We start from the raw sequence: 55,240 nt of genomic DNA, 5'->3' as shown, positions 1-55,240 counted from the left end.
CTATTACGGCCGCGATCCGGTCAGCCGGCCAAACGAGGAGCCAAGCGCCGGCATCGATTCCTCCTACAATGGCTTCATGGCGACGACGGTGCGCGGCGCCGAGGCGCCGGAATGGCTCGGCGGCTGGTGCAGTCATGAGTCGGAGGACGGCAAGACCGGCCCGATCCGTTGCGGCATGGACTGCGATCGCACCATGGCTTCGCTGAAGGTCGACGACAAAGGCCGGCTGATCGTCTCGGACGTGCAGCCCGACCTCTATCTCGATGCCGGATCGGAAGACGAGCTCGGCAAGGCGGAGTACGAAAGGCAGGCGCTGGGCAAGGACGACAACGGCTTCAGGCTCGACCCGATGCCGGCCGCGACCTGCAAGGCCGAGTTCGCGCGCATCGACCCGATCGACCCGGCGCTCGGCCCGCCATTGCGCGAGCGGCTGAAGCAGGATCAGGCCTTCTGCTACGGACGCGACTACGACGCCGCGCATCTCGGCTCGCATCCCGATCAGCTGACCCAGTCGATCAGGGTTTTCCGAGGACCGGTCGAGCTGGCGTCTTTCGCCAAGGAGGGCGATCCGGCCAAATGGCCAAGCGGCGCCGATATCGCCGTTTCGGTTACCACGCGGCAGAAATCGGCCAAGGTCACGCAGCTCTACAACTGTCAGGGCGAGGGCGACCAATGGCGCTGCGCGGCGAGCGCCGAGACGGGTGCTGCTCCTTCGTGCGATATCGCGCAAAAGGAGGTCTTCCTTCGCCGCGGCGCCAACGGCACGATGATGCTGGCCAACCCGAACAGCGGCCTGTCGATCGTCGATCTGTGCTCGAAAGCGGCGGAAGGCGACACAATGTCCGACGACAAGGTCTACCGGCTGGAGCCGATGCCGCAGGGGGCGTGTTCGCCATAACCATCGCTTCGTCATCCTATGGCGGAGCAAGGAGCGAAGCGACGCAGCGCAGACCGTAGGATCCATGCCGTGACTTGGGGCGCCGCCACGGTGCGGGATTCTGCTCCGCTGCGCGCCTTGGCGAAGGTAACGGCATGGATCCTAGGGGCTCCGCGACGGAGCTTCGCTCCTGCTCCGCCCTAGGATGACCAAGGAGGGAGGCTCCAGCCAATCTCGAACGTCTGCGGTGCTAACCGCCTCACGCAAACGGCACGGCGGTCGTGCCCTTGGGCAGTTTCGCTTCGTCGTCGGGCTCGACGTGGATGATGACTCGAACCGAAGGGATCTCTGCCTGCAGTGCGTCCTCGATGCGGTCGCAGATGACGTGGCTGGCGCCGACCGACATGTCGGCGTCGACGACCAGATGGAACTCGATGAAGGTGGCGCGGCCTGCAATGCGCGTCTTCAGGTCGTGGACCTCGAGCGCGCCTTTGCAATTGGCCGAGATGATGTCGCGGATTCGGATATGTTCCTGGGTGTCGACGGCGCGGTCCATCAGCCCGTTCATCGACGAGCCGATGACGTGCCAGCCCTGCCACAGAATGTTCAGCGCCACGATCACTGCAAGAGCCGGATCGAGAACCTGCCAGCCGGTCAGCACGGCGCCGACCAGACCGATGAATACACCGACCGAGGTCGCCACATCGGTCATGATGTGCCTGCCGTCGGCCACGAGAGCCGGCGATTTTTCGCTTCGGCCGGTGCGGATCAGCGTCAAGGCCCAGACAGCGTTGATGACCGTTGCGACGCCATTGACGGCAAGGCCGGTCCATGGCTGTTCCAGTGGAGCGGGATGCTGCCAGGACCACCACACCTCGTTGAGGATCAACAAAGCGGCAAGCACGATCAGCACGCCTTCAAGGACGGCCGAGAAATACTCAGCCTTGTGGTGGCCGAACGGATGGTCCTGGTCGGCCGGCTTGTAGCTGACCCGGATTGCCCAATAGGCGGCCGCCGAGGCAATGACGTTGACGATCGATTCCAGCGCGTCCGAATAAAGCGCAACCGAACCGGTGACGTACCAGGCCACCAGCTTCAGGCCGAGCACGACGCAGGCGACAACGATCGACCAGAAGGCGAGGCTGGCGACCTTCTGCCTGGCGGCGGCCTTGATTTCGGCGGTGGTCATTGAGGAGGCCGCGTTCCTTCGCGCCCCCCTCTGTCCTGCCGGACATCTCCCCCACGAGGGGGGAGATCGGCCATCATGGACGACGTCGCTGGATCTACAATGTTTGAGATTGGCGAAAGCCGAAATGAGAGACAATCTCCCCCCAAGTGGGGGAGATGTCCGGCAGGACAGAGGGGGGCGACGTAGAGCGCAAACCTCAACACGAAAACTCCTGGCCTTAAGCGGCCTTTTCCTTGGCTTTGCGCGGCAGGTGCGCGACAATGTTCTCGATGATGCGCATGCCGGCATTGTGGCCGAGCGTCATGATCGATTCCGGGTGGAACTGCACCGCAGCGATCGGCTCCTTGCGGTGCTCGAAGGCCATGATGATGCCGTCTTCGGTCTCGGCGGTGACGACAAAACCATCGGGCAGCCGCACCGGATCGGCGAAGATCGAATGGTAGCGGCCGACCGTCACCTCCTTGGGCAAGCCGGAGAAGATGATGCCCGGCTTCGACACGCGGATGCGCGACGGCTTGCCATGCATCGGGATGTGCAATTGCCGCAATTCGCCGCCATAAGCCTCGGCCAACGCCTGCAGCCCGAGGCAGACGCCGAAGATGGGCAGGTCGCGCGCACGGGCCCGCTTGATGGTAGCGGCGCAGTCGAAGTCCTTCGGCGTACCGGGGCCGGGCGACAGCACGACCAGGTTTGGCTTCAGCCGGTCGAAGATCTCGTCCGGTACCGGTGTGCGCACCGTCGAGACATTGGCGCCGGTCTGGCGGAAATAGTTGGCGAGCGTATGGACGAAACTGTCCTCGTGGTCGACCAGGAGGATGTTGACGCCGTCGCCGACACGCGCCGTGCTGCGTTCGGTGCTGGCGGCATTACCCAATTTGGCGTCGCGGATGGCGGAGAGCATGGCGGATGCCTTCAGTTCGGTTTCGGCTTCTTCTTCCTCGGGAATGCTGTCGAAGAGGAGCGTGGCGCCGGCGCGCACCTCGGCAATACCGTCCTTGATGCGAATGGTGCGAAGCGTCAGGCCGGTGTTCATGTCACCGTTGAAATTGACCATGCCGATCGCCCCGCCATACCAGGCGCGCGGGCTCTTCTCGTTCTGCTCGATGAAGCGCATGGCCCATAATTTCGGCGCGCCGGTGACGGTGACCGCCCATGCATGCGACAGAAAAGCGTCGAAAGCGTCCATGCCTTCGCGCAGCCGTCCCTCAATGTGGTCGACGGTGTGGATCAGGCGCGAATACATCTCGATCTGGCGGCGACCGATGACGCGCACCGAGCCCGGCTCGCAGACCCTCGACTTGTCGTTGCGGTCGACGTCCGAGCACATGGTGAGTTCGGATTCGTCCTTCTTGGAATTGAGCAGCTTCAGGATCTGCTCGCTGTCGGAAATGGCGTCGTCGCCCCGCTTGATGGTGCCGGAGATCGGGCAGGTCTCGACGCGCCGGCCGTTGACGCGCACGAACATTTCCGGCGAGGCGCCGATCAGATATTCGCCCTCGCCGAGATTGATGAAGAAGGAATAGGGCGAGGGATTGATGCTCTTCAGCTTGCGGGAAATCTCGGAGGGCTGGGTTTCGCAGCGTTCGTAGAACATCTGCCCCGGCACCACTTCGAACAGGTCGCCGCGCTCGAAGCTCTTCATGGCCTTGCGCACCAGCTTGGCATATTCGCCGGGCTCGTGGTCGCCGCGCGGCGGGATGCGGTCGGCGGTCCTGAACGGCTCGACGATTTCGTCGCGCGGCAGGCCTTCGGTCGAAAAGCCGACGCCGGAATAGTCGTAGCGGTCGGTCCAGGCCTTGGTCGAATAATGGTCGACGACGAGGATCTCGTCGGGCAGGAACAGCACGAGGTCGCGCTGGCTCTGCTTGCGCTCGAGCTTGTAGTCGACCGGATCGAACTGGAAGGCGAGGTCGTAGCCGAAGGCGCCATAGAGGCCGAGATTGGCGTCCTCCTCGGTCTTGAACAAGGCGGTGATGGCGCGCAGCACGGTGAAGACGGAGGGAACGCGGCTGCGTTCCTCCTCGGTAAAGACACGGCCGGGCTTGGCGACCTCGAGGCGGATGAGTTTGTTCGACGTCTCGGCGATCGTTACATCGTCAAGGCCGGCAAGCACCGTGCCGATCACCGGCAAAAGCACCTCGCCGCGGCGGTTCAGCGCCTCGATGCGGATAGTGCGGCCGCGGGCCGAGATCACCAGCGGCGGATCAATGATGGCGGTGTCCCAGCGCGTATAGCGGCCGGGATATTCGTAATTCGAGGAAAACACGGCGCCGCGGCGCGAATTCAGGCCATCGACATAGCCGTCGATCGCCCCTTCATATGGCCGGTCATGGCGCTGACGGGTAATCGCCACGCCACCCGCGGTGACGAAGCGCTCGGCGCCATTCTCCAGAATTTTCGTCGTCATTGCCGTCTCCATCAGCGTCTTTGGGGCAACGGACCCGGGAATGGCTTGAAAAAACAAATGGCCGCCCGGACATTCCGCTGCGGCCACCCTCTATTGTCACGCGAATGCGTTCGAACAGGCCGCTGTCAGCGAGCCCACCACCAAATGGTCTTGATCGAACGCATATTCATGGCGATTCCCATAGCGGCGATTGAACGGCCGCGCAACTGGATTCAAAGGAAGGCCCTCAGTCCTCCAGCGTCCCCGACCTTGCATCGGCGCTCTTCCTGTCGCCGACCAGCTTCAAGAGGTCTTCGCCGGCGCGGATGATGCGGCGGGAACGCCGTGTCAGGATGAGGCCGGCCTGGGGCGCCAACACTTCCGTGCGGCCGCCGGGCTCACCCGGCGCGTGGACGATAGTGGCAAGGCGCGCACCCCTGGCTACCCGGTCGCCCGGCTTAACGTCGTAGAGGATCGCGCCCGAGCGGGGCGCCGGCATCATCTCGATGTTTTCGAGCGACGCGACGAGCCCTACGAAGCTGCCAGGCGCGGGCAGCGCCTGATCCCGGATGACGCCGCGCGCCACCAGCAGCCGGTAGAGCCCTTCAGCGTCGACGCTGGCGAGAGCGCCGTCGACATCGAGTATGCCGCGATATTCGACCGTGGTGGCGACGCGCCGGTCCAGGCGCGCCACCTCGGCTGGGACGTTCTGATACGGCATGATCGAGGCGCCTTCGAAGGTGCCGTCGGGATCTTCGTCCCACAGCATCACCGCATCGACGCCCAGGGCCGCCGCACAGTCCGCCATGGCCGGCCACAGGCTGGTGTGGACGTAGAGATAGGCGAGGCCTTCATCGTCGCAATGCAGGTCGAGCACGATGTCGTGGCCGATCGAGAGCTGCAGCAGCCGCGTCTTCAGCCGCTGGTCGACCGTGCCGTGCGCCGGCAGGAGCGTGAGGTCGGGCGCGGCGAGCTGCGGAAAGCCGCGATTGAAATTGGTTCGCGTGCCCAGATGGAAGCGGCCCTGATGGTCGCCGTAGAGATATTGCGCGCGGCCGATCGGATTGGCCCAGGGCACGATGATTATGTTGCCGCTGATGCGGCCTTCGGCTTCCGCCCTGCTGAGCATCGGCATCAGCGCATCGATGGCGACGACGCCCGGCAATTCGCCGGCATGAAGTGCCGCCTGCAGATAGGCGGAAGGCGCCGTCTTGTCCGTTCCGGCGAAGCGGAAGACGGGGAATTCGTAGAAAACGCCTTCGCTGTCGCCGGCGATGTGTTCGATGGATTTCTGCATGGCACGCCTCCGGGAGAAGAGGCGGAACACATGCCCTTTTGCCCCTGGGCTGTCGATTGGTCCAGCCGCTGCCGCTATGGGCGCACCATTCTACCCGGCCGTCACACCAGTGGCTTAAGTTCCTGGGCGATGGTCGGCAGAAGCTCCGAGACGTTCGGGTGGATGTGCACGGCGCGCGCCAGCGTGCTGACCGGCGCCTTGGCATACATCAGATCGAGCACACAGTGCACCGCTTCGTCGCCGCCCGGGCCGAGCACCGAACAGCCGAGGATCTCCCTGGTATCGGCATCGACCAGGATCTTCATGAAACCTTGCGTCTCACCTTTTTCGACGGCACGGCTGACACGGGTCATCGGCCGCTGGCCGACCAAGGCGCGACGGCCGGATTTCCTGACCGCGGCTTCGGTCATGCCGCAGCGGCCGAGTGGTGGGTCGATATAGAGCGCATAGGCCTCGATGCGGTCGCTGACCTTGCGCGGATCGTTGTCGAGCAGGTTGGCGGCGACGATCTCGTAGTCGTTGTAGGAAGTGTGGGTGAAGGCGCCCTTGCCGTTGCAGTCGCCCATCGCCCAGATGCCGGGCACGCTGGTGCGCAGCTGGTCGTCGACGACGATGAAGCCCCGTTTGTCGACCTCGACGCCGGCTTTGTCGAGGCCGAGATCGTCGGTGTTTGGCGTGCGGCCGAGCGCCAGCAGCACATGCGAGCCGACCGCAGCCGCCTTGCCTGGCGAGAAGGTCACGGCGATTTCGTAGCCTCGCCTGGCGAAGCGGATATCGTCGGCGCCGAGATGGACGGCAATGGCTTCGTTTTCGAGGATCGACAAAATGGCGTCCGAGACGTCATCGTCCTCGCGGCCGATCAGACGCGGGCTCTTTTCGATGACCGTGACTTCGGAACCGAAGCGACGGAACATCTGCGCGAATTCGAGCGAGACATAGCTGCCGCCGACAACGATGAGATGGCGCGGCAGCACGTCGAGATCCATCATCGACGAATTGGTGAGGTAGGATACGTCGTTGACGCCGGGCAGGTCGGGCACCGAGGCGCGGCCGCCGGTGTTGAGGAATATCCTTTCGGCGCTTAGCAGATCGTCGCCGACGCGCACCGTATGGGCGGTCACAAAGCGCGCATGGCCGCGATAGAGCGTGCATTTGTCCATGCCGGCAATCCAGTCTTCGAGATTGCCGCGGGCGTCGTTCGAGACCTTGTCCTTGCGCGCCTTGATCGCCTTGTAGTTGACACCGACGGGACCGGAGAGCGTCACGCCGTAATCCGCGGCGGAGCGGGCGAGATGCGCGGCATAGGCGCTTGCCACCATCGTTTTGGTCGGCGTGCAGCCGGTGTTGACGCAAGTGCCGCCAACCAGCTTTCGCTCGATCAGCGCCACGCTCATGCCGGCCGCATTCAGCCGGCCGGCGAGCGGTGGGCCGGCCTGGCCGGCACCGACGATGATGGCGTCGAATGTCTTTGCCGTCATGCTACCGCCGCCACGATCAGAAGACCGCCGACGATCGCCACCGCGTCCTCGATGAAGGCGGCGGGCGGGTCCTTGCCGAAGGCGGCGGCCAGGCGCTTGCGCGCCTCGGCGCCGCCCAGCGTGCCGATCACCGCGCCAACTGCGCCGGCCATCAGGCCGCCGATGGTGGCGCCGCCGGTCGCGCCGATCACCGCGCCGGTGAAAGCGCCCAGGACGATGCGCGTGCCGAATTGCTGCGGCACCTTGCGGCTCGGCGCCGATGGCAGCTGGTCGGTCACCAATTCGGCGATGGCCAGGATGGTGAAGATGCTGACGGCAATCCAGTGGCCCATGAAGCTCGCCCAGGTGCCGGCGACCGGCAACCAGCCAAGCCAGGCGCCCCAAGCGACGGCGGCGGGCGCGGTCATGGCGCGAAGCCCGGCAACGATGCCAATCAGGAGTGCAAGAATGTACAGCATGATTGATCCCCTCGATGGCCGGCTTGGGACTTATCCGAGAAGGCAGGCTACCATAGGTCGGGTATTTGACCAGAGGTGGTGTCGCCGCCGGCGCTTCCGTATTTCACCGAAACTGGAGTTGCGGCCAATGACGGGGAGCGAACGGACGAAAATGGTGGCGGGCGAGTGGTATTGCTGCCTCGATCCGGAACTGGAGGCGCTGCGCATCACGTCGCGCGACGCGGTGTTCGAACACAACGGCCTGCCCCGGCAACGCGGCGATATCGGGCCTGGGTTGCGGGCGCTGCTCGGCGCTGCGGGCGAGGGCGCCCGGATCGAAGCGCCGTTCCACTGTGCCTATGGCTTCAACATCTTTCTCGGCGACCGCGTCTTCCTCAATGCCGGCTGCACCATTCTCGATATGGCGCCAGTGCGCATCGGCACGGGAACGCTGCTCGGCCCCAATGGAAAGATCTATTGCGTCTATTGCGCCGAGCACCACAAGGAGGCTGCGGGACGACAGGCCGGGCTGGAGATCGCCAGGCCGGTCGCCATCGGCGACAATGCCTGGATCGGCTGCAGTGCCATCATCCTCGGCGGGGTCAGGATCGGCGACGGCGCCATCGTCGGCGCCGGTGCCGTGGTGACGCGCGACGTAGCGGCGAACACCACGGTTGTCGACAACCCGGCGCGGCCGCTCAAGCAGGGTTGACGCTTATACGGGCGCGAACTGGACCATTGCTTCGAAGCCGTCCGGGCGGCCGGATGCCGGCGAGTTCAGGACCAGCGTCGCACCCGTGTGCTGCAGGATCCGGGTGACGATCGCCAGCCCGAGGCCCGATCCATCGGCGCGTGTCGCGCCGCGCTCGAAGCGCTTGACCAGGCCGGCCGGGGCCGGGACCACCGGGCCTTCGTTGATGACGCTGAGCCTTGCGTCGCCGCCGATACGTACGACCACCTGTCCGCCCTCGGCGCCATGCCGTAATGCGTTTTCGATGAGGTTGCGCAGGACGATCGCCAGCGCATCCGCATCGATCGCGGTATGCGCCGTGCCTTGCGCCGGCGCTTCGAGGCGAAGACGGCCGTGGCTTTCGCCATGCTGTTCGAAGTCCGCGACCACCAGTGCCGCGACCTCGGCCAGATCTGCCGACTTGCCGGCAGCGGCCATGCCGGCATCGGCGCGCGCCAGTTGCATCAGCTTTTCGGACAGGCTGGCGAGATCGGACAGGGCTGCCTTGATTTGACGGGGACGTTTCTTTCCGGCTTCATCCGCTGCCTCGGCGATCATGCGCTCCGTCTGTGCCAGCGCGCCCGCGATCGGTGTGCGCAACTCGTGCGCAGCGTTGGCGGTGAATTCCTTCTCGGCTTCGAGCGCCATGTGCAGGCGACGCATCAAGCTGTTGACCGACTTGGCAATGGCAGCGAGTTCGGTGGGGAGTTCCTCGGTGCGGATGGGAGCGAGGTTGTCGCCATGGCGGGCGCTGATCTCGCTGCGCAGCATTGCAATCGGCCTCAGCGAACGCGCCAGGATCAACCAGGCGATAATCGCGCTCAACGGCATGAGGATGACCATCGGCACCAGGAATCCGATTGCGGCTTCGAATGTTTCCTCGTTGCGCCGTGCGTCGAGCTCGGCAACCTGGACGAAAACCGAACCGCTGACGGCCGATTCGGTGTAAATGCGCCATCCGGCCCTCTCGGTGAACCCTTGCACCAGTTCAGCCGTGAGCGGCTCGGCGGGAGCATTGTACGAATGCATGAGCACGCGCCCGTCGCCGCCGCGTACCTGGAAGATCAATCGCCCGCCGTCATCCTCCGAAACGGCCTCCGATAGCCGGCGCGGAGACGGCGATGCTTCGCGTTCGAAGAGGTCATCGATGACGAGCGGCAGCAGCCGGCGCGCCGCTTCCTGCATCGAGCTGTCCATGGCTTCGTTGATTTCGCGATGCAAGGTGAAGCTTCCGCTGGCCGCGGCAATCAGACCGAAGGCAACCGTGACCAGGATCAGTGAGGCGATGAGCCGGCCGACGATGCTGTCGAACAATTTCATCCCGCCGCCAGGCGGTAGCCCAGCCCTCTCACGGTCGTGATCGCCTTGCGCCCGATCTTCCGGCGCAGGCGGCTCACATAGACTTCGACGGTATTGCTTTCGACCTCGGCGCCGAAGGCATAGAGCGCATCCTCGATCTGGCCCTTGCCGACCGTGATGCCGGGCCGGCGCAGGAACTGCTCAAGCACCGCCCATTCACGTGACGTCAGCATGGCTTCGGCGCCGTCCACGACAACACGGCGGCTGGCCTGGTCGATTTCGATCGGCCCGAGACGGATCATCAGATTTGGGTTGCCAGAGGAGCGGCGTGCGACCGCGGCGAGACGGGCGGACAGTTCGCCAAGATCGAACGGCTTGACCAGATAATCGTCGGCGCCCGAATTCAGCCCCTCAATACGGTCTGAGAGCTGGTCGCGCGCCGTCAGGATGATGACCGGCGTGGCGTTGCCTTCACGGCGGAACAGCTTCAGGAATTCGAGGCCCTTGCCGTCGGGCAAGTGCAGATCGAGCAGGACGAGTTCATAGGATACGACGGCAAGGTGATCGCGGGCCTCGCCAAGCGTCGTGCTCCAGTCAACGGCATGGCCGTCGGCGGCGACGTGATCGCGTACCGCCTCGCCCAATAAATGATCGTCTTCAATCAACAGAACCCGCACGATCGTCTCCGTTAAACCGTGCCGCTCCATGCGGCACAAGTCTGACAACAGCCTGAATGGAGGCCAACTGCGGCATTTGGGCGACGAACCCAACGTTCAGGCTGCTGTCAGCATTTGTGGTCAGGTTTCGCGGCATCGGAATCAGCCGATGGAGAAATCAACATGAAGACTTTGATCTTGGCCGCGCTGGCCCTGGCTGTGGCCGGCCCAGCCTTCGCCGCCGACAGATGCGATGTGCCGACCGACCAGTGGCAGCCGCGCGAGGCATTGCAAAAAAAGCTTGAGGGGGAGGGCTGGAACGTCCGCAGCATCAAGACGGAAGATGGCTGCTATGAAGCCAAGGCACTCGACGCCAACGGCAAGAAGCTGGAAGCCGTCTTCAACCCTAAGACGCTCGAGTCGGTCGGCGCCGATTCTGACGACGGCTGATCATCATGAACGCCACCGTTTCGACAAGGACAGCCTCGGTCCAGGTCTGGAGCCGCTACATCCGCCTCTTCCACTGGTCGCTGGTCCTGTGCGTGGCGGTGGCGTGGCTTTCCTCCGGGGAAATCATGAAGCTGCATAAACTGGCCGGCTATTGCGCGGCGGTGTTGATCGCCTCGCGGCTGATCGCCGGGCTGGCAGGATCGAGATATGCCCGCTTCCGCCAATTCGTGCGCGGGCCGCGAGCGGTGAGCGGATATCTCGCCGACGTGGTGCATGGCCGTGAGAAGCGTTATCTCGGCCACAACCCTGCCGGCGGCGCCATGGTGGTGGCGTTGTTGGCCTGCGTGGCGGGAATTGCGCTCACCGGCTGGATGCAGACCACCGACGCCTGGTGGGGCGTGGCGTGGGTCGAAGACGTGCACGAGATACTGGGCAACGGTATCTTGGCGCTCGTCGGGCTTCATGTCGGCGGCGTGCTGCTGGCGAGCCTGCGCCATCACGAGAACCTGGTTCGCGCGATGGTTATGGGCCGCAAGCGTGCGCCTTCGCCGGAAGACGTCGCCTGATCGACCGCAACTGAAATACAAGGGACGCCGCAGTGTCGCGGCGCCCTTTGCCGTTTTGCCTGGGTGCAGTGAGCATTGTCTGCTTTTCCAGATCAGGGCGAAACGGCGTGCGTCACGCGCTCCTCCTGAGCACTCTTCGAGAATTCGCGCCGGTACTGCGCCGGCGAGGTCCTGAGCCGCGCCGCGAAATGCTGACGCAGCGAGGTGGCGCTGCCAAAGCCGGCCTCGAAGGCAACCGTGTCCATCGATTTTTCCGTTGCTTCCAGCAGCCGCTGTGCCAGCTGGACGCGCTGGTCGGTCAGCCAGTCGCCGAAACTGCTGCCGATCGTCTTCTGGAAACGGCGCGTGAACGTCCGGCGGGTGAGGCCGGCGAGACCGGCAACGCTGTCCAGGCCGTGCGGCTCACCCAGGGTCTTGCGCACCGTTTCGAGAGCTTGGGTGAAGCGGTCAGCATTGCCGGTCCTGGCGATGGGGCGTTCGATGAATTGCGCCTGCCCGCCCTGCCTGTGCGGAGAAAGCACGATCTGCCGGGCAAGCCGAAGTGCCGCCTCCGCGCCGTAACGAGCCCGTACGACGTGCAGGCAGCAGTCGAGCCCTGCGGCGACGCCGGCGGATGTCACGACATCGCCATTGTCGATGTAGAGCACTTCCGGTTCGACGAGAATGTCGGGATAGAGTTCCTGCAGCTGATCCGCGTAGGCCCAGTGTGTCGCCGCTCGTCGCCCTGAAAGCAGTCCGGTCGCCGCGACAGCGAACGTTCCCAAGCACAGCCCGACGATCAGCGCGCCGCGCCGGTGCGCGCCAAGCAACGCGTCGATCAATGCCGCTGGAGGTGAGCTCCCGAGATCTTTCCAACTTGGCACGATGACGATGTCAGCGTCATCGAGCGCGGAAAGCCCGTGCGGGACGCTGATGGTCAGCCCGGCATCCGTGCGGATCGGCCCGTTCTCAATGGCGCAGACCCGGAAGTCGAAGCGCGGCAGGCCGAGTGCCGTGCGATCGGCGCCGAACACGAGACACGGCACGGAGAGATGAAACGGGCTGATGCCATCGAAGGCGATGGCGGCAACGGCAGGATTGGTCATGGGAGCTCCAGCAAAGGATGAGGCCGATTGTCCCAATTCTTTCGAATAATGTCAATCGGGACACTTTTTGCAATCCGATGCCGCGCTTATCGTCCACCCATCATGTCCAACGGGAAAGGAAACCTCATGTCGCAACCAGCCAAAGGCAAAGCTCCACGCCGCGCCCTCATCGTCATCGACGTTCAGAACGACTATGACGGCGGCAACCTCGCCATCCAGCATCCGCCCTTCCGCGAGAGTGTCGTCAATGTAGCGCGAGCGATGGACGCGGCCACCGAGGCAGGCGTCAAGGTGGTGGTCATCAAGCAGTTGGCACCGGAAACCTCACCGGTCTTCGCCAAGGGCAGCCATGGCGCCGAGTTGCACCCGGAAATCGCCAGGCGAACCCGCGACCACTACATCGAAAAACACTTGCCCAGCGCCTTCACCGGCACAGACCTCGAGGAGTGGCTGCGCGCCAACTCTATCAATACGATCACGGTCATCGGCTACATGACGCACAATTGCGATCTGTCGACGGTCATCCACGCCGTGCATATGGGTTTTGAGGTCGAGTTCCTGTCGGACGCAACCGGGTCGTTGCCCTATGCCAACAGCGCCGGCTACGCCTCGGGCGAGGAAATCCATCGCGTCGTGACGATCGTCCTGCAGTCGCGCTTCGCGGCCGTTCTCAAAACCGCCGAGTGGATCGATTGCCTGAAGACCGGCGTGGTACCCCAGCACGATACACCTTATGCCTCCAACCAACGCGCGCTGGCGCGAAGCGCGGCGTAGGGACGAGATCGTCGCGAAGACCCCAAAAGGGCGCCGCAGCGTCGCGGCGCCCTTGCCGTTCGAGCGTTGATTATCCCTAGAACAGGCCTTCGATCTGGCCCATTTCGTTCAGGAAAATCTTTTCCGAGGATGGCGCTTTGGGCAGGCCGGGCATGGTCATCACCTCGCCGCAGATGATGACGACGAAGCCGGCGCCGGCAGACAGCCTGACCTCGCGCACCGGCACGGTGTGGCCGGTCGGCGCGCCGCGCAGATTCGGATCGGTGGAGAAGGAATATTGCGTCTTGGCCATGCAGACCGGCAAATGACCGTAGCCGGCGTGCTCCCAGGCGTGGAGTTGGTCGCGCACCGACTTGTCGGCGATCGCTTCGGAACCGCGATAGATGCGCTGGACGATGGTGTTGATCTTCTCGAACAGCGGCATGGCGTCGGGATAGAGCGGGGCGAATTGCGACGCGCCGGATTCGGCCAATGCCACGACTCTTTTGGCCAGTTCCTCGATGCCGGCCGATCCGTGGGCCCAGTGCTTGCACAGGATCGCCTCTTCGCCCATCGAGGCGACGTAGTCCTTCATCGCCTGGATCTCGGCCTCGGTGTCGGAGTAAAAATGGTTGATGGCGACCACTGCCGGCACACCGAACTGGCGGATGTTCTCGATATGGCGGCCGAGATTGGCGCAGCCCTTCTTGACCGCCTCGACGTTCTCCTTGCCGAGGTCTTCCTTCTTGACGCCGCCATTCATCTTCATAGCGCGAACCGTGGCGACGATGACCGCCGCGGCAGGCCTCAGGCCGGCCTTGCGGCATTTGATGTCGAAGAACTTTTCGGCACCGAGGTCGGCGCCGAAACCGGCTTCGGTGACGACGTAGTCGGCAAGCTTCAGCGCCGTTGTCGTCGCAACGACTGAGTTGCAGCCGTGCGCGATGTTGGCGAAGGGGCCGCCATGGACGAAAGCAGGGTTGTTCTCCAGCGTCTGCACGAGATTGGGCTGCATGGCATCCTTCAAGAGCACGGCCATGGCGCCGTCGGCCTTGAGGTCGCGGGCATAGACGGCCGATTTGTCGCGGCGATAGGCGACGATAATGTCGCCGAGGCGCTTTTCCAGGTCCTTGAGATCGGTGGCGAGGCACAGGATGGCCATGACTTCCGAGGCGACTGTGATGTCGAAACCGGCCTCGCGCGGGAAACCGTTGGCGACGCCGCCGAGCGAACAGATGATCTCGCGCAGCGCCCGGTCGTTCATGTCCATGACGCGGCGCCAGACGACGCGGCGGGTATCGATGCCGAGCTCGTTGCCCCAGTAGATGTGATTGTCGATCAGCGCCGACAGCAGATTATGGGCGGTAGTGATGGCGTGGAAATCGCCGGTGAAGTGGAGGTTCATGTCCTCCATCGGCACGACCTGCGCGTAGCCGCCGCCGGCGGCACCGCCCTTGACGCCGAAATTCGGTCCGAGCGAAGCCTCGCGGATGCAGACGATGGCCTTCTTGCCGATGCGGTTGAGGCCATCGCCCAAGCCCACCGTCGTCGTCGTCTTGCCTTCGCCGGCCGGTGTCGGGTTGATGGCGGTGACGAGGATCAGCTTGCCGTCCTTGTTGCCCTTCACCGACTTGATGAACTCGGCCGAGATCTTTGCCTTGTCGTGGCCGTAGGGCAGAAGATGTTCGCTCGGAATGCCGATCTTCTGGCCGATCTCCTGGATCTGCTTCTTCCTGGCGCCGCGCGCGATCTCGATGTCGGACTTCACTTCGGCCATGACGGCTTCCCTCTGGATTGGACGGATTTGACTAGTGTGGTCGCAAGAACAGCCCGGCATTGCAGGCGCAGGCATGTTCTACCCCTGTCGCTGCCGCGGCGTCAACTTTCATGCAACTATGTTTCCTGCGAAGAAAATGCCTCTGCGGCCGGCTGCCCTGCTACAGGTTCTTTTCGCGCCGGTTGCCGCGCCGTATAGAAGCCAGAGCAGGCGCGGTTCCGCCGTCTCAAAACAGCCGCGTAATACGCGAAAAGCGACAGAAGCAACGGCGCAAATTCACCAGCGCCGGCTGTGCGGCACGATCCGCTATTGCGTCAGCACGTTGCTGATCTCGACCATGTTCGAGCGCACCCTGAGTATATAAAACCCCATCGTCGTCAGATGTGTCGGCAACAGCCAGCCGTCCTCGCGGCCATTGGCGATGATGAAGGGCTGGATGCGCAGCGCCGAGACGAATTGCGCGTCCATCGTATCCCACAGGTTCTGCAGGTGCTTTTCCTTGATGACGTCGTCGAAGTCGGCCTGCGCGCCTTTCATCAGCCCGTAATAGGCATAAAGCTGGCCATAGGCGAACCAGAAGCGGTCGTCGGCGCGGGTGTCGAACCAGCCATTATTGTGGTTTTCGGCACGCTCCTTGAGGATCGCCGAGGTCGAACCGATATCGGACGAGATGCGGTCGATATACTGCTTGAGATTGTCGGCGCGGGCATCGAACGTCGCCTGGCAGGCTGCGAGGCGGGCGTTGAAGGAACGCAGCTTGCGGACCGCGTCGCGATAGTAGCTCGGCGTGGGCGTCTTGGGGCCGAACGGGTTCAAGCCGAAGTACCAGGTTTCCTCATCGAACTGCAGATTGCCGCGGGCGTCCTGCAGGTCGGCGTCGATCTGCGAGGTGGTGCGCACGCGGCCGAGATTGTCGGCAAGCTCCGTCGCCGTGCGCCGCACCGCCTGGTTGATGCCGCGCTGGAACGAAGCCTTGTTGTCCATGAACGGCGTGTGGTCCCAGTCGATGCCGAACAGGCCGAGCTTGTAGAGGATCATCGACGACACCCAGGCATTCTGGTTGACGTTGAAGTCGGTCAGGTCGGCCGCCACCTGGGCAATGGCCGAATTTCCGCAGGTCTTGGCCGTGTCGGTGCCGGCGCCGGCGGAAACCTGTTCACCGGCGGAGCTGTTGCGTTTTTCGAACGTGTATTTGTCGACGTAATTCGGGTCGAAATTGTTCCACCACTGGGTGGCGTAGAAGAAATTGATATAGAGGCCGATCAGCACGAGTACAGCCAGGCCGACCACCGCCTTGAGAATCCAGCCGCGCCGCGTGTACCAGCGCCCCGCCCATAGGAACGGCCACAGGATCGCACCGATGAGCAGGCCGATGCCGCGGCCAATCCACTGGAAAATCCGGGTGAAGAAACTCACGATCGGATCAAGCATGGCGATGTCACCCCCTCAGTCAGTCAAGCCGTAGAGGCGTGTGCGAAACGCCACCTTGTCCTTCAGATATGTGGTTTTCAGAACGTCCACAACATGCGATCGCCAAGCGTCACTGAAGCCGTCATAGTCCCTGTAGAAGCCCGGCTTGTTGAAGACGTAACGCGAAACGAAATCCTGCGGCACGAAGTCCGAGATCAGCTGGTTGCTCAGCCAGGCGTCGGGATGGTCCGGCTTGGCGCGGATGACCAGGAAGCGCTGCTGCGGGAACACGTCCTCGATCTTGAGATGGCCGAGCTGGGCGATCTCACGCTTGGCGGCGTTGAGGAAGGGAAAATTGCCGGCCCTGGTTATCAGATCGGTATGGCCGTGGATCCAGGTCTGCAGCCAGATCTTGTCGACATCGGTCAGATTGCGGTCGGGCTCGGCCTCGCGGATCAGCGCGCGCACCACCATTTCGGCGCGATGCTCGAGATAGCCGGAGGTTTCGATCCATGAGGCGCGCGGCAGTTCGATGCGGCCGGTAGAAGCGAGGAACTTGAAGACCTTGTCGGCGTCGTGGATCGAGAGATAGCTCACCTGCCATGGCCGCGAGCGGCGGAAGCCCGGTGCTGCCGGGTCGCTGATCACCGTCGTCACGTCCGGATCGACGAACACATAGAGCCCGCCGAAATGACTGGTCCAATAGGCGTTGTGGCGGAAGATCACCTGGTCCGGCACCAGCGCATTCTCGCGGATGTCGCCGCAGATCTTCGCCAGCTCGACCATGTGGGCCAGCATGGCGTTGTCGCGCCAGGCATCCGGCTCCTGCTTCAGTCGGTCGACCAGCTTGCCGAGTTCGGCGGCCTTGCCGAGCACGTCCTCGGCCGACAGCACCTTGAACTCGACCTGGTTGATCGACAGCAGGTCCTCGATGTCGTCGACCTTGGGGACTGAATCCTCGATCTCGCCGTAGATGACGTCCTTGATCGTCAGCGCATCGATGGCGCGCTGGTTCTTCGACATGAATTCATACATCAGCAGCGAGGTGTTGGAGAAAGCCGTGTGCACCACCGGCAGGTCGATCTGCGAGGGCGTCAGGATGATGAAGCGGCGGTTGACCTCGTTCGGATCGAGGTAGCTGTAGTCGCCGCATTCCTCGGCGACCTGCGGCGAGAAGCCGGTGCGGTCGATCTCGAAGCTTTTCAATTTGGTCGGCTTCAAGCCGAACGCGACCATCGCCTTGTTGTAGCGCTGGATGAGATGCGGCTCGTCGACCGTCAGCAGCCGACCATAGATCAGCTCGTTGTCGCGCAGCAGATCGGGTTTCTTGGCGGGGTTCATGCTTCCTTCTCCCCGTTCACGGGGAGAAGGTGCCCGAAGGGCGGATGAGGGGTGCGAGCGCCCCTTCTCCCCTTGTGGGAGAAGGTGGATTGGCGCGCAGCGCGAAGACGGTTGATGGGTGTTGGAAGGATCGCCGTCGGTGCCAAGCTGGAGCACCCCTCATCCGTCGCCTTCGGCGACACCTTCTCCCACAAGGGGAGAAGGGGGCGTCGGCGCATCTCACGCATTCCACAGCCCTTTCTTCTTCAACTCCTCGATCTCGCGGACGGCACGCTCCCGCAGGCGGGTGTCGCGGATCATCTTGGTCACCGCCGCATCGTCGGACTTGTCGGAGTAGCGGAATTCGGAATCCGCGTAGCGGTTGATCTCCTGCATGACCATGGCAAGCGAGAACGGCCCGCGCAGTTCCTCGATCATCGCTTTCTTGTCGTCGTAACCCTTGTGCATGAAGGCTTCCGGCTTTTCGAACCACTCGTCCGGCAATTCGATGTCCATGGCGCGCATCTTGATGGCGTCGGTGACGTTCTTGATTGCGCGGCCGGTAAAGCGCGGCTCGGCATCCTTGATCATGTGCAGATAGGTGCCGATGTCGGCCATCGTCTTCGGCGCGCCGTTCTCCTTCATGTAGCGCTCATAGACCTTCATCAACCCGTCTTCGCGCGGCTTCTCATGCTCCTCGTAAGCTTCCATCACCGCGCGCTGGATTTCCTGGGCGGCATAGAGCTTGTGGTCGCCGAGCGGGATCTTGTGGTTCTTGCCGGCGAGCAGGACGAAAATGTCGATGTAGTCGTCGCGGCTCTGCGGGCCGTCGACCAGCCAGCGGGCACCGGCGCGCTGGCGCAACGCGTCGTCGACGTTTTCGGGATAGTTGGAGAACATGCCGAAGGAACAGTTGCCGCGCACCACGGTCGCCGCACCTCCAAAGGCGTCCATCAGGACGCCGGTGATTTCCTGTTGGCCAGCCGAGGCGCGATCGTCTGAGCGGCGTGCCGCCACCTGGTCGATATCGTCGATGGTGCCGAAGCCGATGACGCGCGGGTTCAGCACATTGTTGATGAACTGGCGACAGTTCTGACCGGACTTGCCCTGGTAGGAGGAAATCTGGTCGACGCCGAAATTTTCGTAGGCGAAGGGATAGCCGGCGACCTGGCAGTAGCCGTTGAGAAGGCCTGCGATCATCTGGATCAGCGTCGTCTTGCCGGTGCCGGGCGCGCCGTCGCCGATAAAAGTGAACAGGAAGCCGCCAAGCTCGACGAACGGGTTCAGCTCGCGCTCGAAGTCGTAGGCCATCAGCATCTTGGCGAGCTTGACCGACTGGTATTTGGCGATGTGGTTGCCGACGACCTCTTCCGGTTTCTTGAAGGTCATCACCAGCGGTTTTGCCCGCTTGCCAGGGGCGACGTCGAAACCATCGAGGGTAAAATCGTCGACGTCGATGCGGACATGGGCGTTCTCGAACGGGCCGATGCCGTCGAAGCGGCCCTTTCGCGCCAACAACCCATCGATGGCGACACGCGCAAAGGCGCGGCCGCGGGTCATCAGGTCGGCGTCGTCCTTCGAACCTGCTATCGCCCTGTCGAGCCCGGCCACGATCGACTTCACAGCATCCTGCGGCGTGTCGAACAGAAAGTCCGGCTCGGGCATGTCGTTCGGCGCCTCGCCGTCGCTGTCGATCAGCTGGAACAAATAGGAGGCGAGGCTGAAGGCGGAGATGTAGGCAGATGCCGACAGCAGCTTCTTGAAGGTGGCAGCTTCGTCGCCTTCGAGCGGCGCGCGGGCGTTTTTCGCCTGCAGAGTTTCGAGGTCCGAGCCCTCGGCGAAGACGTCCGATATGGCCAGCGCAATGGCCAGCCCACGCCGGGCGCGAAACAACAGCGTGTGCTGCGGTATGGTCAGCAATTGGTCGTCGGGATGGACGGCGGCGACGGTTTTGGCGAGTTCGACCTCGCGCGTGCGGCGCACCGAGCCGACCGAGACGGTCGAAACGAAGCGGCGGTTGGTGCCGGCAAGCGCGGTGCCGGACTCGCGCGATGGGTCTTCCAGAACGACGATGCGGGTGATGAAACTTTGCGCAGTGGCGCGGTGCTTTTCAATTGCCGCTTCCGGGATGGTGGTCAGGCCGGTGTCCATGGAGGATGCTCCGCGATTTGACGGTCAGACGTCGCTGATGACCTGCCCTTTGGACAGGATGTGGACCTTGTAGCCCGAAAAGATCTTCTGTGCCTCGCCGGCGGCATAGAGCGCCTGATAGGCCTCGTGCGGGATCAGCGCATGGTTCTCATAGCTCGACACGCCCTGGCGAGCGGCCTCGAGATCGTCGGTATTGATGAAGAATTCCTGCGTCGTCTTTTCGCTCGAGAACAGTCCCTTGCGGCCTGGCTTCTCGGCCTTGGAAAAGACCTCCTGGATAGTCCAGGTCAGCAGCCAGGCGTTTTCCGGCTTACGGACCTTGGCCAGCACTTCGCTCACCGTCGAATTGTTGTCGGTAATCCCTGCAGAATAGAACGGGCCGAGCACGACACGACGCAGCTGCTTGGGATGCAGCGGTTCGAAATCCTTGTCGAGGTTGACCGCGATGGTCGCCGGCGACAGCGCGTAGGCGGAATTCTTCTCGGTGAAATCGTCGAAACGGTGGGCGAGTTCGGGATTGAGCAGGCCGTCGACCGGCAGCGGAATGTCGACTCTCTCATTGAGCTTGCCGCTGGAGTCGACCAGTTGCCGGATCATGTCGTCGGAGGAATCCTCGACCGTCACCATGTAGACCAGCGGCAGGTTGGCGCTGCCGTCGAAACAGGCCCAATGGACCAGATAATAGGGCCGCAACGTCTTCGGATTGACCGAAACCTTGGCCGTCTGGGCCAGCGTGAACGGGCCAAAGGTGGTCTCGCTCTTGACGTCTTCGAGATAAAGCCGCTCGGCCATCGATTTCTGCAGCGCTTCGGGGAATTCCTTGTGGCGCAGGATGAAGTCCGCCATTTCCTCGCGCAGCTCGTCGGCTACCGGGAGGTTGGCGAGGCGCGCGTCGGCCTGGAGGCGGTCGTTTTCCAGCTCGAGCAGGTTCTGGAAGACCGGAAAACCGCTTTCGGCGCGCGAGATGCGGAACGTCTCGGTGAAGCCCAGCCGGTTGCGCCAGCATGAGAACGACTTGTCGAGCCGCGCAATATATTCGGCGACGATCTTGGCGACGATGCCATGCCGGTAGAGCGGCGAGCGATCGTCGCGCATGAACACTTCGAGGCCGCCAAGTGCCGCCGCGATCGCCGAGAAATAGCGAGCCGCCGCTTCGTTTTCGGGGGTCATGCTGCCAGCCCTTGGGAGCAGTGCACGTGCAGCAATTACGACTGCACGTAATTTGCCGAATTGTGCTTCTTCATCACATCGTCGAAACGGCGGGCGAAGGCACCGTCGGCGAGCTTCTTGCGGCGCTGGATGTCGGCGGTGGCGACCATGTTCTTCTCATGCATTTCAAGCAGATCGCCAATGTGCTTCTGCGAGGCGGCACCAATACCGGCCATGGTCTCTTCGGCGGTGTTGTCGACCTGGCTGCCAAGCGTGTTGATCTTGTGGGCGACATCCTGCTGGGCGGCGGTCTTCAGCGAATCTTCCAGCGCCTTATACAGAACGATGCGCTGCTCGGTATCGATGGTCAGCTTGTTGATCAGCGTCGATTGCGCCGCGATCTGGTTGTTGAGCGAATCGACGAAGGTCTGGAACATCGAGGTGTAGCGCTCCAGCGTCTGGCTTTCGGCCAGCAATTCCTGCTCCTTGGCCTGCTTCTCGTTGTATTCCGTAGCCAGTTTCGAACGCTCGCCTTCAAGCTGCGTGCGCTCCTTCTGGCTGGTCGAGGCGGCGATCTTGTTTTCGATGTCGAGCAGCATCGGGTTGAGTTCTTCGATGCGCTTCTGCACGGTTTCGAGATTGGACATGGTGGTCTTGCGACGCTCGATCACCTGCGACAGGCTTGCTTCGGAGGTTTTGTAGCGCGTGTCGAGAACCTGCTTCTGCGCCTTGAGGATGCCGACGATGGTGTCGGACTTCGCCAGCAGCTCCTGCAAATTGCCGGCCAGCGACATGTTGCGGACGCGGTCGGTGCGCATGCGCTGCTTGCGCTGGCTGGAGAAGACGCCGACGAAACTTTCCCAGCCGGTGTAGTTCTTCATGCTCTCGAATTCAGCGCCGAAGACGTTGGTGGCGTCCTCGAGGCCGATGATCAGGTCGGCGATGTTGCCTTCCATCACCTTCTGCTGCTTCAGCACGTCCTCGATGCGGGCATTCTCGATGTCGAAATTGGCGTCGCCGATCTTCTTGTCGGCGGTGGCGAGCGTGTCGAGCACGGTTCCGGACTGCTCGATCTTGGTGCGCATGTCCTGCACGACCTGCTTGGTCTTGGCAATCTCGGCATCGAAATTCTGCAATGTCGCCATTGGGGCCTCCCGCTTCGGCATCGGTTTCGTTTCGCAAACCGCCGCGAATATATGTGCCGGGTTTGGCGAATGAAAGACGGAAGACATGGGATTACAGGAAAACAAAGAATTTCAGGAGGTGACTTCAGGATAATCAAGTCATGATTACGCTGTAATCGCCGGCCAGCCAGGCACCGCTTCGACCTCGGCTGGACTTTTGCTCGGGAGCGACGCTCAGGGCTTGGGATCGGCTTTGAGGTAGGCGATGACGTTGGCGATGTCATCGTCGCTGGTCAGGCCGGGGAAGGCCATTTTGTTGCCGGGGACCTTCTGCCCGGGCGCGCGCAGGTATTCGGCAAGATTTGCTTCGTCCCAGACCACGCCGGCGGCGCCCGCGTCCTTCATCGCCTGCGAGTAACGGCTGAGGTAACTGTCCGCGGTGCCGGCGGTGCGGCCGACGACACCAAGCAGATGCGGGCCGACCTTGTCGCGGTCGCTCGTTGCCTCGTGACAGGCCATGCATCTGTTGAAGACCTTCTTGCCGAGAGCGGCATCGCCGTCGGCATGCGCGGCAAGAGCGCCGGCGATGAGGAAAGCAGCAGTAGAAGAAATGGCTCGAAGCATGGGAACTCCCGACGGCTCTGGCCGCGGATCAAAATAGGCGGCACGCTTAACAAACGCCGCATGATGGCGGAAACGATTGCTGTTTCAAGCTGTTCGGCGTGCGCCAAGTCAAGGCCGGATGAAACAAATAGCGCTGGTCAGGCTTTGGTGAAGCCGATGAAATCGTCGGGCGCGGCGCGGCCCATTTCTTCTTCCCAATGGCGGCGGCAGAGCGAGACATAGACATCCTTGCCGATCGCCACCTGTTCGCCCTGTTTCGCAACCTTGCCGTCGGCGCCGAGGCGCACCACCATCGTCGCCTTGCGGCCGCAACGGCAGATGGTGCGCACCTCGCGCAGGTCGTCGGCGATCGCCAGCAGGGCGCGCGAGCCGGAAAACAGCTTGCCTTGGAAATCAGTGCGCAGGCCGTAGCACATGACCGGGATGTTCAGCCGGTCGGCGATGCGGGCGAGTTGCCAGACCTGCTCCTCTTCGAGGAATTGCGCCTCGTCGACGAAGACGCAATGCACCGTGGCGTGGTCATGATGCTCGGCGACCCGGGCAAACAGATCGTCGCCGTCCCGGAACATCTCGGCTTCCGTCTCCAGGCCGATGCGCGACGAGATCAGCCCGGTATCGCCCTTGCGGTAGTGGCCGGCGATGAACAGCATCGTCGTCATGCCGCGCTCGCGGTAATTGTACGAGGCCTGCAACAGCATCGTCGTCTTGCCGGCATTCATCGTCGCATAGTGGAAGTACAGCTTGGCCATGCCGTCCTTTTAAGCCGAGTTACAACAAGGCGGGGAGGGGGAGCGCCTACATTCCACCGGGAAAAGGCGACTTCCATCGGGAAAGCGTCGGGAGTGTCGCTGATCGGCCAGCCTGCGCCGTTGTTCGTGATTGCCTTAGTGCTTGAAACCGCAGCAGAATGATGTTTGGCTGACGGAACAAGGCGGAGATAAAACCGCCGCTTCGCTTCACCGAGAACTGAAATGGGAGAATTTTCATGTCGCGTATGAGTTCATTCGTCGCCGGCCTCGGCCTGGCGGCTTTTCTATCCACGACTGGGGCCTTTGCCGGCGATCCGGAAAGCTGCAAGACGGTGCGGCTGTCCGATGTCGGCTGGACCGACATCCAGGCGACGACCGGCATAGCCTCGGTTCTGCTCACCGCACTCGGTTACGAGCCGCAGGTCATCCAGCTGTCGGTGCCGGTGACCTATGCGTCGCTGAAGAACAAGGACCTCGATGTGTTCCTTGGAAACTGGATGCCGTCGATGACCAACGACATCAAGGACTATGCCGCCGAAGGCTCGGTCGAGACCGTCAGCGAAAATCTCAGCGGCGCCGGCTACGGCATTGTCGTCCCGACCTATGTCGCCGATGCCGGTGTCAAGACGCTGACGGATCTCGGCAAGTTCAAGGACAAGTTCGACGGCAAGATCTACGGTATCGAGGCCGGCAATGACGGCAACCGCATCATCCTCGACATGATCAAGGATCCGAAGACCAATCTCGAAGGCTTCGAACTTGTCGAATCTTCCGAGGCCGGCATGCTCACCCAGGCCGAGCAGTCGATGAAGAACAATGAATGGATTGCCTTCCTCGGCTGGACGCCGCATCCGGTGATGGGCGCCATGAAGATCACCTATCTCGAGGGGATGGGCGACAGCGGCTTTGGCGCCGCCACCGTGCATACCAATGTGCGCAAGGGCTACATGAGCGAATGCCCGAATGCCGGCAAGTTCATCGCCAATCTGAAGTTCAACCTGGACATGGAAGGCGAGATGATGGACGCGATCCTGAAAGGCGGCGACGCCAATACGGTCGCGACCGACTGGCTGAAGAAGCACCCGGACGCAGTCGCTCCCTGGATCGCTGGCGTCACCACCTTCGACGGCGGCGATGCGGCGGCTGCGGTGAAAACGGCGCTCGGAAGCTGACCCGACCATCTGGCATGACGAGACAAGGGGCAGCCACGGTAGAAATGGCTGCCTTTTTCATATCCTGTGACAAGATGACCGTCCGGCAAGGACCGCGCCGGCAGAAGAAGGGCTAGATGGATCCGATCTCCAAATTCCTGGTCAGTTACAAGATTCCCATTGGGGCATGGGGGAAGGCGTTTTTCGGCTTTCTCACCGAAAATTTCGACACCGTCTTCAGGGCTTTTTCCAACAGCCTCAACTTCCTGCTCGACGGCATCGTCGACGGGCTGCTGTTGCTGCCGCCGGTTCTGCTGATCGCCCTGATCGCCCTGCTTGCCTATTTCCTGCAGCGCTCGAAAGGCCTGGCTTTGGCGGTGTTCATCGGATTGCTGTTTATCCTCAACCAAAACCTGTGGAAACAGACTGTAGAGACGCTGGTGCTGGTGGTTGCCGCCGCCGCCGTCTCGATGGCCATCGGCGTTCCGCTCGGCATCTGGGCCGCGCACAAGCCGAAGGTGTATCGGGTCATGCTGCCGGTGCTCGACCTGATGCAGACGCTGCCGACCTTCGTCTACCTGATCCCGGTGCTGACCCTGTTCGGCCTCGGCAACGCGCCCGGCCTGATCGTCACCATCATCTTCGTCATCCCGACCTCGGTCCGGCTCACCCATCTTGGTGTCACCTCGGTGCCGAAATCGATTGTCGAGGCGGGCGAAGCTTTCGGCGCCACCAAGCGCCAGCTGCTGTGGAAGGTCGAGCTGCCTTCGGCACTGCCGACCATCATGGCCGGGCTGACGCAATCGATCATGCTGTCGCTGTCGATGGTGGTGTTCGCCGCCCTGATCGGCGCCGGCGGGCTCGGTACAGAAATCAACCGGGCGCTCGGTTCGCGCAGGATCGATCTCGGGCTTGAGGCCGGCCTCGCAATCGTCGTCCTCGCCATCGTGCTCGACCGGATGACGCGCATTGGCGTTGGAGGCAAGAAATGACCGTCGCCGTCGATTTCAGGAATGTCGACATCGTCTTCGGCGCCGACCAGGCCGGTTCGCTGGCGCTGATCGACAGCGGCGCCACCCGCGCCGAGATCCTCGAAAAGACCGGCAACGTGCTGGGCTGCGCCGGCGCCAGCCTCACCGTGAACGAGGGCGAGATCTCGGTGCTGATGGGGCTTTCCGGCTCCGGCAAGTCGACGCTGCTCAGAGCCGTCAACCGACTGAACGTCGTCTCGCGCGGCCAGGTGCTGGTCAAGGACGGCGACGGCACCGTCGACGTCGTCACCTGTGACGAGGCGACGCTTCGGCGGCTGCGGCAGAAGCAGGTGGCGATGGTGTTCCAGCAGTTCGGCTTGCTGCCGTGGCGCACGGTCGAGGAGAATGTCGGCCTCGGCCTCGAGCTCGCCGGGGTACCCGAAGCCGAGCGCAAGGAGCGGGTGAGCAAACAGCTGAAGCTGGTTCATCTCGACCAGTGGTCGAAGAAATACGCGCATGAGCTTTCCGGCGGCATGCAGCAGCGCGTCGGCCTGGCGCGCGCCTTTGCCACCGAGGCGCCGATCCTGTTGATGGACGAGCCGTTCTCGGCGCTCGATCCGCTGATCCGGACCAAGCTGCAGGACGAGTTGCTGCAGCTCCAGGCCGAGCTGAAGAAGACCATCATCTTCGTCAGCCACGACCTCGAGGAGGCGCTGAAGATCGGCACCCATATCACCATCATGGAAGGTGGGCGCATCGTGCAGACCGGTGCGCCGGAAGACATCGTGCTGCGGCCCGCCAACGACTATGTCCGCGACTTCATCGCCAATGTGAACCCGCTCTCGGTGCTGACCGCCTGGAACGTCATGCGCGACCGCCGCGACCTCGAGCACGGCGAGGATGGCTGGGTGTGGCTCGACCGGCGCAAGACGACGCGCTTCAAGATCGACGAGCATGGGCTGGTGGCGGCGGCCGAGCGCGACGGCAAGCCGGCGGTATGGGTGTCCTGCGCCGATGTCGAAGCGCAGCCGGAAGAGACGGCGCAGGTGTTCTGGGCCAATCCCGGCACCTCACTGAAGACCGTAATGCTGGCCATGCATCGCTCGCAGACCGCACCGGTGGCGCTGTTCGACGACCAATCGCGCTTCGTCGGCGCCATCGGCGTCAGGGATGTGCTGAGCGCGGTGCTGCGGCGGTAGAAGATTGGCATGTCCGCCACCATAACCATCAACTGTGAGGACGCTACCGGGCCGCTGAGGCAGCTCTACGATTGCATCAAGATTGTCGCCGCCGGCGCGGCGTCAGGCAAGGCGCCTTGAAGCGGATTTACGATCGGTTGTCCACGCCGCGAGCCGCGCAAGCTGCGCTCGGCCTGGTGATCGTGATTGCGATCCGGTCGATCCTAGAGTTTTTCAGAATCGGCGGCGCGATCGGTGCGCCGCTAAGCATGGAGCAAGTTTTCTACGTTGAAGGGGCGCTCGCAGCGTCGACTGCCGCGCTCATCGTGCTTGTCTTGCATGCGTTCGGGCGTCATGGTTGGGCAACACTCCTCACCGCCGCAGCCATCGTTGCGCTGCTGGCATGGAAGATCGTTGTCATCCACTGAAGATGGACGGTACGGAGCAAATCGCGTGCATCGCGAGGGCTTTCACGGGTGCGATTCGCGGCTACCGCGAGGCATCGAGTCGCGGCGCTGTCCCTCTCGTCGGACGAAGGCGGGGGTAGGCCGTATTCTCGCTTGGCTGGAAGGCAGCCAAGCCTTACATTCGGATCGTATCGCGGCCGCGTGGTTAGGCGCGTGCCGATGGGGAGTTCAAACGGGGTACGTGGCAGAAATGATCTTCCGTCAGCTCTTCGATTCCGTTTCAGGCACCTACTCCTATCTGCTCGCCAGCCGCCCGGGCGGGGAAGCCCTGATCATCGACCCGGTGCTGGAGAAGGTCGATCGCTATCTTCAGCTTGTGCAGGAACTCGACCTCAAGCTGGTCAAGGCGGTGGACACGCATCTGCACGCCGATCACATCACCGGCCTCGGGGCGCTGCGCGACAAGACCCATTGCGTCACCGTGATGGGCGAGCAGACCAAGGCCGACGTCGTCTCGATGCGGCTTTCCGACGGCGACAAGCTCACGATCGAGGGGTTGGCGCTCGATGTCATCTACACACCCGGCCACACCGACGATTCCTACAGTTTCATTTTGCCCGACCGGGTGTTCACCGGCGATACGCTGTTGATCCGCGGCACCGGCCGCACCGATTTTCAAAACGGCGATCCGCGCCAGCAATACGAGTCGATTTTCGGTCGCCTGCTCAAGCTTCCCGACGAAACGCTGATCTATCCCGCGCATGACTACAAAGGCGAGACCGTCTCGACGATCGGCGAGGAAAAAGCCTTCAATCCGCGCCTGCAAGTGAAGTCGATGGAAGACTACGTCGAGATCATGAACAACTTGAAGCTTGCGAACCCGAAGATGATGGACGTCGCCGTGCCGGCCAACATGAGGATAGGGCTTCACCAGGAAGAGATCGCGCGGCGCGGCTGGGCAGTGACGGCCGAGCAGGCGCTCGCGCTGGTGGGACAGCCCGATGTCGCGCTGATCGATCTACGCGAACGCTCGGAGCGGGAACGGCACGGCATCATTCCGGGGGCGCTGCATGTGCCTTACACGACGCTGCAGGAGAACATTGCCGCGGGCGGAATGCTGCATGAGCTCGCCAGGTCGACTAGCAAGCGGCTGCTGTTTTACTGCGCCTTCGGCGAGCGCTCCGCAATGGCGGTGCAGGCGGCACAGGATGCTGGAGTTGCCGGCGCCTGCCATATCCACGGCGGCATCGACGCCTGGCGAAAGGCGAGTGGCCCGCTCACGCGTTAGCCGGATCGGGCTTACGCCGCCAGCGGCAATTTCAGCTCCGTCAGCAGGCCGCCGTCGGGGTGATTGGACAGGCTGACTTCGCCGCCGGCGCTGCGGGCGATGTTGCGGGCAATGGTCAGACCGAGGCCGAGGCCGCCGGTCTGGCGGTTGCGCGACTGCTCCAGGCGCACGAACGAGCCGAACACGGCGTCGAGCTCGGCCTGCGGAATGCCCGGCCCCTCGTCGCGGATCGCCAGCGTGATGGTCCTGTCCGATTTGCGCAGGCTGAGATGCGCTTTCTTGCCGTAGGTGACGGCATTCTGGACGAGATTGGTGACGCAACGCCGCAGCGCGACCGGCTGCGCCATGCAGATCAGGCCGCGCGAGCGCGCATCGTCATTGTCGAACGAGACCTCCTCGTAGCCGTCGGCGACCGATTCGACGAGCGACCAGAAATCGATCCTTTCGCTCTTTTCCTCCGTCACTTCGAAAGTGGCGAAGTCGATGACCGAGCTGGCAATGCCTTCGATATCGGCGAGGTCGTGCGCCAATGCGGCGCGCACGGTCGAATTCCTCAGCAGTTCGAGGCGCAGCCGCATCCTGGTCAGCGGCGTACGCAGGTCGTGTGCGAGCGCGGCAGCGAGATGCTCGCGGTCCTCGACATAGGCCCGCAGTCTCGCCTGCATGGCATTGACCGCCTTTGCCGCGGTGCGCACCTCACGGCTGCCGCTCTCGGCGATCGGCGAGCTCTTCAGATCCTCGCCGATCCGCTTCACCGCGGTCTCCATCGTCCGGTAGGGCGCCGTCAGCCGACGCAGCGACCAGATCGAGGAAGCCACCACCAGCCCGGCGATAAAGGCATAGAGCGGCAAGCTATCGAAGCTCAGTACCGGTCCGGCCGGTGTGTTCGGCTCGGTGAAGTTCAGCCATTGGCCGTCGGCGAAGCGGAGCGAGGCCGTGAGCTTGTCGCTCTGGGCGAAATCGGCCGCCAGCACCAGCAGGTCGCGCTCGACCTGACCGATATCGGGACCCGCGACAACCCCATGGGGGACGTCGGCTTCGTGCGTCGCCGGATCGCGGCGGACCCGCGCGTCGGTGACGCCGAACTTCGATAGCCGGCCGACCAATATGTCCTCCAATTCGGCCAGCTCGTCGTCGCCGGCTATCGAGGAAGTAACAGCGGGCGTGTTGGAAACGGTGAGCGCGTAAGTGGCGTTGAACAGGCCGGAGGCCGTCGCCTTGCGCTGGTCCGGCGTGGCATCATGCATCAGCTGCACCAGGGAGAAGGCGCGGTCGTTCAGCCGGTAGAGATCGACGACGTCATTGGCGGCGGCACGGTCGCGCGAAACGATGTAAAGGGTCGCGATCTGGCTGATCAGCAGGCCGGCGATGACGATGAGCAGCACCCAGACCGGCAGCGTTTGCGGCAGGATGCGTCTCATTCGGAGGTCGTCTCGGGCAGAAACTGATAACCGCCGCTGCGCACGGTCAGGATCAGCTTCGGCGTTTTCGGGTCGTCCTCCATCTTGCGCCGCAGCCGGCTGACCAGAATGTCGACGCTGCGGTCGAAACTGTAGCCGCTGTCGCCGCCGGAAAGCTCGATGAGCTGCTCGCGGCTCAGTACGCGTTGCGCGCTCTTGACGAAGGTCTGCAGGAGATTGAATTCGGCCATCGTCAGCTCGATCCTGACGTCGCCGGGCGCCATCAGCCGGCGGCGCGAACAGTCCATCGTCCAGCCGGCGAAATGGTAGATCTGCCGCGAGGCGGCACGTCGTGGTTCGGTGGCGCCATTGCGCCTCAAGACGGCACGGATGCGTGCAAGCAGCTCGCGCGGATCGAAGGGTTTCGGCACGTAGTCGTCGGCGCCCATCTCCAGGCCAACCACGCGGTCGGTAGTTTCGGTAACCGCCGTCAGCATGATGATCGGTGTCGAATAATTGGCGCGCAACTCGCGGCAGAGCTCCAGCCCGCTCTTGCCGGGCAGCATGACGTCCAGGACGATCAGGTCGACGTGGGCGCGCCGCAGGACGGTCTCCATCTCGGTGCCGTCGGCTGCGACCGATGTATGCAGCCCTCGCTTCTGGAAGAATTCCTGAAGCAGGTCGCGAATGCCCTTGTCGTCGTCGACGATCAGTATGTGGGGGTCGGATTTCACAGGAAACCTGTCATTTGTGGGTCGCCCAAGCGGTGCTTGGCCGTCAGCCAGACGATAGAATTCAGGCCACAAGTTGGCTAGTGGAGATCGGCGGCCCGATCCGGGCTACCCAGAAACAATCCAGAAACAAAATTCTACAATTCGGAAAAACTGCCGAAAAAAATCAAGGGCATAAGTGGTGCCGTGGCGGTCAGGTCATCGGCTGCGACACGCGTTACGGGATTACGGACAGACTAATGCAAAGGTTCTCGATCAGTCTGATGGGTGCGTTGCTTTCCATTTCGCTCGTCACGACCGCGGTCGAACAAGCCGATGCAAAGCTGGCCGATGCAAAGCTGGCCGATGCGAAGGTGGCAAATGCAAAGGCGGTCGACGCAAAGGTGGCGACCACCCGCAGCGAGCGTTGCATTGATCTGAACCGCCAGTTTGACGAAGCCCTCGAAACCCATGCCGCGGCAACGCAGGTCACCGCGGCAAAGGCACTTCAAAGAAAGGGAAACCGGTTCTGCGCCAACAAGAAACAGGCACAGGGAATCCGGATGCTCGCGAACGCTTTGAAGCTGCTTGGAGTGACACCGATCGATCCCGTTCAGTGACACTCAACCCGATCTGCACAAAAAGGAAGTGAAGCCATGAAAAAGTCCCTCCTCTCCGCCCTCGGTCTCGCCATCGCGCTGGCCGTCTCAATGCCGGTTCTCGGCGCCAGCAGCGCCAATGCCGCGACCACCACCCCGGCTGCGACGACGGCAACGACGACCGCTGCGCCGGCCAAGGCCGTGAAGAAGGTCGCTGCCAAGAAGACCGTCAAGAAGCACAAGAAGCACGCGGTGAAGGCAGCTCCGAAGGCCTGATCAAGCGACATCTTTCTACCTATGAGAGGACCGCTCCAGTTGCGATTTGCCTGGAGCGGTCGTCTTTTTTGTTGGGTGCAGACAATAGGGCCAGTCCCGGCGCACACCGCTAGTTGAACGCCAGCCGGCAGTTGCAACATAGGCACGGACTTTTGAACTGCGCCCGCCGGGAAGCCGCTCGCGCGCGGTTGAATGGACGACCGCTTTTGCTCATGTCAAAATGACCGCAAAGCTGTCGTACGCAATTGCCGGTCCAATGCCTGAAATCACGACAAGACCCCGTACCAGCACGAAGCCGAAGGTCGAACGGCCGAAGCTCTACAAGGTCATCCTGGTCAATGACGATTTCACGCCGCGCGAGTTCGTCGTGACGGTGCTGAAGGCCGAGTTCAAGCTCAGCGAAGACCAGGCGCACAGGATAATGATTACTGCGCACCGGCGCGGCGTCTGCGTTGTCGCCGTCTTCACCAGGGACGTCGCCGAGACCAAGGCGGCGCGGGCAACCGATGCCGGCAAGGCCAAGGGCTACCCGCTGATGTTCACGACGGAGCCGGAGGAGTAGGGCAGCCTTACCTTCTCCCACAAGACAAGGGGAGAAGGGAGAAAGCAAACCGCTACCGCCCTTCGCGGTACCACATCGAGCCCATCGCCAGAAGCAGCAGGCCGAGGCCGAGGAAGCCGCCGAACAGCGGCACGCGCGAGACCGCCTTGAGCACGCTATCGTCGGTGGTGCGCAGGCCGATCCAGTCGTTGCCGGAGGTAGCGCCCGAGGAACGGACCGGAACGATCGAGGGCAGCGTGACCGTGCTGGTGAGATTGCCAATGGCCGAGGCCGGCGCTAGCCGGCGAACGCTACCGCCGGTGGCCTCAGCCGGTGGTTTCAGCCGGTTCTCGGTGGAGACGACGTCGGTGAATTCCGGCGCGTTGACCGGTCCGACATGGGCCAATGCCGTCAGGTCGCCGTTGCCGACCTGATAGAGACCGATTTCGCTGGTCTCGACGCTGCCGAGGAAGACACCTGGCTCGGATTTCTCGAGCCTGACGATCAGTGCCTTGCCGGATGGTGTGATGACTTGCGCCGGGCCGGGGTCGTCGCTCATCGTCTGGCGGCGGATTTCAAGCACCATGCCGCGGCCGTCGGCGGTCAGCCGCTCTTCCTCGAGTTCGGGCTCCTTCATCAGCCAGTGGGCGATGCGCCGGTAGAGCTGGACGTGCGGGCCGCCGCCCTCGAAGCCGCGCGCCCACAGCCAGCCCTGGTCGGACAAAAGCATGCCGACGCGGCCTTCGCCCTTGCGGTCGAGCAGCAGCAGCGGCCGGTTGTCCGCGCCCTTCATCACCACCTCGCCCTCGGGGTTCTCAACGCCGATGGTGCGGAACCAGCGGCTCCAGTGCGGCGGCTCGGTCGCGGAGCCGTCGAGCCCGCGCGTTACCGGATGACGCTGGCCGGTATCGGTAAGACGCGGATAGAAGGCCTTGTCGATGACCTCGCCGGTCGGCATTGCGGGCAGCGCCGACATCAGCGGCGTGCGGGCGATCGAGCTTTCGCCGGCATATTCGGGGCCCGCCGCGATCAGCAGCGCGCCGCCCTTTTCGACATATTCGGAGATGTAGTCGTAATAGAGGATCGGCAGCACGTCGCGGTGCTGATAACGATCGAAGATAATCAGGTCGAAATCCTTGATCTTCTCGACGAACAGCTCGCGCGTTGGGAAGGCGATCAGCGACAATTCGTTGATCGGCGTGCCGTCCTGCTTTTCCGGCGGGCGAAGGATGGTGAAGTGCACGAGGTCGACCGAAGCGTCGGATTTCAGCAAATTGCGCCAGGTGCGCTCGCCGGCATGCGGTTCGCCGGAAACAAGCAGCACGCGCAGATTTTCGCGAATGCCGTCGATCAGGGCGATGGCGCGGTTGTTGGTGTCGGTGAGTTCGCCCGGGTCGTGGTTGATGGCGAGTTCGACGATGTTGCGCCCGGCGCTGGGAATGGTCACTTGCAGCGGCATCGCCTGGCCGATGTTGGCGTGCTCGACCGATACCTGCTCGCCGTTGACCGATACGCGAACATCGACCGGGCCGGTTTCGTTGTTGGTGGCGATGACGCGATAGGTCATGTCGAGCGGCTTGCCCACGAGGCCGAAGCGCGGCGCATTCTCGAAGCGGATGCGGCGGTCCTTTTCGTGGTCGTTGCCGGTAATCAGCGCGTGCAGCGGGGCATTGAAGTCGGGTGCTCCGGGCGGCGCGTCATGCACCTCGCCATCGGTGATCATGATGGCGCCGCCGATGCGCGACGGCGGCACGTCGCGGAAAGCATTTTCGAGCGAGGAAAACAACCGCGTCTCGGTGCGCTCGTCGGCGGCTTCGGACTTGCCGGCTTCGATGACACGGACGTCGAACTGCTTGAAGCGGCCGAGACGCTGCTGAAGCCCGGCCAACGCCGCGTCGGTCTGCTTGGTGCGGTCGCCGATATCCTGGCTCTGGCTGCGGTCGACGACGACGGCGACGATGCTTTTCAGCGGCTCGCGTTCTTCGTCGAGGAACACCGGATTGAGCAGCGCCGCGGCCAGGGCAATCAGGGCTGCCAGGCGGAAGACCGCGCCGCGCTGGCGAAACCAAAGGCCGACCAGCGCCAGCAGCAGCAGCGGTACCAGAACCACCGCGAGCAGCGGCCAGGTGATGAGCGGTTCGAAGGCGAGCGACCAGTTCATGGTCTACTGCCCCAGCCGTTCGAGCAGCACCGGGACGTGCACCTGGTCGGATTTGTAGTTGCCGGTCAGCATGTACATCATGATGTTGACGCCGGCACGCAGCGCATAGATGCGCTGCATCGGATCCGACGGCACGGTCGGCAATAGCGGGTCGCCATTCTCGTCGACGGCCCAGGCGCCAGCGAAATCATTGGCGGTGATCATGATCGGCGAAACGCCGTCGCCGGTGCGCACCGGGCGATTCTCGGTGTTGCTGGCTTCGAGCGATGCCTCGACCCAAAGCGGGCTGCCGGCAAAACGGCCGGGAAACTCCGGAAGGATGTAGAAGGATTTGGTCAGCACGTGGTCCGACGGCACCGGCTCCAGCGGTGGCACGTTGAGGTTGCCGAGGATGTCGCGCAGCCGCTCCGTCGCCGGGCTGGTCGAATCCGCACCAATGCCATTGGCGAATTGGTCGCGGGTGTCGAACAAGACCGTTCCGCCCTGCTGCATGTAGGCGTCGATGCGAGCGATAGCGGCCTCGCTGGGCATCGGGGCGGAGGGGTCGATCGGCCAGTAGATCAGCGGATAGAAGGACAGTTCGTCCTTCGAGATGTCGACGCCGGCCGGTGCTCCGGGTTCGAGCGCGGTTTTTTCGATGAGGAAGCGGGTCAGGCCTTCGAGCCCGGCGCGGCTGATCGAATCGACACCCGGCTCGCCGGTCAGCACGTAGGCGATGCGGGTCTTTGAAATGTCCCCGATCGCCTCCGTATCTCCCGGTTTGGCGTCGTCAGCACGCGCGACGTCCGCGTGGCCAATCATCAAGGCGCCGAGCGCAATCAGCAGGACGGCTGCCGTCGCCGCAGCGCCGGCACGGCGCGGCCGGCGCGACAACAGGCCGCCCATCCAGAATACGGCAAGCGTATCGAGCACCATCAGCACCAGGGCGGCCGTGACCATCGGACCTTTGAGGTTGCGCTGCTCGTCGAAGGCATACTGGATGGTGGTGACCGGCACGGTGATCTCAGGCCGGGCCAGCGGCGTGAATGCGCTGTCGCCACCGAGCAGATTGTGAGCGAACACTCCCGTCTCGGAGCCATAGAGGCCAGGCGGGTTTTCCAGCGTCACCGGCAGCGGGCCGGCGCCGGGCACCAGCGGCCGCGCATCCGGCGTCGGCGGTACCAGCGTGCCGTCGGCGGCGATCATGCGATAGGGTGCCAGCGAAGTGGCGGCGGCCTCGGCATTGGCGACCGCCGCGCCCTGGTTGCGCGATAATTGCACGATGCGCCGCAGCATCTCGACGAAGCTGCCGGAGATTGGCAGGTTGGACCATGTCGCCTCGGGGGTGACGTGGAACAGCACGAGCGTACCCTTGTCCTTCTTCATCCCGGTCACCAGCGGCGTACCGTCGGCAAGCGTCGCCCAGGTGCGCTCGACCATGTCGGGCGTCGGTTCGGCTAGCACCTGCCTGGTGACGGTGACTTCCGTGGGCGGCGCGAGGTCGGCGAAGGGGCCGGTTTTCGGGAATTCCGTGACCGGCTGCGGCGCCGTCCATGACAGCGCGCCGCCAAGCGAGCGCTCGCCGGTGCGCAGCCGGACCGGCAGCAGATCGTCGTCATTGCCGGCAGCGGCCAGCCGCGAACCGGCAAAACGCACCAGCGTGCCGCCCTTGTCGACCCAGTCGACCAGCCTTTGCCGCGCCTGTTCCGGAATGGTGCCGACATCGGCCATGACGATCATCGCCGGCTTCTGATCGAGCAGTTGCGGGATGGCATCGGCGAGATCGACGCTGGACGGCTCGACCAGATCGGCGAACGGCTGAAGGGCGCGGCGGATGTAGTAGAGCGGCGACAGCAGCGGTTGCGCCTGATCGGCCTCGGACTGCGAAAGCAGCCCGACGCGGCGACGTTTTGAGCTCTCATCGAGCACGCGGACGGCACCGGCCTGGCGCTCGCCATCGAGCGCGATGTAGGCGAAGTCGTTACGCAGTTCGAACGGCACCGCTATCTTGCCGGTGGCGGCGGTTCCGCCCGGGGCAAAGGTCACCGTCGCGTCGGCGATGCGGCGGCCCTTGTCGTCGAAGGCGCCGGCCGTCACCTGTGCGGGTGCCGGATCGCCCGGTGCGCGGATCGCGGTTAGGGCGAAGCCGTCAACCTGGTTGTCGGCGCCGGTCAGGCCGGTCAGCGACAGCCGGTCGGAGACGGCCCAGACGACACGTGCCGCGTTCTTCGACAACAACGTGTTGAACGCGGCTTCGTCGCCTTGCGCCGCCAGGCCATCGGCGAGCACCGCGACGCTGGCGCCAGGCAGCGACTCCAAGGCTGAAGCGACGCGGGCGTAGACGGCGGGGCGGTCGGTCGGGATCGGCCGCGGCTTTGCCGCACGCAGCCGGTCGAGCGCGGCAGCGGCATCGAAGGGACCGATCTCGGCATTCGGCTTCTCGGCGGTGAAAGCGATGAGCACCGGCACGCCGTTCGAATTGGCATCGGCGATCAGCCGCTCGGCGGTGGCGACGCGCTTGCCCCATTCGGCAGCACTTGCCCAGTCGTTGTCGATCACCAGCGCCAGGGCAGCGCCCTCGGCCGGCAGCTTTTCGCGCGGGTTGAAGACGGGCTCGGCAAGTGCTGCCACGATAAGCGCGGCCATCAGCAGCCTGAGCAGCGTCAGCCACCAAGGGCTCTGCTGCGGCGTTTCTTCGCGCCTCAGCACGCGGGCGAGAATCCTGAGCGGCGGAAACACCTCGGTTTGCGGCCTGGGCGGCGTCAGCCGCAGAAGCCACCAGATCACCGGCAGCGCCAGCAGGCCCCACAGCACCATCGGCGCCCCGAAGGAGAGCGGCAGCCAACTCATGCGCGGGCCCTCCCGGCAAAGCTGCCCTCAGCGGTCATCGCCATGTGGATGCGCACCAGCGCCTCGGAGGCAAGGCGGTCGGTATGATTGACGGTAAAGCTCCAGCCAAGCCGTTTGCACCAGGCGGCCAGTTCCTGGCGGCGGGCGGCATAAAGCAGGCGGTATTCCTCGCCCAGCATTTCGGCGCGGCCGGCGGTCAGCTTGTCGCCGGTCTCAGGATCGGTGAATTCGGTGCGCCCGGCATAGGGGAAGCTTCCCTCGGCCGGATCGGCGACCTCGATCAGATGCGCGCGCACGCCGTGGCGGGCGAGCACGTCCAGCCAGGCTATGGTGTCCTCGACCGGGTCGAGGAAATCGCTGACGAGGACGATATCGCAGAACCGGCGAATGCCGGACAGGTCGGGCTTTGCCGGCAGGTCGGCTGCGTGCATCAGTTGCGCCGCGATGCGCTCGGCGCCATTGCGGGCGGTGAACGGGTCAGTCAGGCCCGGCCAGGCAATGCGCTCGCCGCTGCGCGACAAAAGCTCGGCCATGGCCAGCGTCAGCACCAGGGCGCGCGATTCCTTGGAAACGCTGGCTCCGGTCGATTTGTAGAGCATGGAAGGCGAGGGATCGGCCCACAGCCACACCGTATGGGCGGCCTCCCACTCGCGGTCGCGGACATAGGTGTGGTCGTCGCGGGCGGAACGGCGCCAGTCAATGCGCGAGGAATCGCCTTCGACATAGGGCCGGAACTGCCAGAAATTCTCGCCGATGCCGCGCTTGCGGCGGCCATGCCAGCCGGCAATCACCGTGTTGACGATGCGGCGCGCCTCGACCAACAGGTCCGGCACCAACGAAGCCCGCAACCGGCCTCTGGCGAGCGCATCGCGCGTCGCTGCCGGTTCCTGCGCTTCACCGATGCGCGCCATCAAATCCCTTTCGCGAGCTTCGCCACGACGTCGCGTACCGTGGTGCCCTCGGCGCGGGCGGCGAAGGTCAGCGCCATGCGGTGCTGCAGCACCGGCTCGGCCAGCGCGCGGACGTCGTCGACCGACGGCGCCAGCCGGCCGTCATAGAGGGCGCGGGCGCGGGCGCACAGCGTCAGCGCCTGACTGGCGCGCGGGCCTGGGCCCCAGGCGACGTGCTTGTCGGTATCGGCGTTGCCCTGGCCGGGACGCGCCGAACGCACCAGCTTGAGGATCGCCTCGACGACGCTTTCAGGCACCGGCATGCGGCGGATGAGCGTCTGGATATCCTTCAGCCGCGCCGGCTGCAGCACGTTTTCGGCCTTGGCATCCTCGATACCTGTGGTTTCCAACAGGATGCGGCGCTCCGCCTCGATCTCGGGGTAGAGGATATCGACCTGCATCAGGAAGCGGTCGAGCTGCGCCTCCGGCAGCGGATAGGTGCCTTCCTGCTCCAGCGGGTTCTGCGTCGCCAGAACGTGGAACGGTGACGGCAAGTCATGGCGCACGCCGGCAATGGTGACGTGGTATTCCTGCATCGACTGCAGCAGCGCCGACTGGGTACGCGGCGAAGCGCGGTTGATCTCGTCGGCCATCAGCAGTTGCGCGAAGATCGGCCCGGAAATGAAGCGGAACGAACGCTTGCCGAATTCATCCTGCTCCATCACCTCTGAGCCGAGAATGTCCGATGGCATCAGGTCGGGCGTGAACTGGATGCGGCGCGAATCGAGGCCGAGCACGATGCCCAACGTTTCGACCAGCTTGGTCTTGGCGAGGCCGGGCACGCCGACCAGCAGTGCATGGCCGCCGGCCAGCAATGCGACGAGCGTGCGCTCGACGACGCTTTCCTGGCCGAAAATGACCCGGCCGACGCCGTCGCGGACCCTCGAAATGTCGGCCAACGCCTTCTCGGCCTGTGCCACCATGTCTTTTTCGCTGATCGGGCTTTCCTTGATCATAACGCTCATGCAGCATCGATCCTTCTGGTTGGAAATACCGCTTGGCACCTTGGGTGCCGCAGAATGCCGCGATTCGGCCTCGCATGGCGCCTGCAATGAACTTAAATCACAGACTTAGGCTGACAAGCGGAACAACAGTGACTATTTCGTGACCATGACGGACGCCGCCGACCATCGTGAAGAGAGCCTGACGGCCGCGACCGAGGCTCGCGGGCTGGAAGCGCTGGTCTCGCGCGCGACGCGCGCCGGCAAGGGGCCGGCGCCGGTGGAACGCTGGAATCCGGCGTTTTGCGGCGATCTCGACATGGAAATCAAGCAGGACGGCACCTGGTTCTATCTGGGAACGCCGATCGGCCGGTTGCCGCTGGTGCAGCTTTTTTCCTCGGTGCTGCGCAAGGATGAGGACGGCAGGACATACCTGGTGACGCCCGTGGAAAAGGTCGGCATCCGCGTAGCCGATGCGCCCTTCATTGCCGTCGAGATGGACGTGTCGGGCGCCGGCGACGGACAAATCATCACCTTTCGCACCAATGTCGGCGACGTGGTCGAGGCTGGGGCGGGGCACCCGCTGCGCTTCGTCGATGAGGACGGGACAGGTGGTCTGAAGCCTTATGTGCTGGTGCGCGGGCGGCTGGAGGCGCTGGTGGCACGGCCGGTGATGTACGAGCTGGTCGAGCACGGCGAAGAGATCGACATCGGCGGCAAGACGATGTTTGCCGTCCGTTCCAAAGGCGAGGTCTATCCAATCATGCCGGCTGAGAAACTGAACGGCTGAGCGCATGATGGACCGCCTATGATGGATCAGGTGACGCCGTTGCCATTTTCCGCTGCCGAGTTTCGCCAGCGCGTCGCGGCGCAGCCGCTGGCATATGCCGGCGACGATTTTGGCGACCACCGCTTCAATCCGGGCCACCCCAGGCTGAAGCTGGCCAAGGCGCTGCGCGATGCAGCCGTTCTGATCCCAGTGGTCGATCATGGCCATGAAGCCACGGTCCTTTTGACCAGGCGGGCGGAAAGGCTGCGCAACCATTCCGGGCAGGTGGCTTTCCCCGGCGGAACCATCGATCCCACCGACGCGAGCCCGGAAGCGGCGGCGTTGCGCGAGACATTCGAGGAGATCGGTCTCGATAGGGATTACATCGAGATCATCGGCCGTCTGCCGGACTACGTTTCCGGCAGCGGCTATCGCATCGCCCCGGTGCTCGGGATTGTGCGGCCCGGTTTCAGCCTGACGCTGAATTCGGACGAAGTCGATGCCGTCTTCGAGGTGCCGCTGGGCTTTCTGATGGACCCCGCAAACCACACCAGAGACAGCCGCATGTGGAACGACCTCGAATGGTTCTTTTACGAGATGCCCTATGGCGGCCAGCGCATCTGGGGCGTCACTGCGGGCATCATCCGAACGCTTTATGAAGGGCTCTATTCGTGAGCGATCCAGTGTCGATCGCGGGCAAGGCCGGCTGGCTCGGCGAAAGCCACCTGCAGCGCCTGCTCGCTGCGCTCACCGACGGCGGCGAGGAGGCGCGTGTCGCCGGCGGTGCGGTGCGCAACGCGCTCATCGGCCAGCCGGTCGCCGACATCGACATCGCCACCACCACGGTGCCCGAGGAAACCATCCGGCGCGCCGAGGCGGCGGGCTTCAAGACGGTGCCGACCGGCATCGAGCATGGCACCGTCACCGCGGTCGCCCACGGCAAGGCCTATGAAATTACCACGCTGCGTGCCGACATCGAAACCGACGGCCGGCGCGCGAAAGTGTCGTTCGGCCGTGACTGGAAAGCCGACGCCGCGCGACGCGATTTCACCATCAACGCACTCTATGCCGAAGCCGATGGAACGGTCGTCGATCTGGTCGGCGGTATCGCCGATATCGAAGCGCGGCGGCTGCGCTTCATCGGCGATCCGGAAGCGCGCATCCGCGAGGATTATCTGCGCATCCTGCGTTTCTTCCGCTTCTTCGCCTGGTATGGCGACGGCAGACCGGATGCCGAAGGGTTGAAGGCTTGCGCCCGGCTGAAGCAGGGGCTCGAGCAACTCTCGGTCGAGCGCGTCTGGTGGGAATTGAAGAAATTGCTGTCGGCGCCAGATCCGTCGCGGGCGCTGCTGTGGATGCGCCAGGCCGGCGTTCTGACCAGCGTTCTGCCGGAAAGCGAGAAATGGGGCATCGATGCGATCCATGGGCTGATCAAGACCGAGAAGGACCTGGCCTGGGCGCCGGACCCGCTGCTCAGGCTGGAAGCCATCGTGCCGCCGGATGCCGCGCGCATGAAAACGCTTGGTGAGAGATTGAGGCTTTCCGTGAGCGAGGCAAGCCGCCTGCGGCATTGGGCGATCACGGCTGCCGTCGATCCAAAAACGACCGAAGGAGAGTTGGCGAAAAGGCTTTATTTTGGCGACCGCCAAGGCTTTGTCGATCGGTTGCGACTGTTGCTCGCTTCCGCTCGAGCCCGCGCGGTCGAAGACAATGACGCACTGCTCGAAGCCGGCGGCTTCTCGCGCCTGCTTGCCTTCGCCGCAAAATGGCAAAACCCTGTCTTTCCGCTCAAGGGCGCCGATCTGACGACACTTGGCGCGTCACCGGGGCCGAAGCTTGGCGCAACGTTGAAGAATCTCGAAAAGGAATGGGTCGAGTCCGGTTTTGCGCTTGATCGCGGCGCGCTGCTCAAGCGCGCCGCAGAAGCACTCGAATCCTAACCGTCACGCTGCGTCGCGGACCTTTTCGATGCGCGAGCGGATCGCCTCGATCATCGTCTCGCGGATCACCGTCTCGCCATGCGTCTCGCGCAGATGCTCGACGGCACGGCGCATGACCTCCGCCTCCTCCTCGGCGCGTGTGTGCCACTCGCAGCCGGGTACGAGCGACCCGCAATGGAATTCCTTCATCGGCTTCTCCTCATCTCCTCCTTGGAACGCCGCGCAGCGCACTGACACGGAAGCTCCAGACCTTTTATCTTGCGCAGCATCCGGAAACCGCGTTCGGTATCCGGTTACACGCTGGCCAGGTCAGCATAACACGATCGAACGGTTTTGGTTGCCTTAGAGCGCCGAGCGTCCAGGCCGACACGCGGCCGGGTTGCAAAAAGGCGGAGCATCGCTGCTCCGCCCTCTTACGCTACCCGGACGCAAGACCTCGTCTTGCTCCAGCGGGCAGGCATCACTTCACGATCTTGACTGCCTCGGCAATTTTTTCCTTGCCGCTCATATCCCACGTGACGCGGACCTTTTCGCCGACCTTCAGGCCAGGATCCTTGAAGGTCTGGGGCAACGTAAAGGTGGCTCCGGTGTCCAGAACCAGGCTCATCGCCGTTCCATCAAAGCTTTTGATTGTGCCGGTCGTGTGCTTGACCGCGGCGAATGCGGCAGTACCGGAGGCGAGAACGGCAGCGGCGGCCGCGGTCATAATAAGCTTGCGCATGGCATGCTCTCCTGGAAAATGGGGGCACCCGCTTGGGAAAGGTGCCCCATTCAATCATGGGCCGTCCGGTCACGTCGGGTCGCGGCTCTCGGGAGTAAAGAACCGCCGGCGTTTCCCGGCCCGCCGCGACAAATAGCTCAATCTTTTCAATAGTGTATTAGACGAAAAAGATATTTTCTGGCGCACCTTGCGTCACATTTGCCGTCAAATTCCGGGGATTTGGACCCGATTGCGGCTCACATCATGCTCACCGAGATTTTACGGCCATTTGACCTCTGGCGGCAGGCTGGACAGGATCGAGGCGACATTGCCGCCGGTCTTCAGCCCGAAGATGGTGCCGCGATCGTGAAGCAAGTTGAATTCGGCATAGCGGCCGCGGCGGATGAGCTGCTCGTCACGGTCGCCATCGGTCCAGTTGTCATTGAAGTTGGCGCGCACCAGATGCCCGTAGACGACGAGAAAGGATCGGCCGACGTCCTGGACGAAGTTGAAATCGGCGTCCCAGCCGCCTTTGTCCTCGCCCGAATGCAGCCAGTCGAAGAAGATACCGCCGGTGCCGCGCGGCTCGTCGCGGTGCGGCAGATAGAAGTACTCGTCGCACCAGGCTTTGAATTTCGCGTAATCGGCCACGCCAGCGTTCTTCTCGCAGGCAAATTGCATTGCTCTATGGAAGGCGAGCGTGTCGGGGTCCTCCTGGCTGCGGCGGCGGTCGAGCACCGGTGTCAGGTCGGCGCCGCCGCCGAACCACTGGCGCGAGGTGACGACCATGCGCGTGTTCATATGCACGGCCGGCACGTTGGGGTTCCACGGATGGGCGATCAGCGAAATGCCGCTCGCCCAGAAGGACGGGTCCTCTTCGGCGCCCGGCATCTGCTTCCTGAATTCGGGCGAGAACTCGCCATAAACGGTCGAGGTGTGGACGCCAACCTTCTCGAAGACGCGGCCATGCATCATCGACATGATACCGCCGCCGCCCTTGCCGGCATCGCGTTGCCACGGCGTTTTTTCGAAGCGACCGGGCGACCAACTGGCCTGCGGCCCCTGCAGATCCTGCTCGATCTGCTCGAAGCTGGCGCAGATGCGCTCGCGCAACGTCTCGAACCACAGCCGTGCCTTCGTCTTCTTCTGTTCGATGTCGGCTGGCAGCCCCGCCGGTATCTCGGGTCGTTGCAAATCCTGCCTCCGGTTGCGGGCGCACCCGACAAATGACTCGTCTTTTGACTCGTCTTTTCCTGGCGCGATCCCTAATCTCTTGGGTGCAAGGGTCAAGTGTGAATGGAGTTCTTTCGTGCGCACCCCAGCAAGACCGCCGCTGGATGGCCTAAAGAAGAGGCTCGATCGTTCGCGCGACGAGAACGCGCGCATGCCGCGCGACGGATTTCTGCGCGAGACCTTCGTGCTGCCGCGCTCCGACGCTCGTCTCAAGGCGAAGGAATGGTTCGAGCGCTTTCCCAAGCAGGCCTATTGGACCGAGATCGAGAGCTGGTTCGAGCGGCCGGGCGACGTCATCGAATTCACAATCAGGCGGCTGCCGGCGGCGGATTAACGCTCGATCAGCAAGCGTCTCGCTCCCGGCCCCCGGGTGCTCAGCCTGTCGTTCTTATTCCGCAGCGGACATTTGTCGATCGACATGCAGCCGCAGCCGATGCAGTCGGTCAGCCCGTCGCGCAGCTTCTTGAGCTGACTAATCTTCTGGTCGAGCTCGTCGCGCCAAGTCGTCGACAGAAGGTTCCAATCCTCGCGCGTCGGCGTCCGGCCTTCGGGCAATGATCGAAGGGCTGTGCCGATCTCGGCCAGCGAAATGCCGACCTCCTGCGCTACCTTGATGATCGCCACCCGCCGCAGCACGTCGCGGCCGTAACGCCGCTGGTTGCCCGATGTGCGGTGGCTGCGGATCAGCCCGCGCGCTTCGTAGAAATGCAGCGCCGACACCGCGACGCCGCTGCGCATCGCCACCTGGCCGACTGTCAATTCCGTTGCCGCAGCCATCTCCCATTTTGCGCTTGACCTAAAGTTAAGTTGAGCTTGTAGCGAAGAAGCCTCGAAGATGCAAACGGCAGGAGAAGGCGATGTGCGTCTGGATGAGAATGACTGGAGAGGACGCGGTTTTGCGCGAGGACGACGCCGCGTCTGCTGGTCGTTTATCGGAGCTGCCGGATCGCCTCACCGGCCACCATCGCAACGGACAGCGCGACGTTGATGCTGCGCGCGGTGCCCTGCATCGGGATGGTCAGGCGCGCATCCGCCGCTTCGTGGACGGCATCCGGCACGCCTGCGGATTCGCGGCCGAACAGGAGAATGTCATCCGTGGCGAAGACGAAATCCGTGTAGGAGACAGCGGCTTTGGTCGACAGCAGCACCAGCCGCCGCTTACCAAGTTTGCGCCAGTCCTCGAAGGCGTGCCAGTCGACATGCCGGGTCAGCGCAGCCATTTCGAGGTAGTCCATTCCGGCCCGTTTCAGCGTCCGGTCACTGAGCGGGAAGCCCGCCGGTTCGACGATGTCGACGCCGAGACCGAGGCAAGCAGCGAAGCGCAGGATTGTCCCGGTGTTGCCGGCTATGTCAGGCTGGTAGAGCGCGATGCGGAGACGGTCGTTCATTTCCGAGCCCTTCTAATAAGTGGCAGATCAGCCACAGAGCTCTCGCCGTTTTGGAAATTCCTGGACTGGCGGGTGGTCATTTTCTGCGAAGTCGGTTATACGGCCAGCATTGTCAACCCGAACCAATGGAGGGGTAATTCATGATGGCCATGCACATCCACCACCCCTCTCGTGGGCTTACCAGCCCGACGGCGGTTTCGGTACGACGATTCTCCTGACCTTCTAGACTTCAATCGCACCGATTCCCGCCGAAACCTTTTCCGGCCTTTGAAGGAATCCTGCGATGTTTTTCAAGCTGCGGAAGGGGCTGAACGCCCCGCCTGAACACACTTCGACCGATGCCACCTTCGCCGCGCCGCGCGTGGCCGCGGCCTGGGTTGGTTCACCCTTCTACCTGCATCTTCAACTGGAGGACGGACCGATGTTCGATCCCTGTAGAATACCCGGCTCAAGAAGCCTGCACGAGCGCAAGACTGCGACCTGGGCGCTTTTGATCGGCGAGACCTATTCGTCGGCGGTTCACGCCGAGACCCGCCTGCGTCCGCATCGCGGCATGCTGCCGGACGTCGATTTCTCGCGCGCCGTTCCGGACTATAGCCGGCCGTCGCTGGTGCGCCGGATCATCAGACTAATCCGGCCTGGTGCAAAAACCGGCGCGAAAATCCGGATCGTCAAAACGTCGTCAGCATCGTCAAACGAGACTGTCGGCGAAAGGCCCGCGACAACCTATATAGCGCGAAGCAGGACCGGCGAGGCGGACGATTCCGTATCGCCGGTCCCTGACGCCATGCGGTCTGGGCACCTCGTCCGTTCCCGTGCCGCGTGAGCGGAACCAATCTTGTGAGCATCACTATGTTTAGCTGGTTTGAAAAAAGGCTCGATCCGTTTCCGCCTGCGGAACCGGTCGAGCCGCCGAGGACATTGATCGCCTTCTGCGTGCATTATACGCGCGGCGCCTGGCCCTACATCGCTCTCGATGCGGTACTGGTGACGGCCATCGCCCTTGCCGAGGTGTGGATGTTCGGCTTCATGGGCCGGATCGTCGACTGGCTGTCTGCGCAGAACCGCGAGACTTTCCTGCAGACGGAGGGCTGGAGGCTCGCCGGCATGGCTTTCGTCGTGGTGTTCGCGCTGCCGGCGACGGTCTGGTTCCATTCGCTGCTCAACCAGCAGACGCTTATGGGCAATTATCCGATGCGCATCCGCTGGCAGGTGCATCGCTACCTGCTCAAGCAGTCGATGAGCTTCTACCAGGACGAATTCGCCGGGCGCATTGCGACCAAGCTGATGCAGACCGCGCTGGCGGTGCGCGAATGCGTCATCAAGCTCATCGATGTGCTCAACTATATCGTCGTCTATTTTCTCGGCATGCTGTTCATTGTCGGCTCGGCAGACTGGCGGCTGGCTGCGCCGCTTGCCGTCTGGCTTGCCGGATATGTCCTGCTGTTGCGCTATTTCATCCCGCGGCTGGGCAAGGTCGGCGAGGAGCAGGCCAATGCGCGCTCGACCATGACCGGCCGCGTCGTCGACAGCTACTCCAACATCCAGACGGTCAAGCTGTTTTCGCATGCACGGCGCGAAGCGTCCTTCGCCAAGGACGGTATGGCCGGCTTTCTGGATACGGTCTACCGGTCGATGCGGCTGGTGACACAGCTCTACGGCCTGCTCTACATCCTGAATTCGCTGCTGTTGTTTTCGGTCACCGCAATCTCGCTATGGCTGTGGCTCGGCCAAGCCGTGACGATCGGTGCCGTCGCCCTGGTCATCGGCCTCGTGCTGCGGCTCTGGGGTATGTCGCAATGGATCATGTGGGAGATGTCCACGCTGTTCGAGAATATCGGCACGGTGCAGGACGGCATCAGCTCGATCTCGCTGCCGCGACTCGTCGAAGACCGGCCCGGCGCCAAGGATATTGCCGTGACCAAGGGCGAGATCCGTTTTGAGGACATCCGCTTCCACTACGGGAAGCAAAAGGGCGTGATCGAAAGCCTGTCGCTGACGGTGAAGCCGGGTGAGAAGGTCGGCATCGTCGGGCGTTCGGGTGCCGGCAAGTCGACGCTGGTCAACCTTGTGTTGCGCTTCTACGACCTGGAAAGCGGCAAGGTCCTGATCGACGGCCAGGACATCGCGGCGGTCAGGCAGGACTCGCTGCGCGCCCAGATCGGCATGGTCACTCAGGACACCTCGCTGCTGCATCGCTCGGTACGCGAGAATATCCTCTATGGCCGGCCGGACGCCAGTGACGAGATGCTGATCGAGGCGGCACGGCGCGCCGAGGCGCTGGATTTCATTGCCGGATTGTCGGATTCCACCGGCCGCAAGGGTTTCGACGCGCATGTCGGCGATCGCGGCGTCAAATTGTCCGGCGGCCAGCGGCAACGCATCGCCATTGCCCGCGTCATGCTGAAGGACGCGCCGATCCTCATTCTCGACGAGGCGACGTCCGCCCTCGATTCCGAGGCCGAGGCGGCCATCCAGGAAAACCTCTACAAGCTCATGCAAGGCAAGACCGTCATCGCCATTGCCCACCGGCTGTCGACGATTGCCGCCATGGACCGGCTCGTCGTTATGGACAAGGGCCGCGTCATCGAGGAGGGTTCGCATGAGGAACTCGTTGCCCAAGGCGGGCTGTACGCCCAGCTCTGGCAGCGCCAGTCGGGCGGTTTCCTGCTTGACGACGGCCCCTCTGTCAACGATGCAGCCGCCAACGATGCACTCGCCAAGGGTGAAGCCGCCGAATGATGACTGCCATCTACCGCTGGTTCGAGAACTGGGTTTATCCGTTCCGGGAGCCCGCGGACCTTCGGCCACCTGCCAGCGTCAGGGGTTTCCTCTGGCATTATGTCGGGCAGGCGAAGATCGCCTTTTTCGCCATGCTGGTGATCGGCGGCATCGCGCCGCTGGTCGAAGCCGGATTGTTCTATTTCGTCGGGCGGCTGGTCGACATCCTCGACCAGCTTCCCGCCGAACGCAGCTGGCACGCTCTGTGGACTGCCGCCGGCCCCGAACTTGTCTTCATGATTGCGGTGGTGCTGGTCATCCGCACCATCGTCGTCGGCCTCTCGGCACTGGTCGACGAGCAGACGATCACGCCGGGTTTCTATAATCTGGTGCGCTGGCAGGCGCACCGCCATGTCTCGCGTCAATCCTACGCCTTCTTCCAGAACGACTTTGCCGGACGTATCGCGACCAAGGTCTGGCAGGCGGGGCAGGCGACCGGCGATCTGATGGAAAGCTTCATCGAGGTCGTCTGGTTCATGGTCGTCTATACGGCGACGACGCTGGCGCTGGTCGCCGGGCTCGATCTCCGGCTGGCGGTCCTGGTGGTGATCTGGATTACCGCTTTCGGCCTGCTGGCCAGGCGCTACGTGCCGGCGATCCGCAAGCATGCCGAAGCCACCGCCGAAGCCGGCTCGATGATCACCGGCCGCATCGTCGATTCCTATTCGAACGTGCAGACGCTGAAACTGTTCTCGGCCGATGGCGACGACCGCTACATCAGGAACGGCTTCGACATCTATCTCGACGCGCTGCGCCCGTTCACCCGCCGGCTGACCGGCGTGCGCATGGCGCTGACGATGCTGTCGGGGATCATGATCACGGCGATCGGCTGCTTTGCCGTTTATCTCTGGGTCGAGGGCGCGATCACGGTCGGCGCCGTGGCCTTCACGCTTTCATTGGTGTTGCGGCTGAACATGCTGCTCGGCCGGCTGATGATGCAGCTCAACGGCATCTTGCGGAATCTCGGCGTGCTGGAAAACTCCAAGGCGCTGATCTCGCAGCCGCTCGGCCTGACCGATGCGCCGGACGCGAAAGAGCTTGTCGTCGGCGGCGGCCGCATCGAGCTCAGCAATGTCGAGTTCCACTACGGCAAGGGGTCCGGCGTGCTCAACGGCGTCGACCTCGTCGTGCGGCCAGGTGAAAAGGTCGGTCTGGTCGGCCCGTCCGGTGCCGGCAAGACGACCTTGGTCAATCTGATCCTGCGCCTCTACGACCTCGAGAGCGGCAAGATCACCATTGACGGGCAGGACATCTCCAGGGTCACGCAGAATTCGCTGCGCGCTAACATCGGCGTTGTCAGCCAGGATACGGCACTTTTCCACCGCTCGCTGCGCGACAACATCAAACTCGGCAGGCCGGCAGCTACCGACGCCGAGGTGGTCGCGGCAGCGGAGAAGGCCGAGGCGCACGAGTTCATCCTCGGTCTGCGCGACAATCGCGATCGCATCGGTTACGAGGCCTATGTCGGCGAGCGCGGCGTCAGGCTGTCGGGTGGTCAGCGCCAGCGCGTGGCTATCGCCCGCGTCTTCCTCAAAGACGCACCGATCCTGGTGCTCGATGAGGCGACCTCGGCGCTCGATTCCGACGTCGAGGCGGCGATCCAGGAGAATCTGGCGAGGCTGATGGAAGGCAAGACGGTCATCGCCATCGCGCATCGGCTGTCGACCATTGCGGCACTCGACCGGCTGGTGGTGCTCGACGAGGGCCGCATCGTCGAGCAAGGCACCCATGACGAGCTGGTTGCGCTCGACGGGCTCTACGCCAGGCTGTGGAAACGGCAGTCCGGCGGCTTCCTGTTCAACGAGGAGAGCGCACTGGCCGAGACCCGGCTGGCGGAGTAGTTTCTAAAAACCGGAGTAGACCATGGCGGTGAGAATGCCATCGAATTTCGGACGGTCCGGCGCGCAGGAGAGCGCGTTGGACCTGCTTGGCCATGAAATCCTCGGCGAGAAAGCGGCCGCGCTCGGCCGCGCCGGCCGGCGCGTCGAGGAAACACTGACGAAGCTGCGCGAGAATGGCAACGGCGTCGACCGTGCCCAGCTGCTCAGGGACGCAGCCGAAGCGGTGCACGGCTATTTCATCCAGCGCGAACTCTGCGGCCTGCGCAAGCACGACGCGGTGATCCGGGAATACAACATTCCCAAGGCCGTGCTAGCCAGGCTCGGCGCCAGCGCATGATCCGAACCGGAATCGGTTTGGGAGGCATTATTCCAGCCACTCGGTGATGAAGCTGCCGTTCTCGTGTATGTCGGTGGTTTCCAGCGGGCCTGGCCCGAGATTGGTGAATTTGTGCGGCGTGTTCGGCGGTACGATCAGGATCTGGCCGGCTGTGACCTCGATCTGCCGGGCGCCGAGGGTGAACAGACCGGTCCCGGTCCGGATGATAAAAATCTCGCAATAGGGATGGCTGTGCAGCCTGGGGCCGCCGCCGATTTCGGGCAGGTAGTTGAAGATCAGGCAGCTGTTCGAGCCGTAAGCTCCGCCTTGCAGCTCGCCCTGCCAGTGGCCGGGCAAGCGGTCGGGCGCGTCGGCCCATTTGTCGCGGTCTATGACATGCGCCATAGGCCGAGGATAAACCGGGCCAGCGCCAGCTGTCGAGGCGAACGCAGCCATTTGGTTTTGCTGCTGTTTTCCAATCGTTCCGCCGTGCGAATTACGTCCCCGCGACAATCTGCCCTTGTGCCTTCACCCGTCTGGACAAAAACAGGCTTCACGCATAAACCCAAGTCCCAAATGCCGGAGGAATTCGCTAGCCTGTTCGCCATGCGCTGTCGGGCCGGCGCGATTGAGCGGGGAACAAGGCTCGGCCGCCGGCACGGAAGAGGCGAAAGGATCAGGCACCCGTGAGCGCAACCGACACCCAGGATCCCAACCGTCGTGATTTTCTCTACGTCGCCACCGGCATGGCCGCGGTGGTCGGCGCCGGCGCCGTTGCCTGGCCATTCATCGACCAGATGCGCCCGGATGCCTCGACACTCGCGCTTGCCTCGGTCGAGGTCGACGTTTCCTCGCTGACGCCGGGAATGTCGCTTGTCGTGAAGTGGCGCGGCAAGCCGGTGGTCGTGCGCAACCGCACCGAGAAAGAGATGAAGGACGCCGAGGCGGTCAATCTCGCCGAGCTCAAGGATCCAATCGCCCGCAATGCCAATTTGCCGGCCGACGCGCCCGCAACCGATGCCAACCGAACCACGCCGGGCAAGGAAGCCTGGATGGTGATGGTCCAGGTCTGCACCCATCTCGGCTGCATCCCGCTCGGTCAGGAAGGCGATTTCGGCGGCTGGTTCTGTCCGTGCCACGGTTCCGTTTACGACACCGCCGGCCGCATCCGGAAGGGGCCGGCGCCGGAGAACATGGCCGTGCCGGTGTTCCAGTTCATTTCCGACACCAAGATCCGCATCGGCTGAGGCAGGGGATATTTCCATGAGCGAGGGACACTCGACCTATACGCCCAAGACCGGCATCGGACGCTGGTTCGATTCGCGCATGCCGCTGCCGCGGCTGGTCTATGACAGCTTCATCGCCTATCCGGTGCCGCGTAACCTGAACTATGCCTGGACCTTCGGCGGCATCCTGTCGCTTATGCTGGCGGCGCAGATCCTGACCGGTACCGTGCTGGCGATGCATTACGCAGCCGACAGCACTCTCGCCTTCGATTCGGTCGAGAAGATCATGCGCGACGTGAATTCGGGCTGGCTGCTGCGCTACATGCATTCGAACGGCGCGTCATTCTTCTTCATCGCCGTCTACATCCATATTTTCCGTGGACTCTACTACGGCTCCTACAAGGCGCCGCGCGAGCTGCTGTGGATCCTCGGCTGCATCATCTACCTGCTGATGATGGCGACCGGGTTCATGGGCTACGTGCTGCCCTGGGGACAGATGTCGTTCTGGGGCGCTACCGTCATCACCGGCTTCTTCACCGCCATACCGCTGGTTGGCGACTGGATCCAGCAGCTTCTCCTCGGCGGCTTCGCCGTCGACAATCCGACGCTGAACCGCTTCTTTGCTCTGCATTACCTGTTGCCGTTCATGATTGCCGGCGTCGTCGTACTGCACATTTGGGCACTTCACGTCGTCGGCCAGAACAATCCGACCGGCATCGAGGTCAAATCGAAGACCGACACGCTCGCCTTCACGCCTTACGCGACCATCAAGGACGGGTTCGGCATGATCGTGTTCCTGTTCGTCTTCGCCTATTTCGTGTTCTACCTTCCGAACTATCTCGGCCATCCGGACAATTACACCGTGGCCAACCCGCTGAAGACGCCAGCCCACATCGTCCCGGAATGGTACTTCCTGCCGTTCTACGCGATCCTGCGCGCCATCACCTTCAATATCGGGCCGATCAACTCCAAACTTGGCGGCGTGCTCTGCCTTTTCGGCGCGATCGTCATGCTGTTCCTGGTGCCGTGGCTCGACACCTCAAAGGTGCGCTCAGCGGTCTACCGGCCCTGGTACAAGCTGTTCTTCTGGCTGTTCGTGGCCGACTCCATCCTGCTCGGCTGGCTGGGCTCGCAGCCCGCCGAGGGCAGCTATGTGTTCATGGCGCAGATGGCGACGCTGTTCTACTTCGCCTTCTTCCTGGTAGCGCTGCCGGTGCTTGGGCTGATCGAAAAGCCGCGGCGGCTGCCGAATTCGATCACCGAGGCGGTGCTCGAAAAGAAGGGCGGCGGTGGACATCCTGCCGGCGCCACGGCCGCGCCCGAAACCAAGGGCTGAGCATGATTGCGAAAAGTGGAAACCGGTACTCGGACAAGATCATGCTCGAGACGGTGACAGCGCGTCAGAGAATCTCAAGGGGATTTGGCATGAAGAAGATTCTCACCTCGCTGGCGCTGCTTGGCCTTGTGGCCGCGGGCATTGGGGTCGCGGGCACTGGAGCCAACGCACAGGAAGAGGCGCACAACGAGGCGGCGCCGACGCATTTCCCGATACACGAACCGAACGAAATGGACTGGAGCTTCGCCGGGCCGTTCGGCACGTACGACAAGGCCCAGCTGCAGCGCGGGCTGAAGGTCTACAAGGAAGTCTGTTCGGCCTGCCATTCGATGAATCTGGTGGCGTTCCGTACGCTGGAAGGCCTTGGCTATTCGGATGCGCAGATCAAGACGCTGGCGGCCGAATATACGATCCATGACGGCCCGAACGATGCCGGCGACATGTTCGACCGTCCCGGCAAGCCGTCCGACCATTTCCCGGCGCCATTCCCCAATGTCGAAGCGGCAGCGGCGGCAAATGGCGGCGCAGCGCCGCCCGACATGTCATTGTTGGCCAAGGCGCGCGGCGTCGAGCGCGGCTTCCCGCGTTTCGTGTTCGACATCTTTACGCAATATGCCCAGGGCGGCCCCGACTACATCCACTCGCTGCTGACCGGCTACGACCAACAGCCGCCGGCGGGCATGGTCATACCGGAAGGCACGAACTACAATCCGTACTTCCTGTCCGGCGTGTCGCTGAAGATGCCGAAGCCGCTCTCCGACGGCCAGGTTACCTATGATGACGGCGCGCCGCAGACGGTCGACCAATATTCTCGCGACGTGTCGGCCTTTCTGATGTGGGCGGCCGAACCGCACCTCGAGGACCGCAAGAAGACCGGTTTTCGCGTATTGGTCTTCCTGCTGCTGTTCGGCGCACTGGTCTACCTGACCAAGCGCAAGGTGTGGGCCGACGTGGCGCACTGAGCCCTGCGATGTACGAGAATGCGAGGGCGTCGAAAGGCGCCCTTTTCATTGCAGGCATGTCGATTCATCGCAGCCGTCGCTGAGCAAGGCCCTTGCCGGACAATTTTCCGTCAAGCGTCACATGGCGGTAGCCGGACTTAGCGGCACCGGGTTACGATTGGCCAATTCCTGTCACGTCTTCAGCCGAATCTGAATGACCCGGAGAGCCGCTTGATGAAATCCTCGCTCGAAGAGACGCTGCTTGCCGCGATCCGCACCATTCCGGATTATCCCAAGCCGGGTATCCTGTTTCGCGACATCACCACGCTGCTCGGCAATGCGCGGGCCTTTCGCCGCGCCATCGACGAACTGGTGCATCCCTATGCCGGCCTGAAGATCGACAAGATCGCCGGCATCGAGGCGCGCGGCTTCATCCTCGGCGGCGCCATCGCCCACCAGCTCTCGGCCGGCTTCGTGCCGATCCGCAAGAAGGGCAAGCTGCCCTACGAGACGGTGCGCGTCGCCTACAGCCTGGAATACGGGCTGGACGAGATGGAGATGCACAAGGACGGTGTTTCTCCAGGCGAGAAGGTAATCCTGGTCGACGATCTGATCGCCACAGGCGGCACGGCCGAGGCGGCGGTCAAGCTATTGCGGCAGATCGGCGCCGACATCGGCGCCGCCTGCTTCGTCATCGACCTGCCGGACCTTGGCGGCCGCGAGAAGTTAGAGGCGCTCGGCGTACCGGTGAGGACGCTGATCGGGTTTGAGGGGCATTGAGAAACGTGCCTTTTCTTCCGAGAGAAGGAACAAGTCACTCCACCTTCACCAGCACGGCACTTTCGAATTCGATGACCTTGTCGCCGGTCGAATCGAACGCCTCTGAGCGGAGCGTCAGCAGCCGCCAGCCCGGTCGCGAGGCAATGGGGCGATGGGCCAGCGCGGTGCGGGTGAAAGTCACAGTTTCCCCGGCATAGACAGGTTTGGGCCATTTGAGGTTCTTGAAGCCGGGCGAGGGACCGAATTCCGGCACCGGCCCAGGGCCGGGCCAGCGGGCGACCTCTGCCTCCATGCCAGCCTCGAGGTTCAATTTCATCCAGGTGGCGGCGGTGTGCCAGCCCGAGGCGCAGAGACCGCCGAATATGCTGTTCCTGGCCGCCTCTTCGTCGACATGGAATATCTGCGGGTCGTATTTGCGGGCGAACGCCTTGATCGCCTCCGGCTCGAATCGATGCGAACCAAGCGTGACGGTGAGGCCGATGCAGAAGAATTCGTCGAGGCTCACGCACTGGCCTCGCGGGTGAGGAACATGACGGTGTTTTCGAGCTCGAAAACACCTTCGCCGCGCTGGTTGGATAATTCGCTGCGCATGGTCACCAGGCCAAGCTGGGGCTTCGATCTGGACAGCCGCTTGGCAAGGACGGTGGTGCTGCCGCTCAACAGGTCGCCGGCCAGGACCGGCCGTTTCCATTTGACCTGGTCGACGCCCGGCGCGCCCTGGGAGGTCGAATCGAGCAGGAAGGCGTCGCACAGCATGCGCATGAACATGGCGCAGGTGTGCCAGCCCGAGGCCGCCAGACCGCCGAGGATGCTGGCCTTGCCCGCGGCCTCGTCGAGATGCATCGGCTGAGCGTCGAACTCGCCGGCGAATTCTATGATTTCGGCGGCGCTTACCAGCTTGGTGCCGAGGTTGAGCGAAGCGCCCTCGACAAAATCCTCATAAGCCCAGGTCTTTGCGGTCATGGTCTGGAAATCCTGTTCAGGATTGTACGATCGCTACGGGTCGGGTCCCGGATGCAGGCAAGGTGGCGTTTGGTCAAGCAATTTCTACTGCGCCAGCCTGCTGCGCCCAAGCCGCAG

Annotated in this window: 55 protein-coding genes (1 of these 55 only partly in view); 25 read left to right on the top strand and 30 right to left on the bottom strand. The window is 63.3% G+C overall.

The genetic code is table 11. From position 1 onward, the window contains the following. On the top strand, positions 1-898 hold the 3' portion of the coding sequence (locus AC0L2P_RS01555) for a hypothetical protein (protein WP_473499493.1). It extends 206 nt beyond the left edge of the window; 898 of the gene's 1,104 nt are visible here — the last part of the coding sequence; its start codon lies off the left edge, out of view; the stop codon is at positions 896-898. 238 nt (positions 899-1,136) lie between these two features. Here AC0L2P_RS01555 and AC0L2P_RS01550 read toward each other — a convergent pair whose 3' ends face one another. The 5 genes from AC0L2P_RS01550 to AC0L2P_RS01530 form a co-directional block, all read right to left on the bottom strand. Next, complete coding sequence (locus AC0L2P_RS01550; protein WP_473499492.1) at positions 1,137-2,066, bottom strand: cation diffusion facilitator family transporter; 930 nt, start codon at positions 2,064-2,066, stop codon at positions 1,137-1,139. Between the two features lie 217 nt (positions 2,067-2,283). Then, on the bottom strand, positions 2,284-4,473 hold the full coding sequence (locus tag AC0L2P_RS01545; RefSeq protein WP_473499491.1) for an anthranilate synthase: 2,190 nt from the start codon (positions 4,471-4,473) through the stop codon (positions 2,284-2,286). Positions 4,474-4,699: 226 nt separating this feature from the next. Continuing rightward, positions 4,700-5,749 (bottom strand): M14 family metallopeptidase, encoded by a 1,050-nt coding sequence (locus AC0L2P_RS01540; RefSeq protein WP_473499490.1) that lies wholly within the window; start codon positions 5,747-5,749, stop codon positions 4,700-4,702. A gap of 101 nt (positions 5,750-5,850) precedes the next feature. Then, on the bottom strand, positions 5,851-7,227 hold the full coding sequence (locus AC0L2P_RS01535; RefSeq protein WP_473499489.1) for an FAD-containing oxidoreductase: 1,377 nt from the start codon (positions 7,225-7,227) through the stop codon (positions 5,851-5,853). Beyond that, positions 7,224-7,685, bottom strand: coding sequence for a DUF4126 domain-containing protein (locus tag AC0L2P_RS01530; protein WP_473499488.1), 462 nt, complete (start codon positions 7,683-7,685; stop codon positions 7,224-7,226). The genes AC0L2P_RS01535 and AC0L2P_RS01530 overlap by 4 nt, the downstream gene beginning before the upstream one ends. Positions 7,686-7,812: 127 nt before the next feature. Between AC0L2P_RS01530 and AC0L2P_RS01525 the strand changes: the two genes are divergently transcribed. After that, positions 7,813-8,376 (top strand): sugar O-acetyltransferase, encoded by a 564-nt coding sequence (locus tag AC0L2P_RS01525; protein ID WP_473499487.1) that lies wholly within the window; start codon positions 7,813-7,815, stop codon positions 8,374-8,376. A 3-nt stretch (positions 8,377-8,379) separates the two neighbouring features. Here AC0L2P_RS01525 and AC0L2P_RS01520 read toward each other — a convergent pair whose 3' ends face one another. Then, complete coding sequence (locus AC0L2P_RS01520; protein WP_473499486.1) at positions 8,380-9,714, bottom strand: ATP-binding protein; 1,335 nt, start codon at positions 9,712-9,714, stop codon at positions 8,380-8,382. Further along, positions 9,711-10,370 carry a response regulator gene (locus AC0L2P_RS01515; protein WP_473499485.1) on the bottom strand — a complete coding sequence of 220 codons (660 nt, stop codon included), beginning with the start codon at positions 10,368-10,370 and terminating at the stop codon, positions 9,711-9,713. Before AC0L2P_RS01515 ends, AC0L2P_RS01520 begins: the two co-directional genes overlap by 4 nt. A gap of 162 nt (positions 10,371-10,532) precedes the next feature. Here AC0L2P_RS01515 and AC0L2P_RS01510 point away from each other — a divergent pair, with 162 nt between their 5' ends. Both AC0L2P_RS01510 and AC0L2P_RS01505 read left to right on the top strand, forming a co-directional pair. Beyond that, entirely contained in the window at positions 10,533-10,799 is a 267-nt protein-coding gene (locus AC0L2P_RS01510) for a PepSY domain-containing protein (RefSeq protein ID WP_473499484.1), read from the top strand. Positions 10,800-10,804: 5 nt separating this feature from the next. Beyond that, positions 10,805-11,365, top strand: a complete 561-nt coding sequence (locus tag AC0L2P_RS01505; protein WP_473499483.1) for a cytochrome b/b6 domain-containing protein — start codon at positions 10,805-10,807, stop codon at positions 11,363-11,365. Between the two features lie 92 nt (positions 11,366-11,457). Here AC0L2P_RS01505 and AC0L2P_RS01500 read toward each other — a convergent pair whose 3' ends face one another. After that, on the bottom strand, positions 11,458-12,450 hold the full coding sequence (locus AC0L2P_RS01500) for a helix-turn-helix domain-containing protein (RefSeq protein WP_473499481.1): 993 nt from the start codon (positions 12,448-12,450) through the stop codon (positions 11,458-11,460). Between the two features lie 126 nt (positions 12,451-12,576). Between AC0L2P_RS01500 and AC0L2P_RS01495 the strand changes: the two genes are divergently transcribed. After that, complete coding sequence (locus AC0L2P_RS01495) at positions 12,577-13,224, top strand: cysteine hydrolase family protein (protein ID WP_473499479.1); 648 nt, start codon at positions 12,577-12,579, stop codon at positions 13,222-13,224. Positions 13,225-13,300: 76 nt separating this feature from the next. Here AC0L2P_RS01495 and AC0L2P_RS01490 read toward each other — a convergent pair whose 3' ends face one another. The 8 genes from AC0L2P_RS01490 to AC0L2P_RS01455 all read right to left on the bottom strand — a co-directional run bounded on the left by AC0L2P_RS01490 (position 13,301) and on the right by AC0L2P_RS01455 (position 23,507). Further along, entirely contained in the window at positions 13,301-14,980 is a 1,680-nt protein-coding gene (locus tag AC0L2P_RS01490; protein WP_473499477.1) for a formate--tetrahydrofolate ligase, read from the bottom strand. A gap of 306 nt (positions 14,981-15,286) precedes the next feature. Beyond that, positions 15,287-16,411, bottom strand: a complete 1,125-nt coding sequence (locus tag AC0L2P_RS01485; protein WP_473499475.1) for a DUF2333 family protein — start codon at positions 16,409-16,411, stop codon at positions 15,287-15,289. 15 nt (positions 16,412-16,426) lie between these two features. Continuing rightward, complete coding sequence (locus AC0L2P_RS01480; RefSeq protein WP_473499473.1) at positions 16,427-17,731, bottom strand: DUF6638 family protein; 1,305 nt, start codon at positions 17,729-17,731, stop codon at positions 16,427-16,429. A gap of 219 nt (positions 17,732-17,950) precedes the next feature. Further along, positions 17,951-19,861, bottom strand: coding sequence for an AAA family ATPase (locus tag AC0L2P_RS01475; protein ID WP_473499471.1), 1,911 nt, complete (start codon positions 19,859-19,861; stop codon positions 17,951-17,953). Between the two features lie 24 nt (positions 19,862-19,885). Then, positions 19,886-21,031 carry a hypothetical protein gene (locus tag AC0L2P_RS01470; RefSeq protein WP_473499469.1) on the bottom strand — a complete coding sequence of 382 codons (1,146 nt, stop codon included), beginning with the start codon at positions 21,029-21,031 and terminating at the stop codon, positions 19,886-19,888. 35 nt (positions 21,032-21,066) lie between these two features. After that, on the bottom strand, positions 21,067-22,155 hold the full coding sequence (locus AC0L2P_RS01465) for a hypothetical protein (RefSeq protein WP_473499467.1): 1,089 nt from the start codon (positions 22,153-22,155) through the stop codon (positions 21,067-21,069). A 213-nt stretch (positions 22,156-22,368) separates the two neighbouring features. Next, the gene (locus AC0L2P_RS01460; protein WP_473499465.1) at positions 22,369-22,758 is read right to left on the bottom strand and encodes a c-type cytochrome; all 390 of its coding nucleotides are present in this window, start codon (positions 22,756-22,758) and stop codon (positions 22,369-22,371) included. A 137-nt stretch (positions 22,759-22,895) separates the two neighbouring features. Further along, positions 22,896-23,507 carry a thymidine kinase gene (locus AC0L2P_RS01455; RefSeq protein WP_473499463.1) on the bottom strand — a complete coding sequence of 204 codons (612 nt, stop codon included), beginning with the start codon at positions 23,505-23,507 and terminating at the stop codon, positions 22,896-22,898. Positions 23,508-23,743: 236 nt separating this feature from the next. On the opposite strand from AC0L2P_RS01455, the gene AC0L2P_RS01450 reads away from it, so the two are divergent. The 5 genes from AC0L2P_RS01450 (at position 23,744) to AC0L2P_RS01430 (ending at position 28,502) form a co-directional block, all read left to right on the top strand. Next, on the top strand, positions 23,744-24,679 hold the full coding sequence (locus AC0L2P_RS01450) for a choline ABC transporter substrate-binding protein (RefSeq protein WP_473499462.1): 936 nt from the start codon (positions 23,744-23,746) through the stop codon (positions 24,677-24,679). A gap of 116 nt (positions 24,680-24,795) precedes the next feature. Further along, a complete protein-coding gene (gene choW / locus AC0L2P_RS01445) occupies positions 24,796-25,650 on the top strand; it encodes a choline ABC transporter permease subunit (protein WP_473499460.1) in 855 nt (284 codons plus the stop codon). Next, on the top strand, positions 25,647-26,828 hold the full coding sequence (gene choV / locus AC0L2P_RS01440; RefSeq protein WP_473499458.1) for a choline ABC transporter ATP-binding protein: 1,182 nt from the start codon (positions 25,647-25,649) through the stop codon (positions 26,826-26,828). The genes choW and choV overlap by 4 nt, the downstream gene beginning before the upstream one ends. A 116-nt stretch (positions 26,829-26,944) precedes the next feature. Further along, positions 26,945-27,235, top strand: coding sequence for a hypothetical protein (locus AC0L2P_RS01435; protein WP_473499456.1), 291 nt, complete (start codon positions 26,945-26,947; stop codon positions 27,233-27,235). A 229-nt stretch (positions 27,236-27,464) separates the two neighbouring features. Then, the gene (locus AC0L2P_RS01430; RefSeq protein ID WP_473499645.1) at positions 27,465-28,502 is read left to right on the top strand and encodes an MBL fold metallo-hydrolase; all 1,038 of its coding nucleotides are present in this window, start codon (positions 27,465-27,467) and stop codon (positions 28,500-28,502) included. Positions 28,503-28,513: 11 nt separating this feature from the next. Here the strand turns inward: AC0L2P_RS01430 and AC0L2P_RS01425 are convergent, their stop codons facing one another. After that, the gene (locus AC0L2P_RS01425) at positions 28,514-29,923 is read right to left on the bottom strand and encodes an ATP-binding protein (RefSeq protein ID WP_473499454.1); all 1,410 of its coding nucleotides are present in this window, start codon (positions 29,921-29,923) and stop codon (positions 28,514-28,516) included. Then, entirely contained in the window at positions 29,920-30,636 is a 717-nt protein-coding gene (locus tag AC0L2P_RS01420) for a response regulator (protein ID WP_473499452.1), read from the bottom strand. Before AC0L2P_RS01420 ends, AC0L2P_RS01425 begins: the two co-directional genes overlap by 4 nt. A 236-nt stretch (positions 30,637-30,872) precedes the next feature. Here AC0L2P_RS01420 and AC0L2P_RS01415 point away from each other — a divergent pair, with 236 nt between their 5' ends. From AC0L2P_RS01415 to clpS, 3 genes are all read left to right on the top strand, one after another. Then, the gene (locus AC0L2P_RS01415) at positions 30,873-31,232 is read left to right on the top strand and encodes a hypothetical protein (RefSeq protein ID WP_473499644.1); all 360 of its coding nucleotides are present in this window, start codon (positions 30,873-30,875) and stop codon (positions 31,230-31,232) included. A gap of 36 nt (positions 31,233-31,268) precedes the next feature. Beyond that, positions 31,269-31,487, top strand: a complete 219-nt coding sequence (locus AC0L2P_RS01410) for a hypothetical protein (protein ID WP_473499450.1) — start codon at positions 31,269-31,271, stop codon at positions 31,485-31,487. A 256-nt stretch (positions 31,488-31,743) separates the two neighbouring features. Next, the gene (gene clpS, locus AC0L2P_RS01405) at positions 31,744-32,049 is read left to right on the top strand and encodes an ATP-dependent Clp protease adapter ClpS (RefSeq protein WP_473499448.1); all 306 of its coding nucleotides are present in this window, start codon (positions 31,744-31,746) and stop codon (positions 32,047-32,049) included. Between the two features lie 52 nt (positions 32,050-32,101). Here clpS and AC0L2P_RS01400 read toward each other — a convergent pair whose 3' ends face one another. From AC0L2P_RS01400 to AC0L2P_RS01385, 4 genes are read right to left on the bottom strand one after another with little or no spacing between them, the layout of a single operon-like run. After that, positions 32,102-34,189, bottom strand: coding sequence for a hypothetical protein (locus tag AC0L2P_RS01400; RefSeq protein ID WP_473499447.1), 2,088 nt, complete (start codon positions 34,187-34,189; stop codon positions 32,102-32,104). Between the two features lie 3 nt (positions 34,190-34,192). Then, positions 34,193-37,018, bottom strand: a complete 2,826-nt coding sequence (locus tag AC0L2P_RS01395) for a DUF4159 domain-containing protein (protein ID WP_473499445.1) — start codon at positions 37,016-37,018, stop codon at positions 34,193-34,195. Next, positions 37,015-37,929: a DUF58 domain-containing protein gene (locus AC0L2P_RS01390; protein ID WP_473499443.1), complete on the bottom strand. Its 915-nt coding sequence runs from the start codon at positions 37,927-37,929 to the stop codon at positions 37,015-37,017. The genes AC0L2P_RS01395 and AC0L2P_RS01390 overlap by 4 nt, the downstream gene beginning before the upstream one ends. Continuing rightward, positions 37,929-38,933, bottom strand: a complete 1,005-nt coding sequence (locus AC0L2P_RS01385) for an AAA family ATPase (protein WP_292662167.1) — start codon at positions 38,931-38,933, stop codon at positions 37,929-37,931. The genes AC0L2P_RS01390 and AC0L2P_RS01385 overlap by 1 nt, the downstream gene beginning before the upstream one ends. A gap of 145 nt (positions 38,934-39,078) precedes the next feature. On the opposite strand from AC0L2P_RS01385, the gene AC0L2P_RS01380 reads away from it, so the two are divergent. Genes AC0L2P_RS01380 through AC0L2P_RS01370 form a run of 3 tightly spaced genes read left to right on the top strand, consistent with a single transcriptional unit; the run spans position 39,079 to position 41,618 of the window. After that, positions 39,079-39,699 carry a DUF1285 domain-containing protein gene (locus AC0L2P_RS01380; RefSeq protein WP_473499643.1) on the top strand — a complete coding sequence of 207 codons (621 nt, stop codon included), beginning with the start codon at positions 39,079-39,081 and terminating at the stop codon, positions 39,697-39,699. 21 nt (positions 39,700-39,720) lie between these two features. Next, a complete protein-coding gene (locus AC0L2P_RS01375) occupies positions 39,721-40,353 on the top strand; it encodes a CoA pyrophosphatase (RefSeq protein ID WP_473499440.1) in 633 nt (210 codons plus the stop codon). After that, positions 40,350-41,618: a CCA tRNA nucleotidyltransferase gene (locus tag AC0L2P_RS01370; RefSeq protein WP_473499438.1), complete on the top strand. Its 1,269-nt coding sequence runs from the start codon at positions 40,350-40,352 to the stop codon at positions 41,616-41,618. The genes AC0L2P_RS01375 and AC0L2P_RS01370 overlap by 4 nt, the downstream gene beginning before the upstream one ends. Before the next feature lie 3 nt (positions 41,619-41,621). On the opposite strand, the gene AC0L2P_RS01365 is transcribed toward AC0L2P_RS01370, so the two are convergent. From AC0L2P_RS01365 to hemF, 3 genes are all read right to left on the bottom strand, one after another. Further along, positions 41,622-41,807, bottom strand: a complete 186-nt coding sequence (locus AC0L2P_RS01365; RefSeq protein ID WP_023679490.1) for a DUF1059 domain-containing protein — start codon at positions 41,805-41,807, stop codon at positions 41,622-41,624. Between the two features lie 271 nt (positions 41,808-42,078). Further along, the gene (locus tag AC0L2P_RS01360) at positions 42,079-42,339 is read right to left on the bottom strand and encodes a DUF1344 domain-containing protein (protein ID WP_473499436.1); all 261 of its coding nucleotides are present in this window, start codon (positions 42,337-42,339) and stop codon (positions 42,079-42,081) included. Positions 42,340-42,597: 258 nt separating this feature from the next. Then, positions 42,598-43,512, bottom strand: a complete 915-nt coding sequence (gene hemF, locus AC0L2P_RS01355) for an oxygen-dependent coproporphyrinogen oxidase (RefSeq protein WP_473499434.1) — start codon at positions 43,510-43,512, stop codon at positions 42,598-42,600. Between the two features lie 115 nt (positions 43,513-43,627). Here hemF and AC0L2P_RS01350 point away from each other — a divergent pair, with 115 nt between their 5' ends. Next, positions 43,628-43,885 (top strand): hypothetical protein, encoded by a 258-nt coding sequence (locus AC0L2P_RS01350; protein WP_473499432.1) that lies wholly within the window; start codon positions 43,628-43,630, stop codon positions 43,883-43,885. Here the strand turns inward: AC0L2P_RS01350 and soxR are convergent. Further along, on the bottom strand, positions 43,882-44,328 hold the full coding sequence (gene soxR, locus AC0L2P_RS01345; RefSeq protein WP_473499430.1) for a redox-sensitive transcriptional activator SoxR: 447 nt from the start codon (positions 44,326-44,328) through the stop codon (positions 43,882-43,884). The two genes, AC0L2P_RS01350 and soxR, sit on opposite strands and share 4 nt — an antisense overlap. Before the next feature lie 152 nt (positions 44,329-44,480). Continuing rightward, the gene (locus AC0L2P_RS01340; RefSeq protein ID WP_473499428.1) at positions 44,481-44,939 is read right to left on the bottom strand and encodes a tRNA (cytidine(34)-2'-O)-methyltransferase; all 459 of its coding nucleotides are present in this window, start codon (positions 44,937-44,939) and stop codon (positions 44,481-44,483) included. 283 nt (positions 44,940-45,222) lie between these two features. Here AC0L2P_RS01340 and AC0L2P_RS01335 point away from each other — a divergent pair, with 283 nt between their 5' ends. The 4 genes from AC0L2P_RS01335 to AC0L2P_RS01320 are packed head-to-tail and all read left to right on the top strand — an operon-like array spanning position 45,223 to position 49,898. Beyond that, a complete protein-coding gene (locus AC0L2P_RS01335; protein WP_473499426.1) occupies positions 45,223-45,765 on the top strand; it encodes a hypothetical protein in 543 nt (180 codons plus the stop codon). 26 nt (positions 45,766-45,791) lie between these two features. Then, a complete protein-coding gene (locus AC0L2P_RS01330; protein WP_473499642.1) occupies positions 45,792-47,681 on the top strand; it encodes an ABC transporter ATP-binding protein in 1,890 nt (629 codons plus the stop codon). Continuing rightward, positions 47,678-49,561, top strand: coding sequence for an ABC transporter ATP-binding protein (locus AC0L2P_RS01325; RefSeq protein WP_473499424.1), 1,884 nt, complete (start codon positions 47,678-47,680; stop codon positions 49,559-49,561). The genes AC0L2P_RS01330 and AC0L2P_RS01325 overlap by 4 nt, the downstream gene beginning before the upstream one ends. Before the next feature lie 22 nt (positions 49,562-49,583). Next, on the top strand, positions 49,584-49,898 hold the full coding sequence (locus tag AC0L2P_RS01320) for a DUF6665 family protein (protein WP_473499422.1): 315 nt from the start codon (positions 49,584-49,586) through the stop codon (positions 49,896-49,898). Between the two features lie 27 nt (positions 49,899-49,925). Here the strand turns inward: AC0L2P_RS01320 and AC0L2P_RS01315 are convergent, their stop codons facing one another. Further along, positions 49,926-50,282, bottom strand: a complete 357-nt coding sequence (locus AC0L2P_RS01315) for a cupin domain-containing protein (protein ID WP_473499641.1) — start codon at positions 50,280-50,282, stop codon at positions 49,926-49,928. Between the two features lie 281 nt (positions 50,283-50,563). Between AC0L2P_RS01315 and petA the strand changes: the two genes are divergently transcribed. The 4 genes from petA (at position 50,564) to AC0L2P_RS01295 (ending at position 54,160) form a co-directional block, all read left to right on the top strand. After that, complete coding sequence (gene petA / locus AC0L2P_RS01310; RefSeq protein ID WP_352508139.1) at positions 50,564-51,124, top strand: ubiquinol-cytochrome c reductase iron-sulfur subunit; 561 nt, start codon at positions 50,564-50,566, stop codon at positions 51,122-51,124. Positions 51,125-51,140: 16 nt separating this feature from the next. Next, positions 51,141-52,439, top strand: coding sequence for a cytochrome b (locus AC0L2P_RS01305; protein WP_473499420.1), 1,299 nt, complete (start codon positions 51,141-51,143; stop codon positions 52,437-52,439). Between the two features lie 89 nt (positions 52,440-52,528). Further along, complete coding sequence (locus tag AC0L2P_RS01300; protein WP_473499418.1) at positions 52,529-53,401, top strand: cytochrome c1; 873 nt, start codon at positions 52,529-52,531, stop codon at positions 53,399-53,401. A 213-nt stretch (positions 53,402-53,614) separates the two neighbouring features. Next, on the top strand, positions 53,615-54,160 hold the full coding sequence (locus AC0L2P_RS01295; RefSeq protein ID WP_473499416.1) for an adenine phosphoribosyltransferase: 546 nt from the start codon (positions 53,615-53,617) through the stop codon (positions 54,158-54,160). A gap of 34 nt (positions 54,161-54,194) precedes the next feature. Here AC0L2P_RS01295 and AC0L2P_RS01290 read toward each other — a convergent pair whose 3' ends face one another. After that, a complete protein-coding gene (locus AC0L2P_RS01290) occupies positions 54,195-54,665 on the bottom strand; it encodes a MaoC family dehydratase (RefSeq protein ID WP_473499414.1) in 471 nt (156 codons plus the stop codon). After that, positions 54,662-55,123 (bottom strand): MaoC family dehydratase, encoded by a 462-nt coding sequence (locus tag AC0L2P_RS01285; RefSeq protein ID WP_473499412.1) that lies wholly within the window; start codon positions 55,121-55,123, stop codon positions 54,662-54,664. Before AC0L2P_RS01285 ends, AC0L2P_RS01290 begins: the two co-directional genes overlap by 4 nt. Between the last annotated feature and the right edge of the window lie 117 nt (positions 55,124-55,240).

Source organism: Mesorhizobium sp. WSM4836 (assembly GCF_055811815.1).
This window is presented reverse-complemented; position numbering and strand designations above follow the sequence as displayed.

Coding starts and splice junctions, on each gene's coding strand:
- AC0L2P_RS01535 (WP_473499489.1), bottom strand. CDS start 7,227: ATGACGGCAAAGACATTCGACGCCATCATCGTCGGTGCCGGCCAGGCC.
- soxR (WP_473499430.1), bottom strand. CDS start 44,328: ATGGCTGCGGCAACGGAATTGACAGTCGGCCAGGTGGCGATGCGCAGC.
- AC0L2P_RS01335 (WP_473499426.1), top strand. CDS start 45,223: ATGTTTTTCAAGCTGCGGAAGGGGCTGAACGCCCCGCCTGAACACACT.
- AC0L2P_RS01470 (WP_473499469.1), bottom strand. CDS start 21,031: ATGACCCCCGAAAACGAAGCGGCGGCTCGCTATTTCTCGGCGATCGCG.
- clpS (WP_473499448.1), top strand. CDS start 31,744: ATGCCTGAAATCACGACAAGACCCCGTACCAGCACGAAGCCGAAGGTC.
- AC0L2P_RS01425 (WP_473499454.1), bottom strand. CDS start 29,923: ATGAGACGCATCCTGCCGCAAACGCTGCCGGTCTGGGTGCTGCTCATC.
- AC0L2P_RS01330 (WP_473499642.1), top strand. CDS start 45,792: ATGTTTAGCTGGTTTGAAAAAAGGCTCGATCCGTTTCCGCCTGCGGAA.
- AC0L2P_RS01395 (WP_473499445.1), bottom strand. CDS start 37,018: ATGAGTTGGCTGCCGCTCTCCTTCGGGGCGCCGATGGTGCTGTGGGGC.
- AC0L2P_RS01530 (WP_473499488.1), bottom strand. CDS start 7,685: ATGCTGTACATTCTTGCACTCCTGATTGGCATCGTTGCCGGGCTTCGC.
- AC0L2P_RS01520 (WP_473499486.1), bottom strand. CDS start 9,714: ATGAAATTGTTCGACAGCATCGTCGGCCGGCTCATCGCCTCACTGATC.
- AC0L2P_RS01415 (WP_473499644.1), top strand. CDS start 30,873: ATGCAAAGGTTCTCGATCAGTCTGATGGGTGCGTTGCTTTCCATTTCG.
- AC0L2P_RS01400 (WP_473499447.1), bottom strand. CDS start 34,189: ATGAACTGGTCGCTCGCCTTCGAACCGCTCATCACCTGGCCGCTGCTC.
- AC0L2P_RS01540 (WP_473499490.1), bottom strand. CDS start 5,749: ATGCAGAAATCCATCGAACACATCGCCGGCGACAGCGAAGGCGTTTTC.
- AC0L2P_RS01460 (WP_473499465.1), bottom strand. CDS start 22,758: ATGCTTCGAGCCATTTCTTCTACTGCTGCTTTCCTCATCGCCGGCGCT.
- choV (WP_473499458.1), top strand. CDS start 25,647: ATGACCGTCGCCGTCGATTTCAGGAATGTCGACATCGTCTTCGGCGCC.
- AC0L2P_RS01380 (WP_473499643.1), top strand. CDS start 39,079: ATGACGGACGCCGCCGACCATCGTGAAGAGAGCCTGACGGCCGCGACC.
- AC0L2P_RS01500 (WP_473499481.1), bottom strand. CDS start 12,450: ATGACCAATCCTGCCGTTGCCGCCATCGCCTTCGATGGCATCAGCCCG.
- AC0L2P_RS01300 (WP_473499418.1), top strand. CDS start 52,529: ATGAAGAAGATTCTCACCTCGCTGGCGCTGCTTGGCCTTGTGGCCGCG.
- AC0L2P_RS01375 (WP_473499440.1), top strand. CDS start 39,721: ATGGATCAGGTGACGCCGTTGCCATTTTCCGCTGCCGAGTTTCGCCAG.
- AC0L2P_RS01465 (WP_473499467.1), bottom strand. CDS start 22,155: ATGGCGACATTGCAGAATTTCGATGCCGAGATTGCCAAGACCAAGCAG.
- AC0L2P_RS01480 (WP_473499473.1), bottom strand. CDS start 17,731: ATGAACCCCGCCAAGAAACCCGATCTGCTGCGCGACAACGAGCTGATC.
- AC0L2P_RS01325 (WP_473499424.1), top strand. CDS start 47,678: ATGATGACTGCCATCTACCGCTGGTTCGAGAACTGGGTTTATCCGTTC.
- AC0L2P_RS01510 (WP_473499484.1), top strand. CDS start 10,533: ATGAAGACTTTGATCTTGGCCGCGCTGGCCCTGGCTGTGGCCGGCCCA.
- AC0L2P_RS01550 (WP_473499492.1), bottom strand. CDS start 2,066: ATGACCACCGCCGAAATCAAGGCCGCCGCCAGGCAGAAGGTCGCCAGC.
- AC0L2P_RS01485 (WP_473499475.1), bottom strand. CDS start 16,411: ATGCTTGATCCGATCGTGAGTTTCTTCACCCGGATTTTCCAGTGGATT.
- AC0L2P_RS01340 (WP_473499428.1), bottom strand. CDS start 44,939: ATGAACGACCGTCTCCGCATCGCGCTCTACCAGCCTGACATAGCCGGC.
- AC0L2P_RS01315 (WP_473499641.1), bottom strand. CDS start 50,282: ATGGCGCATGTCATAGACCGCGACAAATGGGCCGACGCGCCCGACCGC.
- AC0L2P_RS01285 (WP_473499412.1), bottom strand. CDS start 55,123: ATGACCGCAAAGACCTGGGCTTATGAGGATTTTGTCGAGGGCGCTTCG.
- AC0L2P_RS01430 (WP_473499645.1), top strand. CDS start 27,465: ATGATCTTCCGTCAGCTCTTCGATTCCGTTTCAGGCACCTACTCCTAT.
- AC0L2P_RS01450 (WP_473499462.1), top strand. CDS start 23,744: ATGTCGCGTATGAGTTCATTCGTCGCCGGCCTCGGCCTGGCGGCTTTT.
- AC0L2P_RS01475 (WP_473499471.1), bottom strand. CDS start 19,861: ATGGACACCGGCCTGACCACCATCCCGGAAGCGGCAATTGAAAAGCAC.
- AC0L2P_RS01490 (WP_473499477.1), bottom strand. CDS start 14,980: ATGGCCGAAGTGAAGTCCGACATCGAGATCGCGCGCGGCGCCAGGAAG.
- AC0L2P_RS01455 (WP_473499463.1), bottom strand. CDS start 23,507: ATGGCCAAGCTGTACTTCCACTATGCGACGATGAATGCCGGCAAGACG.
- AC0L2P_RS01390 (WP_473499443.1), bottom strand. CDS start 37,929: ATGGCGCGCATCGGTGAAGCGCAGGAACCGGCAGCGACGCGCGATGCG.
- AC0L2P_RS01295 (WP_473499416.1), top strand. CDS start 53,615: ATGAAATCCTCGCTCGAAGAGACGCTGCTTGCCGCGATCCGCACCATT.
- AC0L2P_RS01545 (WP_473499491.1), bottom strand. CDS start 4,473: ATGACGACGAAAATTCTGGAGAATGGCGCCGAGCGCTTCGTCACCGCG.
- AC0L2P_RS01525 (WP_473499487.1), top strand. CDS start 7,813: ATGACGGGGAGCGAACGGACGAAAATGGTGGCGGGCGAGTGGTATTGC.
- AC0L2P_RS01320 (WP_473499422.1), top strand. CDS start 49,584: ATGGCGGTGAGAATGCCATCGAATTTCGGACGGTCCGGCGCGCAGGAG.
- AC0L2P_RS01505 (WP_473499483.1), top strand. CDS start 10,805: ATGAACGCCACCGTTTCGACAAGGACAGCCTCGGTCCAGGTCTGGAGC.
- AC0L2P_RS01365 (WP_023679490.1), bottom strand. CDS start 41,807: ATGAAGGAATTCCATTGCGGGTCGCTCGTACCCGGCTGCGAGTGGCAC.
- choW (WP_473499460.1), top strand. CDS start 24,796: ATGGATCCGATCTCCAAATTCCTGGTCAGTTACAAGATTCCCATTGGG.
- AC0L2P_RS01305 (WP_473499420.1), top strand. CDS start 51,141: ATGAGCGAGGGACACTCGACCTATACGCCCAAGACCGGCATCGGACGC.
- AC0L2P_RS01360 (WP_473499436.1), bottom strand. CDS start 42,339: ATGCGCAAGCTTATTATGACCGCGGCCGCCGCTGCCGTTCTCGCCTCC.
- AC0L2P_RS01385 (WP_292662167.1), bottom strand. CDS start 38,933: ATGAGCGTTATGATCAAGGAAAGCCCGATCAGCGAAAAAGACATGGTG.
- AC0L2P_RS01495 (WP_473499479.1), top strand. CDS start 12,577: ATGTCGCAACCAGCCAAAGGCAAAGCTCCACGCCGCGCCCTCATCGTC.
- AC0L2P_RS01410 (WP_473499450.1), top strand. CDS start 31,269: ATGAAAAAGTCCCTCCTCTCCGCCCTCGGTCTCGCCATCGCGCTGGCC.